Raw genomic sequence first — 55,763 nt, 5'->3', positions numbered from 1 at the left:
TCGTGCTCGAGCGATTGAGCCGACAGCGCACCGTCGGTACCGAAAACATGCCAATCGGCGGCGGCCGGCATTTTCCCACTGCTCCGGCAAAATGGTGCGCAGAACGCGCGGCGGCGCACGGTCAGTCGCTTGACCGCATGCGCAGCCTCTTCGAGCGCTACGGCACCGCGGCGGATGCCGTCGCCGCCTACATGGCAGCGGGACAGGACGAGCTCTTGCCCGGCAGCGACTACTCGGCCCGGGAGATTCGGTATCTCATCGCCAATGAATATGTCGAGCAGCTGGAGGACCTGCTGCTTCGCCGCACGACAATCGCCATCACCGGTGCTCTCTCGGCCGACCTTCTCGACGCGGTTCTCGATATTCTCGCTGTCGAAAAGAGCTGGAACGCTGCGCGCAAGGCATTCGAGCGCACCGATTTCCTTGCCCTGTTGCAACGCCGGCACGGCGTCGATCTCGACCAGCTATCCCAAAGAGACCAAGGAAGGAGCGCCGAATGCGCATCAACAAGAAAGTCCGCATGAACCGGTTGTTCGGCGGAGCGCGCTGTCTCGACGTCGCAATCGATCATGGCGTGTGCAACGAGCCGTCGTTTCTGGAAGGGCTCGAGGATATGGCCGGCGTCGTCGCCCAGCTGGTTGCCGCGGGACCGGACGCCATTCAGATGAATTATGGCCAGGCCGATCTGCTGCAGTCCTTGCCCGGCAAGGACAAGCCGGCATTGGTCATGCGCATAGACATGGGCAATCCATATAACAAAACCCGCCATCGCTCGATGTGGGCCATCCTGCAGAACGAAGCCGAGCCACTGATCGGCGCGCTGGAAATGGACGCGGCCTGCGTGGTCGTCAATCTATTCATGCTGCCCGATGAGCCGGATCTGTTCCGGCAATGCGTCCACAACATTGCCCGCGTTCGCGCCGACTGCGAAAGATACGGCCTGCCGCTGATGATCGAGCCGCTGGCGATGCTGCCCAACTCGGAGCGCGGAGGCTACATGGTCGACGGTGACCCAGAAAAGATCGTCACCCTGACCCGGCTCGCAAGCGAGATGGGCGCCGACATCATCAAGGCGGACCCGACCACCGATCCGAACGACTTCCACCGGGTGGTGGCGGCGGCGCGCTGTCCTGTCCTGGTGCGCGGTGGGGGCAGGGAGGATTTGCGCGCCGTCTTCGACAAGTCGGCGGCGCTGATGGCACAAGGCGCGGCGGGCATGGTCTATGGACGCAACATATACCAGCATTCCAACCCTCGTGCCGTCGTGAGAGGATTGATGGCGATCATCCATGAGAATGCGGACGGCGCTGCAGCTTGGGAGCTCTACCAACAAGAATAAACCTTGGCAGCTTGGGAGCGCTTCAATGCAGCAATACATTCTGGGTCTTGATGCGGGCAACACCGTCATCAAGGCCATCATCTTCGACACCGCAGGTCGCGAACTCGCGCTTGCCGCTCGGGACGGCCACTCCTGCATGCCAAAGCCCGGCCATGTCGAGCGGGACCTCGGCGAACTGTGGCGCAACGCCGTCGACGTCATCCGCCATTGCCTCGACCAGTCGGGCATCGATCCCCGCGACATCGCGGTGATCGGCTGCGCCGGCCACGGCAACGGGCTCTACGCGCTGGACCGCGGCGGCGACCCGCTGCTCGGCATCCAGTCGCTCGACACCCGCGGCATCGGCATCGTGAGCGAATGGGCGGCCGCAGGCGTTGGCGATCAGACCTATGTCCACTGCCTGCAACGGCCCTGGGCGGCGCAGACGCCGACTCTGCTGGCTTGGCTCAGGCGCCATGATCCGGCGCTTTTTGCCCGAATAGGCACCGTCTTTTTGTGCAAGGATTTTGTCGTCAACCGCCTCACCGGAGCGCGTTCGACCGAGACCTCGGATATGTCGGGCTGCGGGCTTTTGCACATGCCCGGCCGACGCTACGAGCGTGAGTTGCTGGCCGCCTATGGTCTCGACGATTGCATGCAACTGCTGCCGAACGTGCTGGAGGCGTCCGACATCGCCGGCCATATCACGCACGATGTCGCCGCAGCCACAGGCCTTCGGGCGGGCACCCCTGTGGTGGCGGGCCTGTTCGACGTCGTCGCCAGCGCCATCGGATCGGGCGTCACCAGCACCGGCGCCGCCTCCATCATTGCCGGCACCTGGAGCATCAACCAGGTTATCACCGAAGAGCCGATCCGCGATCCGTCGATCTTCATGCTGTCGACGTTCGATCCGGTGCGCTACCTCGCCATCGAATCGAGCGCCACTTCGGCCGCAAATCTCGAATGGATCGTGCGTGAGTTCTTCGAGCATGCGCCGCCGGCAGGCGCATCGCCATTTGAGATCTGCAGCGAGCTTGTTGCTTCCGTCGATCCCGCGGGAGACATGCCGATCTACCACCCCTTCCTTTACGGCTCGCAGCAAAATGGCAAGGCGCGTGCAGGTTTCTACGGCATTGCCGGCTGGCACACGCGGGCGCATATGCTGCGCGCACTGTTCGAGGGCGTCGTCTTCGAACACCGGCGTCACGTCGCGACGCTGCGTCGAGCGGGAGCGACCATCAGCCAGGCGGTTCTTTCGGGCGGGGGCTCGCGCAGCGCCATCTGGCCGCAGATATTCGCGGATGTCCTGGAGGTGCCGGTGACTGTAGCGCGCAGCCGTGAGACTGGTGCGCTGGGAGTTGCAATTGCAGCCGGGACAGGCGTCGGCTTGTTTGCCGACTTTTCTGCGGGCGCCGCCGCGATGACCGCACCCGACCGCTGCTACCAGCCCAATAGCGCGATCGCACCGGTCTATGAGCAGCGCTATCGCCTCTATGGCGAGATCAACCAGGCCATGGGTCCGCTATGGGACAGGATGGCAAGCGAACGGACGTCCAATTGACACAGACCATTGCCGATTTTGGACAATACGACTTCATTATCGTCGGCGCAGGTTCAGCCGGCTGCGTGCTGGCCAACAGACTATCGGCCAATCCAGCCATGCGCGTGCTGCTTCTGGAGGCCGGCGGCAGTGACCGTTACCACTGGGTCAACATCCCCATCGGCTATCTCTACTGTATGGGCAACCCGCGCACTGATTGGCTGATGAAAACCGAGCCGGAGGCCGGGCTGAACGGTCGTGCGCTCAACTATCCGCGCGGCAAGCTTCTGGGCGGCTGCTCGTCGATCAACGGCATGATCTACATGCGCGGCCAGGCGGCCGACTATGACGGCTGGCGGCAAGCCGGAAATCTTGGTTGGGGCTGGGATGACGTGCTTCCGTATTTCCGCAAGTCCGAGGACCATTTTGGTGGCCCCAACGACCTTCATGGCGCCGGTGGCGAATGGCGCGTCGAGCGCCAGCGCCTGTCCTGGCCAATCCTGGATGCCTTCCGCGATGCTGCCGAGGAACTCGGCATCCCCCGGACGGAGGATTTCAATGGCGGGACCAACGAGGGGTCAGGCTATTTCGAGGTCAACCAGCGGAAGGGCGTGCGCTGGAATACCTCGAAAGCGTTCCTGCGTAGCGTGCTGCGGCGGCCGAATTTGCGCGTCGTGACCGGCGCCGAGACCGAGAAGCTAAATTTCGATGGAGCTTGCGTCACTGGCGTTGTCTTCCGCATGAGCGGTCAACTGCATCGTGCGCGGGCAGGCGAGACGATACTTGCCGCTGGCGCGATCAATTCGCCGAAGCTGCTCGAGCTTTCCGGCGTCGGCCGACCTGCCGTGCTTGGCGCAGCAGGAATCCCGGTTCGCCACGCGCTGGAAGGCGTCGGCGAGAACCTGCAGGATCATCTGCAGATCCGCACAGTCTTCAAGATCGCCAATGCCTCGACGCTAAACCAGCGCTACCACAATCTGTTCAGCCGCGCGGCCATGGGCGTCGAATACGCTATTCGTCGCACCGGACCGCTGTCGATGGCGCCGAGCCAGCTTGGCATCTTCGCCAGAAGCGACCCACGCCTGGAAACGCCCGATCTCGAATACCATGTCCAGCCGTTGAGCACTGACCGGCTGGGCGAGCCGCTGCATCGCTTCCCCGCGGTCACGGTTTCGGTCTGCAATCTCAGACCGGAAAGCCGCGGCACCGTCCACATAGGGGCGTCCGATCCACAGACGGCCCCGAAGATCCGGCCGAACTATTTGTCTACCGAGGGAGACAGGACCGTGGCCGTAGCATCGCTGCGCCATGTCCGCCGCATGATGAAGGCGCGCGCCGTTGCCCGTTTCGCGCCTGAGGAAATGCTGCCCGGTGCACAATATGAAAGCGACGAAGATCTCGCCCGCAAGGCCGGCGATATCGGTACTACGATTTTCCACCCGGTCGGCACCTGCAAGATGGGCGCAGGCTCGATGGCAGTGGTCGACGGCCGGCTGCGGGTGCACGGCATTTCTGGCCTGCGCGTCGTCGACGCTTCGATTATGCCGACGATCGTTTCCGGCAACACCAACTCTCCAGTGGTGATGATCGCGGAGAAGGCATCGGAAATGATCCTGCAGGACGCCAGCCAGAAGAAATAATACTCGGTAGCGCATCTGAGCTGACGCAGACCGGCAGCTATTCGCAGTCGTGCCGCCGCCCGCGCCATCGACCGACCCTGGCAGCGCCGAGGAGTTTACTGCGGCTTTGTCGCGCAGATCGCGAAGCGATGTTGAGTGACGCGTTCGAGCGCCTTGGGCCAACTCATCTGTCGAGACTGAGCGCGATGGATCGCTCCCAGTTTCCAGTCGACGACAGGCTGCTCCAACCCGGCTTCGGCCAGCAAGCGCGCTATCTCTTCCGCCCGTGCGCCGCCCGAGAAATAGACACGAGCAAGAATGCTCTGGTGGCGTCTGGCCATGGAGGCGCCGTCACTGTCCAGGACGCGGGACTTGCCGGCCGTGAGCTTCTCCCAAATTTCCCGCAAACTCATCGCCCAGTTGCGGCTGACAAAATCGCCGTCGATGACCAGCAGCTTGCCGCCGGGCTTCAGCAGCGAGAACCATTCGGCAAAGGCCGTCTTCGGATCCACCAACGTCCAGACCAGGTGACGGGTGACGATGACATCGTAGCTCGCCCTGTCCTCGAGCGTCCGTTCAGCATCCCTCACGATGAAGCGGATATCGGCGCGGCGTTTTTGTGCCTTGGCGCGCGCCTTGGCGAGCATGGCTTCCGACCAATCGAGGCCTGTCGCCACAAAGCCTAGATCGTGCATCAGATGCGAAATAACGCCTGTCCCACATGCGAGATCCAGAGCCGCCCGCCCAGCGCCAGGCCCAAGGTGCCTGCTTATGAGCGCATGCCAGGCAGCGCGCTCGCGCTCGGAAAAAATCTCGTGGCCGACCTGCAGGTCGAACGTCTCGGCGCGATCGGACCAATAGTCCCGAATTTCGTCGCGCAGCGAATAGTTTGCGTGAGCCGTCATTGCCCGAAACGCTCTCCCCAAAAGCGGTACATTGGAATTGCTCTAAAAGATAATTCTTGATTACACAATTCATGTTTTCTAAAGCCGAGTGGGCAAAACTGAATTGCGAGAGCACAATGATTTTGAAGTCGATATTCGCGGCCGCGGTCGCCCTCGCGGCCTTCATGCCGCTTACCCTCGGCGCGCGCGCCGAGACCGTCACCGACATTAGTGGCCGTAAGGTCGAAGTGAAGACGCCGGTAGACAAGGTCATCCTCGGCGAAGGCCGGCAGATCTACCTGATCGCCGCGCTCGAGACCGACAACCCCTTCAAGCGAATCGTTGGCTGGCGCGAGGATTTCTCCCAGGCCGATCCCGACAATTACGCCGTCTATCTGGAAAAATTCCCCTCGATGGCCACGATCCCGACCTTCGGCGGTTTCAAGGACGGCACCTTCGACATCGAGCAGGCTATCGCGCTTCAGCCGGACGTGATGATCATGAACATCGAGTCCAAGCAGGCGACCGAGGACGCGCAATATATCGAAAAGCTCGCCGCCGTCGGCATTCCGGTGGTCTATGTCGATTTCCGCGAGCATCCCTTCACCAACACCGAGCCGAGTATGCGTCTTATCGGCAGGCTCTTTGGCCAGGAAAAGCGGGCCGAGGAGTTCATCGCCTACCGCGCCGCGCAGATCGCGCGCGTCACCGAGGTGATCGCAGAGAATGATCCAAAGCGCCCAACCGTCTTCGTTGAGCGCGCCGGGGGCTATTCCGACGATTGCTGCATGAGCTTCGGCAACGACAATTTCGGCAAGTTCGTCGAGATGGCCGGCGGCCGGAATATCGCGGCGGATCTGATCCCGGGCACTTTTGGCGCGCTCAATCCCGAACAGATCATCGCGAGCGATCCCGACCAGGTGATTGTTACGGGCGGTAACTGGGAGGCCTATGTGCCGGGTGGCAAATGGGTCGGCGTCGGTCCCGGCGCGGACGAGGCGGCAGCACTGAAGAAACTCAAGGGCCTGACGGAGCGACCCGCCCTCACCGGCATCAAGGCGGTGGAGAACGGGCGGATCCACGCCATCTGGCACCAGTTCTACAACAGCCCCTATCAGTTCGTCGCCATCCAGCAGATGGCCAAGTGGCTGCACCCCGACCTGTTCGCCGATCTGGATGCTGAGGCCACCTTCAAGGAGTTGCACGAGAAGTTCCTGCCGGTCGAATACAGGCCTGGCCATTGGGTCTCGCTCTCCGATGAGCAGTGAACCCGCTGCACTGTCGGCCAGGGAAGGGCGCGGCCTTTACCGCGCCCTCGTCCTGCGCAAGCAGCTCATCCTCGCAGGGCTCGCCCTGGCGCTGCTCCTGAGCCTTTGCGTCGATCTTGCGCTCGGCCCTGCCAGCTACAGCCTCGACCAGGTGGTGCTCGCGCTCGTTTCTCCCGCCAGCGTGCCCCTTCAGGTGCGCGTCGTACTGTGGGAAATTCGGCTTCCCATCGCGCTGATGGCCGTGGTCGTCGGCGCAGCACTGTCGGTCGCCGGTGCACAGATGCAGACCATCCTCAACAATCCGCTCGCCAGCCCCTTCACGCTCGGCATTTCGGCGGCGGCCAGCTTCGGCGCCGCGCTCGCGCTAGCCTTCGGCGTCGCGCTCATCCCCGCCGCGATCGAATATGTCGTGCCGCTCAACGCCTTCCTGGTGGCGATGCTGACCGCGCTCGTCATCCACCTGCTGAGTCTCAAGCGCGGCGTGACGGTCGAAACCATCGTGCTTCTCGGCATCGCGCTCGTCTTCACCTTCAATGCGCTGCTGTCTCTCGTCCAGTATCTTTCCTCCGAGCAGGCGCTCGCCGCGGTCGTGTTCTGGACCATGGGAAGCCTCACCAAGACCACCTGGCCCAAGCTCATCATCACCAGCCTCATCCTTCTCGCAACGCTGCCGATATTCGCGCGCCGCGCCTGGGCGCTGACGGCGCTGCGGCTAGGCGAAGACAAGGCCGCGAGTTTTGGGGTCAAGGTCGCACGCCTGAGGCTCGAAACCATGATGATGGTGAGCCTGCTTGCTGCCATTCCCGTCGCCTTCGTTGGCACGATCGGCTTCATCGGGCTCGTCGGTCCGCACATCGCCCGCATGCTGATCGGAGAAGATCAGCGCTTCTTCCTGCCTGCCTCGGCGCTTTCGGGGGCGCTTATCCTTTCGGCAAGTTCGGTCGCCAGCAAGTCGCTCATTCCAGGCACGATCTTCCCGATCGGCATCGTCACCTCGCTTATCGGCATTCCCTTCTTCATCTCGCTGATCCTCTCGAATGTGAGGCGCTCATGGTAACGATCAGGCTCGATGGTCTCGGAGCCTTCCACGGGGCGCGGCTCGCCCTTTCGGACATTTCAACTCCCATTTTCCGGGGTGGCGAGGTAGTCGCCGTTATCGGGCCCAACGCAGCGGGCAAGTCGACGCTGTTCAAGCGCATCGCAGGACTCTTGAAGGGCCCTGGGCGCGTCTGCCTCGATGGAGCAGCGAAGGGACCGGACGGCATCTGCTACATGCCGCAGGACACGGCAGCCAACGCGGTGCTGACCGTCTATGAATCGATCCTGCTCGCCCGCAAGCAGGGCTCGGCCTGGTCGGTTAGCGATGGCGACCTCGCACTCATAGACGGCATCCTGGCCGCGCTCAGCATCTCGGATCTTGCCTTTCGCAACGTCGGAGAATTGAGCGGGGGGCAAAGGCAGGTGGTGAGCATCGCCCAGACCCTCGCCCGCGAACCTGAAATTCTGCTGATGGACGAGCCGACGTCCGCGCTTGACTTGCACCGGCAGGTCGAGGTGCTGAGCTTCATGCGCGGGCTTGCGCGCAAGCAGGGGATTGCGGTGCTGATCGCAATTCACGACCTCAATCAGGCCCTGCGCTTCGCTGACAAATGCATCGTCATTGCCGAGGGCCGTATGATCGCCTGCGGCACGCCGGAAGAGGTCGTCACCCCGGCGCTCTTGCGTGATGTGTACCGCGTCGAGGCGCGGATCGAGCGCTGCTCGCGGGGCATCGGTCATGTAATGGTGGATGGCGTCGCGGACGAAACGGCAGCGACTGCGTCGATAGCAGCTTAACGCATCAGTGGTCGAAAGCCAAAACCTAGAAAATAGATCGAAAATTCTGGCGTAAATGTTTGAAGTAAAAACATTTGCTATCGCCCAGGCGACTACTTGGGCGACGAAAGGGAGGCGTTCACTCACGACCGCTGCACGTCCTCGACGAGCCGCTGTTGTACGAGACACTTTGGGTAGACAGAGGTCGTGAAAACGCGCGATAAGGTTAGCCTGCGCTAGATCCAAAGATGGCCGGGGCACCAGAAGATGGCACGCCGAATGTGCAACGCAATGCTTGGCTTCGCGGCGCTTGCCATAACCGCGTGCCAATCGGCTCCTGAAACGCCGCGACCCACCCTCGAACCTGCGTTAGAACCTGGTACCATTCCCGCCCAAACTGCCTCGGATCCTGCGGCTGTTCCCTCCGGCTCAGCAATTATGCATCAATCCGTGCCGGTCACTCCGCCTGACAAGGCCGTTCCGACAAAGTATGCTGTTTTTTCGGGTCTATGGGCCGGACGATTGGATGGGATGTATGACGCCAAACTTGCTGTTCAGACGATTTCTTCCAATGGGAAGGTGACGGTTACCTATGCGTGGGGAACTCTGGGCGACAACCATCCGGGAGAGGCCGCCGGCGCTGGAAGAATTGTGGGGACTACGTTGAAGCTTGAGCGCCTACCGAATGGCGCAGACGTCAGTTTTGTCATGCGGCCCGACAGAACCCTGGCCGGAACCGTTAGGCTTGCCGGCCAGACCTACTCGGGCGCGTTCCTCAAGCAATGATCAAAGGACGTGTCTGAAGGCTATGTAGGGCCAGGCGACTGTTCCATATTGCAGCCTATTGTTACCGGGGTGGGGGCCTCCAGACCGTGACCAGCGGCTACGATGGTTGCCATGGCGTCGGCTGCATTGAACCCAACTTTGACGAGCACGGCAGCTACCAGCGTTGTCATGGCGCGGCTGCCTCGTCGACGGATGTTGCCCGAAGGCGGTTGGGTTTGTACGACGCGCGCTTGATCGCCAGTCTACCCGCTATTTGCGCTGACCGCATCATCAAGCGCCTTTGTGCGGGGCTGTATGCGCTCGCCAGCAGGCGCGAACACCGAAATCGCCTTCGGGTGGACCTTGAAATGCGCCGGGGTCGAGGTGACGATCTCCCCATCAGTGTTCACCGGCATCGGCCTCTTCGTCTCGATGTCAAACTCGACGCATCTCGCCGTGCGAACCTCGCTCCAGGCGCCATGCGTGCCTGAGCGGAACGAGCGCAGCATAAGCGCCATTTTCCAGAGGTTCGTCATTTCCAGGCTGTACAGGTCGAGATGACCGTCATCGATCTCCGCCGTCTCCTCGACGATGTTGCCGCCGCCATAGTGGCGGCCGTTGCCGACTGCAATCTGGTAGGTCTTGACTTCGGTCGCTACGCCCTTTTCGGTAATCCTTGCTTCGAAGAGGCGAGCCTTGGTCAACACTTTCATGGCCGCCAAGGCATAGCCAAACCTGCCGAAACGCTTCTTCAGCGCCGGATCGAGACCCTGCGCAAGGTCGGTGCTGAGCCCGATGCTCGCAACGTTGAAGAAAGCGTGACCATTGACGGTTCCGATGTCGATCAGACGTCGTCCGCCCTCTACGATCACGTCGGCCGCCTTCCCCAAATCCATCGGTATTTCGAGGGTGCGCGCCAGATCGTTCGCCGTCCCCATCGGAATGATACCCATCGGCAGCCGGCTTTCCATAACCGCGACCGCCGCCGAGGACACCGAGCCATCGCCGCCGCACACGATCACAAGATCGGCCCTATGGCGAAGGCGCACGATGTCGCGTGCTATCTCGGGCAGCGCCTCAAACGTCTCGACGCTGACGCGGAGCCCACCGGCTTCCAGCCGCTCGACGACCGGTGCGATAGATTCCTGCCCGCGTCGTGCCTTTGGATTGACGAGTAGAAGCGCGCGTCTGTTCGTGCTGTCGTTCATGCGGCGTAGATAGGGTGCTAGCCTGCGGATTGCGACGTCAACAGGCGCGCCTAGGAAGGCGCCAGAGTTGAATTTTCGTAACAGCCCGAATTGCTGGTTGTCACATCCGATGAGGAATCTGCACAGTTGGGGGACGCTATCGCCCGCATCCGCTGCGGCCATCTTGGCCGAACCTGACGCTCAAACGTCTTTGTGAGTCGACTTCTCGATGTCGACCGTCGATGATCCGAAATTTCGCCCATCATGCTCGTTCAGAGCGGCTTCCGGATCCATCTTCCCAAGACGCCAACGATGCCCTCCCGGAACGACAGCACCGCGACAACAAAGATGATGCCCTGGCCGATGGTGACCCAGTCGCCGAATGTCGCGAGGTAGTTCTGCATCGTGACGATGACTGCCGCGCCGACGATCGGTCCGAACACCGTGCCCATGCCGCCTAAGAGCGTCATCAGCACAACCTCGCCGGACATGGTCCAGTAGACGTCGGTAAGCGACGCCAATTGGAACACGATTGCTTTGGTTGCACCGGCGACGCCGGCGAGCGTGGCCGACAGCACGAATACGGCGAGCTTGTAGCGGTTGACCCGATAGCCCAACGAGATCGCGCGGGGCTCGTTCTCGCGGATCGCCTTCAACACCTGTCCAAACGGCGAATGGATAATCCGGTAGATCAGCAATATGCCGGCGAAGAAGATGGCGAGCACGAAGAAATAGAGGACTTCGCTCGAGCGCAGGTCGATCAGCCCGAACAGATGGCCGCGCGGCACGGCCTGGATGCCGTCCTCGCCGCCGGTAAACGCCGCCTGCAGCGAGAAGAAATAGATCATCTGCGCAAAAGCCAGTGTCACCATGGCGAAATAGATGCCGTGGCGGCGAATGGCGAGGGAACCGATGGCGAGACCGAGCACGGCTGCCACGAGCGTGCCCGCGATAATGGCAAGTTCAGGCGTCAGACCCCACACCTTTGCCGCATGGGCCGAGACGTAGCTTGCCATGCCGAAATAGGCTGCGTGGCCGAAGGACAGGAGGCCACCAAAGCCGAGCAACAGGTTGAAGGCGCAGGCAAACAGCGCGAAGCACAGCACCTTCATGACAAAGATCGGATAAAGCAGAAATGGCGCGGCGATGAGGAAGACGAAAAGCGCGACGAAGATCGCAAGGTGATGACGGGGCATGCCCGCGGCGCCAACGGACGTGATGGTCGCCATAGCGATCGGGTTGGTGTCGGTTGCCATCACACACTCCGCCCAAACAGACCGGCGGGTTTGACGAGCAGCACGAGCGCCATGATGACAAAGATCACCACGGCCGAACCTTCCGGATAGAACACGCGGGTCAGGCCCTCGATCAACCCAAGCCCAAAGCCGGTGAGGATCGAGCCCAGGATTGAGCCCATGCCGCCGATGACGACGACGGCGAAGACGACAATGATCAGGTCTGCCCCCATGTTCGGATTGACTGCGTATATCGGCGCGGCGAGCACGCCGGCGAAACCCGCGAGTGCGACGCCGAAGCCATATGTGAGCGTGACCAGCAGCGGCACGTTGATGCCGAACGCGCCGACCATCGTCGGGTTCTCGGTCGCTGCCCTCAGATAGGCGCCAAGCCGGGTCTTTTCGATGATGAACCAGGTCGCGAGGCACACGATGAGGGAAGCCACAATCACCCAGGCGCGCGAATTGGGCAGGTACATGAAACCGAGATTATGCCCGCCGGTCAAAAGCGGCGGCGGCGGGTAAGGCAGGCCAGATACCCCGAAAAACTGGCGGAAGAAGCCGACGATGATCAGCGCCAGGCCGAAAGTGAGAAGCAGTCCGTAGAGATGGTCTAGGTGATAGAGCCGTCGGATCAGCACGCGCTCGAGCACGATCCCGGTGACGCCGACGATCGGCGGAACGATGAACACAGCCCACCAGTAACCGACGCCGAGATAGTTGAGCAGCATCCAAGCGCCGAAGGCGCCCAGCATGTACTGCGCGCCATGCGTGAAATTGATGATGTTCAAGAGACCGAAGATGACCGCCAGCCCGAGGCTCAGAACCGCGTAGAAGGACCCATTGATCAGCCCGAGCAGCAACTGGCCGAACAGGACCTGCGGCGGAATTCCAAGCAGTTCGAACATGGTCGCTCCAGCTGACTTGTCGACGAGACGACGCGCCGAGCGGTTCGGGGCGTCGTTGGCGAGGGCTTATTTAACGAGCGAACAGCCGCCTTCGGCGAGCGGGCGGAACGCTTTGTCGGCCGGAATGGTGGCCACCGTCTCGAAATAGTCCCATGGCCCCTTCGACTGGTCCGGCTTCTTGACGCGGAACAGATACATGTCGTGCAGCTTGCGCCCGTCGGCGCGGATCGTACCCTTGCCGAACAGCGGATCGTCGGTCGGCATTTCCTTCATCTTGGCCATCACCTTGGCCGCATCCTTGTCACCAACGGCCTCGACGGCTTTAAGGTAATGCAGGACCGAAGCGTAGACTCCCGCCTCGATCATCGAAGGCTTTTGTCCGGCATTCCGCTTTTGAAAGCGGGCCGAGAATGCCCGCGTTTGATCGTCCTTGTCCCAGTAGAAGGCGCTGGTGAGCACGAGGCCTTGCGCCACGTCGAGGCCAAGCGCATGCACGTCATTGATGAACATCAGCAGGGCGGCGAGCGCCTGGCCACCCTGCGTGATGCCGAATTCCGACGCCTGCTTGACCGCGTTGATCGTGTCGCCGCCGGCATTGGCGAGGCCGACGACCTTGGCACCCGACCCTTGCGCCTGCAGCAGGAAAGACGAGAAATCCTGGCCGGGGAAAGGATGACGGACAGCGCCGAGAACCTTGCCGCCCGATGCTTCGACGACCGCCGACGTATCGCGCTCGAGCGCGTGGCCGAAGGCGTAGTCTGCCGTGACGAAGAACCAGCTATCGCCGCCTTCTGCGACCATGGCCGAGCCCGTGCCGTTGGCAAGCGCCCAGGTGTCGTACGTCCAGTGGACGGTGTTGGGCGAACATGCTTTGCCGGTGAGGTCGGACGAGGCCGGACCCGAGGCGAGGAAGATCTTGTTCTTCTCCTTGGTGATCTCGTTGACGGCGAGCGCCACTGACGAGGTTGGCACGTCGGCGATTACATCGACATTTTCGGTGTCGTACCACTGGCGGGCGATGTTCGAGCCGACATCCGGCTTGTTCTGGTGGTCGGCGGAGACGATCGACACGTTGATGCCCTTGTCCGCCGCCTTGAAGTCTTCCGCCGCCATCTGGGCCGCGATGACCGAACCTTCACCGGCGATGTCTGCATAGATGCCGGAACGGTCATTCAGAACGCCGATCTTGACATCCGTGGCGTGGGCCGTGCCGGCCATCAGCAGGCTCGTCAGCGAAGCCAGAATGAACCCCATTTTTTTCATCGCTACTCTCCTCCGATTGCGGCGCAACGCGCCGTTGATGATTGCCTCAGACACCGAGATAGGCGTGCAGTTTGTCGATGTTGGCGTCGAGTTCGTCGTTGGGGATCGTGTCGATCACGCGCCCCTGTTCGACCACGTAGTGACGGTCCGCGACCGACGCGGCGAAATGAAAATTCTGTTCAACGAGCACGATCGTGAATCCCTCGTCCTTGAGCCGGGCAATGGTGCGGCCGATCTGCTGCACGATGACGGGCGCAAGCCCTTCGGTCGGCTCATCGAGCAGCAAAAGCTTCGCGCCCGTTCGCAAGATCCGGCCGATGGCGAGCATCTGCTGTTCGCCGCCCGAAAGCTTGGTGCCTTGGCTCGAAAGCCGCTCCTTCAGGTTCGGGAAAAGCTCGAAAATCTGCTCGACGCTGAGCCCACCGGGGCGCACCTGCGGCGGCAGCATCAAATTCTCCTCGACCGAAAGGCTGGAAAAGATCGCGCGTTCCTCTGGGCAGTAGGCGATGCCCATCTGTGCGATCAACCGCGACGGCAGCTTGATCGTCTCGCGGCCGTCATAGGTGACCGAGCCCGAGCGCCTGGAAAGGATGCCCATGACTGCCTTCAGCGTCGTCGTCTTGCCGGCGCCGTTGCGGCCGAGCAGCGTCACCACTTCGCCTTCGCCAACCTCGAAACTCAGGCGGTGAAGCACATGGCTCTCGCCGTACCAGCCCTGCAGGCCATCTACGCGCAGCAGCGGTCTCGCCGAGGGGGCAGCAGCCGGCCTGCTCGTCAGTTCAACTTCAGACATGTCCGGCCCCGATATATGCTTCGATAACGCGCGGATCTTTGGAAACCGCAGCATAGTCGCCTTCGGCGAGGACTTTGCCGCGCGCGAGCACGGTGATGCGGTTCGACAGCGAGGCTACGACCGAAAGATTATGCTCAACCATCAAAATGGTGCGGTTCTTGGAGATGCGTCGGATCAGCGCCGAGATGCGCTCGATGTCTTCTTGCGCCATGCCGGCCATAGGCTCGTCGAGGAGCAGCATTTCAGGGTTCAGCGCCAGCGTCGTCGCGATCTCAAGCGCGCGTTTGCGGCCGTAGGACAGATCGCTGGCGCGGATATCTGAAAACTCGGTCAGGCCGACATCGGCGAGAAGAGCCGCACCCTCCCTATTGAGCTTGGAAAGCACTTTCTCGGAACGCCAGAAATCGAAACTGTCGCCGCGCCGGCGCTGCAGCGCGATGCGGACATTCTCGAGTGCCGTCATGTGCGGAAACACCGCCGATATCTGGAAGGAGCGCACAAGGCCCAGCCGCGCGATGTCGGCCGGCTGCATCCTGGTGATGTCGCGGCCTTGGTAGCGGATCGCGCCGCGCGTCGGCTGGAGGAATTTGGTCAGCAGGTTGAAGAGGGTCGTCTTGCCTGCGCCGTTGGGGCCGATCAGCGCGTGGATCGATCCTCGCTCGACCGTCAGGTTGACATTGCTTACAGCGACGAACCCCCCAAATTCCTTAGTCAATCCCGCGGCTTCGAGGATCGCTCCGGAATTCATGCGCGGGAGCCTTCGCCCGCCATCGGCGTGAAAACGTGGAACCGCGCTGCGAGGCTGTCCGCCTCCAGGGTGACTTCCATGGTTTCCTCCCGTGGCTCTCCCGTCCGCAACAAACGACCTAATGAACATCGCGTCAAGGCTGCAATTTTCATAAGCGTCTAACTTCGCGAAAAGCTTAGCTGCGCTGGCTCGAGTTCGGGTTTTCCCGGTCTGCCCGGGTGATCTTGCCCTTCGACGCTTTCGATCCGCCGCCCCATTCCTGGGCATTCCTGGCTTGGGCGCCGCCCTTGGCCGGTTCCTTGGCCTTGTCGCTGCCGCTTGCCCACTTTCCAGATACGGGATGGTCGGCTTTCGTAAACGAGTTGGTCTTGGCCATGGTGTCACTCCTATCGATGGTCGGGGATCGCAGCCATTACGGTCCGCCTGCGGGGCAGGCGTCGGTCAGTCCTCGCCGCGGTTTGGATCCTTGCCGGCAGCCTGGCTGCTCTTTTGCGGCTTGTCCTTCTTGTCCTGATTGCCGCCGCGGTTGCCGCCATGCTCGCCGCTGGATCCCTTGACGGCTTTTGTGTCCTGAAGCTTCGTAGCCATCCTGGTTCTCCTTTTGGTCCAACTGTTGGAACCCCCTGACGCCGCGATTGTTCCCGCGGGGAACTTATCGGCCTTTCGGGAGTTCGCCAGAGGACCGCAATGAACGCGAGGAAGGGGATTGCCGTCGAAGCTTTTTGAAGGATGACCTTCGCTTTCGAGAAGTGTTGCCGATGAAAATAGCCCAGATCGCCCCCCTTACCGAAGCCGTGCCGCCGCGGACCTATGGCGGGACCGAGCGAATAGTTTCATATCTGACTGAGGAGCTTGTTCGGCAGGGGCATGATGTGACCTTGTTCGCCAGCGGTGATTCACGCACCTCTGCCGAATTGGTACCGTGTTGCGATATTGCATTGCGCCTGAATCCCAGGGTCCGGCACGATATTCCCCAGCACGTGATGATGCTTGAACAGGTGCGCAGGCGGGCCGATGAATTCGACGTGCTGCATTTTCACATCGATATTCTGCACTTCCCCGTAGTCCGGGACTTTGCCGAGCGAACCGTTACGACACTTCATGGACGGCTCGACCTCCCGGATCTGGCGCAGCTTTATGCGATGTTTGATGACATTCCGCTGGTTTCGATCTCTTACGATCAACGCTGGCCCATGCCGCCTGTCCATTGGATCGGAACGGTGTATCACGGTCTGCCTCGCGATCTTCTCCCTTTTCGCGCGAAAGCCTCGGGCTATCTCGCCTTCCTCGGCCGCATCTCACCGGAAAAGGGGCCGGAAACAGCCATTGAAATCGCAGCGCGTACCGGAATGCCGCTGAAGATTGCCGCCAAGATCGACAAGGTAGACCAATCATATTGGAAAGAGAGGGTCGAACCCCAGGTGCTTCGAAATTCCAACGTGGAATTCATCGGCGAGATCGACGAACGGCAAAAAGCAGACTTTTTGGGCAATGCGGCAGCGCTTTTGTTCCCTATTGACTGGCCGGAACCCTTCGGACTCGTAACCATCGAGGCGATGGCCTGTGGCACGCCGGTGATAGCGTTTAGACGCGGCGCCGTTCCGGAGGTCATCGACGATGGTGTGTCCGGGTTGATCGTCGACACGCTCGACGGAGCTGTGGACGCGGTACGGCGGATAAGCGGCCTCGATCGTGCACGGGTGCGACGGACTTTTGAAGAGCGATTCACGGTTGAGCGCATGTGCCGCGACTACGTGGCGATCTATGGCTCGCTCTCGGACGACATAACGAAAGCACTTGGTTCTCAAAACAAGCGCGCTAAAAATGCCGCAATGATGACTATGTCTACCTGACCGCAAGGCGACGGCTCGGCTGCCCGGATCAGCGCCTGAGCCGCCTTGTCCGCTTCTGAACGGGAGGGGGTTGACCATGACCACTCAACTCGAAGACCGCAAGATTGATCCAGCCGTGGCGCTGCCGGCAATCGACGAAACGGCACCGCGCGAGCCGCATCGGCAATTTGCGCTGAAACACGAGGATTGCTTCGTCGTCGCAGACAGCTACGGCGACATACGCGGCATCGGCGACGGGCTTTTCCGCGACGACACGCGTGTATTGTCGCGCTTCCGTCTGTTCATTGGCGGCCGGATGCCGTCGCTGCTCGGCGCCTCGCTGTCGCAGGACAACATCCTATTCACCGCCAATCTCACCAATCTAGCCAGTATCGGGCCGAATGGCAGCGAAGCATTGCCGGGCGTCGTCCACGTCGATCGGACGCGGTTCATCTGGCAGGACCGCATGTTCGAACGCATCAAGTTCACCAACTACTCCGCGCGCGAGGTAGTTCTGCCGGTCCGGCTCGACTTCGACGCCGATTTCCGTGACATGTTCGAGGTGCGCGGAACTACGCGTAGCCGCCGCGGTCGCGCGCATGACGCACTGGTCGGCGAGGCGAGCGTAACGTTCCGATATGAAGGCCTCGACAATGTGGCTCGTCAATCGGCCATCGCATTCTCGATCAAGCCCGATCAGGTGCACCCCGATCACGCCGATTTCCTCATTGTCGTGGCAAGGCGTGACAGCAGAGCATTGTACCTGGAGGTCGGCCACAGCGAAGAGACTCCCTCCAGCGACCGCTTTCGCGCGGCCGCTGCGCGAGCCCGCTTCGCCATGCGCTCAAAGCGCCGGCAGGGCGCCACCGTCTTCAGCTCCGGGCGCGTGTTCAATGACTGGCTGACACGCACACGCGCCGACATCGCGCTGCTGACGACCGATCTGGAGACCGGGCCATACCCGTATGCCGGCATCCCTTGGTTTTCGACGGCTTTCGGCCGCGACGGCGTCATTTCCGCCTTGCAGATGCTTTGGCTCAATCCGGACCTTGCTCGTGGGGTCCTGGCTTTCCTTGCCCACTATCAATCGACCGAGACATCTGTATTCGACGATGCCGAGCCTGGCAAAATCATGCATGAAACCCGCAAGGGGGAAATGGCCGTGCTGCGCGAACTGCCGTTCGGCCGCTACTATGGCGGCGTCGACACCACGCCACTCTATGTCTACCTGGCTTCGTCCTACGCCGATCGCACCGGAGACGAGGCGTTCGTCGATCGCATGTGGAACTCCCTGGGCGCTGCCACTGCGTGGATGGAAGAGGTCGGAGCCCGCAACGGGGATGGCTTTGTAACCTACAACAGGGCGGCCGACACGGGTCTGTTCAACCAAGGCTGGAAGGACAGTTCCGATGCCATCTTCCATGCCGACGGCACGATCCCCAAAGGACCGATCGCATTGGTCGAGGTGCAAGGTTATGCCTTCGCCGCATATCAAGGGATGGCGGCGCTGGCCGCCAGGCGCGGCGACGACGCAAAGGCGGCGCACTGGAGCGCCCTGGCAGAGAGGATCCGTCAGGCAGTGGAGACGCATTTCTGGATGCCGGACCGCGATTTCTATGCTTTGGCAATCGACGGAGAAGGCAAGCAATGCGCTGTTCGCACGTCCAATGCCGGTCACCTGCTTTACGTCGGGCTGCCGTCGGCGGAACGGGCTCAGTCAGTCGCCTCCCAGCTGCTCTCTGGTCATCTCAATAGCGGTTGGGGCGTTCGCACACTGGCCGACGACGAGATCCCATTCAACCCTATGTCATATCATAATGGCTCGATCTGGCCGCACGACACCGCGCTCTGCGCCTCCGGGCTCGCCCGCTACCACGAGCGCGACAGCGTCGTGAAGCTGATGAGCGGTATGTTCGAGGCGGCGGTCCGTTTCAATATGCGGCTGCCAGAGCTGTTCTGCGGCTTTACGCGTGCTGCCAGCGATTCACCGGTGGCCTACCCGGTCGCCTGTCTGCCGCAGGCCTGGTCGGCTGGCTCCGCTTTCATGATGCTGCAGGCTTGCCTGGGCATTCGGGTTGACGGCTGGAAACGCGAGATCACTGTGGAACGCCCGCGGCTGCCTATCGGCATCGACAACATCGTTATCCGCCACCTGGCTATTGGCGAGGCGAAAGTCGATCTCATCTTCGAGCGCATTGGCGACCGTGTTGTGTGTTATCTCGATCACCGTCATGAGGGTCTGGTGCCTCTGGTGGTGCGCTCATAACGCAGGCCGGCTAGCGGCCACTGGGTTAGCCGCTGTCAGCTGATGGCTGGCAAGGGCGCGCGCGCCCAGGCTTGTCTTGAGCACCTCCAGGAACACAATGTCGCGGCAAACGTTGCAAAGACAAGTCATCGTCTTTGAGGAAGCCATGGCGATCCGTCGAAAAGCTGAGGAAGCTGGTATATTTGATCCGTCCGAGTTGGCTCTGCTGGCTCGAGCGTTCGAACAGCTCAAGCTTGAAGGTCAATCGACTGGTCAGCGTGAGGCGCTCGCGTCTCGCATTATTGCAAACTACATGGCTGGCGTGATCGACGAGGCAGAACTGATTTCCCTATCAAGGCAGCCGCTGGGCCGATGACGCTGCCCACCCGGTTGGCGGGCCGTTGCTGCTATGCGGCGGGTGAGGGCGCGTAGCGGCTGCCCAGCGAATAGCGGCTGCCGACATAGGTGAGATTGTTGACGGTCGCGACCGCCGCGCCCGACCAGGTACGCCGATGCAGGAGCAGGCAGGGGTCGCCGGGCCGAATCATCAGATGGCGGGCCGCCATCTCTTCTGCGGCGATGGCCGAGATGACGTGCTCCACTTCCGTCAGCGGCGTCGCCCGCTGCAGATAGTCGTAGGTGGTGGTCGCAACGAAATTTTGCCGATGGTAGTCCGGTGCGAGAGCCGGATTGACAAAGCGCTCCTCGAGCTGGACAGGCACCTCGTCTTCGAAATGCACGATGATCGAATGGGCGACCGGTCTGCGGCGCGTGAACTCGAAGGCGACAATGAGGTCCAGCGCCGGGTTGCGGATCTTCTCGAGGACGACGACCTCGGCCCTGTGGTGTGCGCCGCGCGCGGCGATCTCGCCGGCAATGTTCCTGATTTCGATGAGGGCCGATTGCGGTTTCGGCGGCGCCACGAAGGTACCTACGCCCTGGATGCGCAGGAGGTGGCCTTCCGAGGTCAGTTCCCTCAGCGCCCGGTGCACAGTCATCCGCGAGACGCCAAGCGTGCTGACCAGCTCGTTTTCGGAAGGCAGCCTGCGGTCCTTCGGCCATTTGCCGTTGCCGATGTTGCCGAGCACGTAGTCCTTGACCTTTTCGTAGAGAGGCCCGGCGGTTTCGGGAAGCCTGATCATCATCCTCTCTCCATTCGGATGATGGTCTTCAACCCGCCGCTCGTGCCTGCGATCAGGCGCTGGTAGGCGGCGGGAATCTGGCCGATCGCGATCTCTTCGGACACGTAGCGCGACAGCGCGGGGGCGAGCTCACCAAGCATCGCGACGGCTGGCGCAAGCTCGTCGGCGAAGGCGTGGCAACCGACAAGCGCGATCTCGCGTTCGACCAGGAGGTTGGGGTCGAGATCGAGGCGGCCATGCGATATGCCGACCAACGCCAGCGTGCCACCCCCGGCCAGGAGATCGAGCAGTTGCGCCATCACCGCCACGTTTCCCGTCGCGTCGACGGCATGGCGCAGATTGGGATCACAGGGCAGGGCGTCCAGGTCGACGACGGTCGCGCCGCTCACCTCGGCCACAAGATCCGCACGCGCCGCATTGCGGTCGGCGACCAGGACCGGCCTCTCGCCGTGCCGCGACAGGAGCAGCGCAGCCAGCCCGCCGATCGGGCCGCAACCGGCGATAAGTACCGGCACCCCGGCCGGCGCCGACAGTCGCCGGACGGCGTGCATGGCGACCGCCAGCGGCTCCGCCATGGCGGCGATTGCGGGATCGAGCGCGGGGTCGTGGCGCAGGAGCAGCCGCGCCGGCAGCTCCGTCTCTTCCGCGAAGCCACCGTCGCAAACCTCGCCTATAAAGCCCAGTCTGGCACAGACATTATGCAGGCCGGCCCGGCAAGCAGGACATTCGCCGCACCAGAAACGCGAGTCGGCGACGACCCGGTCTCCGCAGGCCAACTGGGACACGCCGGCGCCCACGGCTGTCACCTCACCGGCGAACTCATGCCCGGCGACGCTCGGCGCGCGGCTGATCCACTGACCGGTGCGGAAGTTGTGGAGGTCCGAGCCGCAGATGCCGGCAGCCGTCACTTTGAGCCGCACCCAGCCAGGCGCGGGTTCGCCGGGAGACGGCACATCCTCAACCCGCAAATCGCCCGCCGCGTGGAGTCTGGCAGCCTTCATCGTCGCTACCGCACCAGATATCGGTCGCGCACGTCGGAGACGGCGTGTTCATGCGAGGAGAAGCCTTCGTAGCGGGCAAGCGTGCGGGCATGGCGCGCGAATTCCGGATAGGCCGCCGCCGTCACGTAGCCGATGGAAGAACGCTTGACGAAATCGGTGACCGAGAGCGGTCCGCAGGTGCGTGCCCAGCGGCTGGTCGGCAGGACGGCGTTGGGACCCAGCCCGAAATTGCCGATCGAGACCGGCGTGTGCGGCCCCATCAGGATCTCGGCAGCTTCGGTGATCTGGCCAAGGTGCACGAAGGGGTCGGTGGAGAGGATCTCCAGATGCTCAGGTGCGTAGTCGTTGATGAAGCGGTAGCTCTCCTCGATCGACGCTGTCAGCACGATGCCGCCACAGGCACCGGTCAGCACCGCGGTGGAGAACGCAACCCGCTGCTCGGTCATGCGCGCCCAGTGCTCGGGCACGGCGGCCAATGCCTCCTCGGCCACGCGGCGGCTGTGTGTCACCAGGTAGGCCGATGAGTCCGGTCCGTGCTCTGCCTCGATGAGGAGGTCGAGCGCGGCTAGCCCGCCATGCACGCTGTCGTCGGCGAGGATGATCGCTTCGGACGGACCGGCGGGAAGGCCGGGATCGATGACTCCGGCAAGTAGCCGCTTGGCCGCAACCACCCAGGGGCTGCCTGGACCGACGATCTTGAGTGCCGGCCTGATCGTCTCTGTGCCATAGGCGACCGCGGCGACCGCCTGCGCGCCACCGCATTTGTAGATCGTTTCGACGCCAGCGATGCGCGCTGCAACCAGCGTCGCTGCGTCCACCGAACCGTCGGGCGCTGGCGGTGTGACGATAGCAAGCTCCGGGACGCCCGCCACCACGGCGGGCACTGCGGTCATCATTGTCACCGAAGGGAACGCCCCTTTGCCGCGCGGGACATAGAGCGCCACCGAGCGGATCGGCGTGAACCGGTCCCCGGCATAGGCGCCGGGCCGCATTTCCTTGAGCCACATGGCTTCTGGCTTCTGCTCTTCGTGGAAATGCCGGATGTTGTCGATGCCGAAGCGAATGGCGGCGACCACGTCCTCGTCCACCATGCCGAAGGCGGCGTCGAACTCGGCGGGGCTGACCTTCAGCCGCGCGGCATCGAGATCTGCCTTGTCAAAGTCGCGGGCGAAGCGGACGAGCGCGGCGTCGCCTTCTGCTCGGACCGCCTCGATGATCGGTGCGGCCTTCTCCATAAAGCCAGAGAGATCGGTCTCTGAGCGCCGCATCAGTGCCGCACGACTGGCGGCGTCGATCTGGCTCAGGTCGTGGAACGATACGTTTGGCATAGGATCCCTTTGCGGCCCGGCAGGCCGGCATTCCTCATTTCGATTTCAGGAAGATGTCGAGCCCGACCAGCCTGTCGAGCAGGAAGATGGCGACAGCCGAGCAGGCGATGAAGACCACGGAGATCGCGGCAAGGTCCGGCGTGATGATAGAGCGGATGGAGTTGTAGATCAGCACCGGCAGCGTCACGATGCGGGCATCGACGAGCAGCAGGCTGACCAGAAACTCGTTGAGCGCAAGGATGAACATCAGCAGCGAGCCGGTGATCACCCCCGGCATCACCGCCGGCAGGGTGACGGAGAAGAACACCTGGAGCGGCGGCGCGCCGCAGTTGGCCGCGGCCAATTCCAGGTCCGGGTCAAGTCCGGTGGCACTCGCCGTCACCGCCCAGATCATGAAGGGAAGGTTGATGACGCAGCAGGCGATGCCGACCGGCCAGAGCTGGCCGAGAATGCCGGCGTTGCCGAAAATCAGCATGAGGCCGATGCCCGATCCGATCAGCGGGATCGTAAAGGGCAGCAGCAGATAGATCTGGACCGTCTTCTCAAAACGCACCGCATATTTCGCCAGCGCGATGCCAGCCAGCGTGCCTACGGGAATGGCAACGATCGTACAGACCGTCGCGACATGGAGCGTACGCAGGAAAGCGTTGCGCAGGTCGGAGGCCTGTGAGATGCGCGCGTACCACCGCAGCGATAGCCCGTCCGGCGGAAACGTGATGATGTTGCCGCCGGTGAAGGAAGCGCCGAGCACGACGATCGTCGGCGCCGAAAGCGTCACCAGGGCGATCGTAACCAGGGTCCACAAGACAACGGATTTGCTGCGCGACCCGCTCACGCCCGTGACCTCCCCATCGCAAGCGTTCCGGCTCCGAACAGCGCGAACACCAGGCCGACGAGGATTGACCCGAGCGCGACCAGCATAAGCGCCAGCGTCGCGCCGAGTCCCTGGTCAGACGTTCGGAAGAACTGATCGTAGATGGCGTTGGCGATGAAGTCCTGCGAGCCGCCGCCAAGGATCGCGGGGACTGCGAAATCGGTGAGCGAGAGCGTCAGCACCACCACGCCCGCGCCGATGAAGCCCGGACGAGCGAGTGGCAACACGACATGGGTGAACGTGCGAACCCAGTTCGCACCGAGCGATCCAGCGGCCGCCTCCAGCTCTTCGGGAATGGCTGTGAGTGCCGGCGCGAGCATCAGTACGGCGAAGGGCAGCATGTACTGGACGAGGCCGAACAGCACGGCGGGATAGTTGTAGATGAGCCGCATCGGGGCGACCCCGATAAGGCCGAGCGCCTCGTTTACCATGCCCTGATTGCCGAGGATGATCAGCCAGCCATATGCACGCACAACCTGGCCGATGAAGAAGGGCAGGAACAGCGCAATCAGCAGGAATTTGCGCAGTCTTGGCGAACGCGTGCGCACCATCAGATAGGCGTAGGGAAAGGCGAAGACGAGTGTCACCGCGGTGACGATCAGGGCGGCGATGAGGCTGCGCTGCGCGACAACGAGGAACAGCGGCTCTGTCAGCGCCCGCCGGAAATTGGCGACGGAATAGTCCTCCGAAAATTGGAAGGTGGTGGTGTCGAGCGTGCGCAGGCTTGCATCCGCGATCTGGATGAGACCGAGCACGAGCAGTCCGACCAGCAGCACTGCCGGAAGCAGCATCAGATAGGGCGTGGCGCGCCTGAATCGCGCCGGCCAGATGGCGGCGCCGATGCCTTCCAGCGCATCCATGATACGCCATTTCAAGGGATAGGCTGTCCTGGCTGCCCGCATGAGAAAATCCGTATCCGACCTCGTAAAGGAGCCGGTGCCGCCAGCGCAGCACCGGCCGACCGGCGTCAGCCCTGCATGATCGCCTTGAACTTGGAAAACCACTCGCTCTCATTCTCGACCTGGATCTTCGACGAGATGCGGATGAGGCGCTGGAAATCCGCTTCGGTGGTCGGATAGGACGGATCGCCCACCAGATCCTTCGGCGGTGTGAGGCCCGGCACCACGCCCGGCAAGCCGAGGCCGTCCAGCCAGACCTGCTGGGCTTCCTTGGTCAGCGCATGGTTGATGTACTGCTTGGCCCAGTAGAGTTCGTTTTCCGGCAGGCCCTTGGGGATCCACAAACCGTCCGTGTCGAATTTCGCACCCTCCTCCGGCACGACCCATTCGATTTTTACACCGTTCTTGCGGGCTTCTCGGGCGTTGGTGGAGATGGTGCAGGCGGCATCGATTTCGCCGTTCTGGAACCATGTGGTGAAGTCGGGATCTTCGCCGAGCAGCGGCTGCTGCGCCTTCATCTTGGTGATGAAATCCCAAGCCGGCTGCATGTTGCCGGGTATGTCCTCCAGCTTGCCGCCACCGGCGACCTGGGCCGGGAAATGGAAGCCGATGCCGTCATTGTAGAAGGCAAGCCGGCCCTTGAACTTCGGGTCGAGCAGGTCTTTCCAGGACTTCGGCGGTCCGTCCGGGAACGCCGCAGGCCGATAAGCCAGCACATAGACATAGCCGTAGGTATTGACGATCGGGAAGCCTTCCAGGCCGGCCGGCTTGGCAAGGTCCGTCACATTGGCGAGGTTCGGCAGGTCAGAGAGATCTTCTGTCACGCCGCGCAGTGCCGACTTCGTGGCATTGGTTGTGGTATCCCAGTTGATGTGGATCGGCGGGACCCGGTTCTGCGCCACGGCCGCCCAGACTTTGGGCTGGATCTCGTTGTCTTCAGTCAGGTCGTGACGGACAGCAATCCCCGTCATTTTGGTGAAGCTGTCGGATACGCCGGCCTTCAGGCTATCCACCCAGCTGCCGCCCCAGGCGCGCACGATGATCTCCGCCGGCTTTTCCGGCTCCTGCGCATAGGACCTGCGCAGGCCGAGAGCTGAGGCGCCGCCGAGCGCGGCGGTGGCCTGAAGGAAGGTTCTGCGGGAAAGATGGGATAATGTCGGCTTGAAGCGCTTCATCTGCATTCTCCTCTGGGTTTGACCGGTTTCCGGTTCTATTGAAAAACAAGCATGTCCCTGGCATTCCACCCCAGGAACACGCTTTCGCCTATGTCGAACTGCGTGTGCGCGGCGGGATCATGGTCAAAAACGCGAATGACCTCGTCGCCAATCGCGGCGCAGGCTACCTCGTAGACCATGCGCTCGCCTTCGAAGATCGTGTCGGTGACAGTCCCGGCCAGCACGCAATCGAGCTTCGACAACTGAGCAGCGTCGCCGGCGAGACGGATCTGCTCGGCGCGGATCGCTCCCGACGCCTTGCCGCCCTCCGCAGGTGGATTGACCGGATCGCCGATTTTTCCGGCAAGCGTCAGAGCACCGCGAACGATGGAGACGTCGCCCCCTTCCGATACGGACCGTACCGTACCGGCAATGAAGTTGGTGACGCCGATGAAATTGGCGACGAAGGCGTTGCGGGGCTGGCGGTAGGTATGGATCGGCCGCGCCTTCTGCTGGATCTCGCCCTGATCCATGACGACGATGTCGTCGGAAACCACCAGCGCCTCGCGCTGGTCGTGCGTGACATTGATCGTGGTGACGCCGAGCTCGCGCTGGATGCGGCGGAATTCGAGCTGCATTTCCTCGCGCAGCTTGCGGTCGAGCGCAGCCAGCGGCTCGTCGAGCAGCAGCAGGTCGGGCTCGAACACCAGCGCGCGCGCGATCGCGACGCGCTGCTGCTGCCCGCCGGAAAGTTCGTGAATGCGCCTGCCGCCATAGCCCCCGAGCCGGACCAGCGCGAGGTATCGCTCGACGCGTTCGGGAATTGTGCGTGCATCGCGCCGACGCATCTTCAGCGGGAAGGCGACATTCTCAGCCGCCGTCATATGTGGAAACAACGCAAGCCTCTGAAAGACCATGCCGATCGACCGCTTGTGCGGTGGCACCGCGCTCACCGCTTCACCGTTGATGAAGATCTCGCCGCTGCTCGGGGTCTGGAATCCGGCGATCATGCGCAGGAGGGTTGTCTTGCCGGACCCCGAAGGGCCCAGAATGGTGAGGAACCGGCCCTTCGGCAGATCGAAGGACGCATTTTTGACGGCATGAACCCCATCGAAGTCCATCCCGACGTTGCGGACTGTGACTGCGATTTCCCTGCCGCCTTTCGCTTCCCGCGAAGCTCCGGCCCGGAAAGGCTCCTGCATTGTGGTTCCCCTTTTTGTCGCCGGCCGCATGCAAGAACGTCCAGCGTTGTGAGCTGGTATATACAACCATATACAAGATGGGTCTACACGGTTCTTGTGGCACCGCCCTCAGTCGCTCAGATGGACGCGAGGTAGCCGCCGTCAACTGGGAGGCAATGACCGGTGACATAGGCGGATGCCCCGCTCGCCAGGAACACAACGGCTCCGGCCAGATCCTCCATCGTGCCGAAACGCCGCTGCGGTATCTTGGTCAGCATTGCCATCTGCCAGTCGGGATCCTTATAAAAAGCATCTGTCATCGCCGTATGGAAATACCCCGGAGCGATGGCGTTGACGCGGATGCCGAGCGATGCCCATTCCGTGGCCAGCGCGCGGGTCATGCCCAGAAGCCCAGACTTCGAGGAGCCGTAAGGTGCCGCGGTCGGAATGCCGACATAGGAGGTCAGCGAGCAAAGATTGATGATCGCGCCACCGCTGTTGTCGGCAGCCATCCGCCGCGCCGCAGCCTGCGCGCAGAAGAAGGCGCCCTTCAGATTGGTCGATACGATGCGGTCCCACACTGCTTCGTCCACGTCGAGCGACGGCTGGACTTGCTCATAGCCGGCGTTGTTGATCAGAATGTCGAGTCCGCCAAAGGTATCCGCCACCTCGTCGACCACCACGCGGATGCGATCGGTGTCGAGCACGTCGAGTGACCGGCAAAGCGACCTTCGTCCGTTAGCGCTAATTCGGTCCGCCGTCTTGAGAAGCGACGCTTCGTCGCGGGCGGTCACCGCGACGTCGGCACCTGCCGCGGAGAGCGCCTCAGCCATAGCCTGGCCGATGCCGCGGCTGGCGCCCGTCACCAGCGCCTTTTTTCCCGTCAGATCGAACAAGGAAGCGGCGTCCATAGTCACGATTCCTGCATTTTCCGAAATTGCATGCGGATATGCGATCGGATTGGAAACGAACACCAGTTGCGACCGGTTGTCTATACATCTTGCGATCTTCGCTGGCGGCGGAACACTGACCAGCGCCAGTAGGGCGGGATTGAACCGTTCGCGGCGGCGCTGGAAGGGATGGCAGCGGCCGACGTGACGGCCGACTGACAGCGGCGCAGATGCAGACGTGACCCTCGAGCCTCGCCACGATTTTTCCTGAGTTCGCGACCTGACGCATTCAATACTTTCGCCAGAGGCGGTCAAACATTCATGGCTGCAGGATTTTCTTGCGCCCTGTCCAACCACCCTTGTTGCATGGCGGGTGGTTGGACATTTTTGCATGGAAGGACAATGTCAGTATATTAACGGCCCGCCCATGGTGCACGACCCCTGAGGGCCTTGCCGGGCTGTGGTCGTTGTTGTTTCGGGGCTACCACCAACAGAGGCAAGGAAGCCGTATGATTGGTGTCTAAAGTCATTTTTCTGTTGTCGACATCAGGAGCAAATCCGCGGGTCGGATCGCGGTCCGGATTTTGAGCGGCAGCGAGCGAGACTCCTGTCGACAAGGCAAGGAGGACGAAAGCCGTTGCAAGCTTGTTCATCGTATTTTTCCTTTCTTAGAATGAGCAGACCTGCCAATCGGCGCCTCGCGCGGTATTGACTCCTGATGCGAATTCGCTGTCGGCTTTCTGTCCCGTCACTATGACGAGGCTTCCTGCTCACGATCGAAACTTACGCCACGCCTGTCGCAGAGGTTTGCCCGAGTGCCGTCGAAATGTATCCGAATGTATGCCAAATCTACGCGAGAGCCCGTAGCTCTTGGACTTTTTTGCTTCGACAAATTTGGCTACAATTTTTTTCTCGGCCGCCCTGTCCGCATTTGAGCCGTCGATGACCGAAATGCGCCGATGTGGTCATGCAACAACACGCGAAGGTCTGATCTTCCAGTGGTTATGGAAGTTCTCCAGCATTGACCGCGGCGCCCAGCAGCAGGTCATTGATGATTGTTCGCGACCGTAGCTTCAAATTGTGTAGTTGGCTGCGTTGATGTCCCCATGAAAAGATGGTAACGCGATATTAAAGATTGTTTCTGGTCGTTACCTTTGGGCGGGGCGAATGGGATTGGTGATACCGCGGGCATGGCTGTGTGCCGGCCTACTGATAGGCTTGATGATGTCCGCGACGCCGATGGAGAAAGCTTCGGCCGATGCGGTGCCTGGTGCCATGGCCACCGGGCAGCGGACCTCCATCCCAGTCGGCTACATGGAATTCTGCCGAAGGCAGGCCGCAGAATGCAGGATACGATCAGGCAAGATCCCGCCGGTTCTTATGACCAGTGGAATGGAAGATAAGCTCGCGTCCGTCACCAAACTCGTGAATAGATCGATCAAGCCGGTGAGCGATTTTGCCGTTCACGGCACGATGGAATTTTGGTCCTATCCTGTTAGCGCGATCGGCGACTGCGAGGACTACGTCCTGCTTAAGCGTCAGATGCTCAATTTGGAGGGCATATCGCTCTCAAACCTTCTGATCACTGTCGTCAGAAAAAAAGACGGCGAGGGGCACGCAGTGCTGACGGTCAAGACCGACAAAGGGGATTATGTGCTCGACAACCTCAACGACGATGTGAAGCTTTGGTCGGAAACTGGATATAGATTTCTAAAAAGGCAATCGTCCACGCATACCGGGCGCTGGGTCGCGATACTTGAACACCCCGATGTTCTGGTCGGGGCAGTCGACTGAACCTCTCGATTTGCGACTGAACAATACCTGGCGCACCCGCGCCATGCCCGAGAATGGCAGGAATGCGCCAGCCAGCCTTTCGCTTCCCGCTTCATTGAGACCTGGGTCTTCCTCCGCCACGATCGATGTTGTGGGGCTGCCTGCCGCCGCCAAGCGCGATGCCTGAGCTTTTCGATGGTATCTGCCGCGGGCGCCATCGCTCGCGGCGCGCGCAGCGCAAGCCGGGCAGTGGGATAACTCCGACAGCGCCGGTCGATTGACTGTTTCCGGACCGGCCCAGGCACGTGGCCCGTGATCTTGAGTCGCACCCCATGCAAGTTCCAACCTCGACGTCGCCTTATTACGGGCACCGGAAAGTGCTCTCTTGCGCGCTCGAAAAGCCCATGTCCTGCAGCCGGAACTCGACTTCATTCCGCGTCTGATGCCGGCAGAGCTTTCGATTCCGCCCGTTTTATGAACATAGAAAATGCTGGTACCGATGAAATTAAGAGATATGGCGCGCGCTGTTGTTTCGAAGAAACGCAGAGGCGTGGCTTGGTATAAGGTTTCTCAGAAGCAGGCCGACAAATACGGCTTCTATGTTTATTCCAGTCATATGATCTGGAAGGACCAGCCATTTTTCCGAAAGGCGCTGCAGCGGGTCAAAAACATCCGCGGGATTCCAGATCCCCGGGCTTTCGTCCTGCAAAGCTGCTTGCGATCGATCGAGCGTATCGATGGCGATGTGGCCGAATGCGGCGTAAGGCAAGGCCGGTCGACGATATTCATGCTGATGAGCGATCTTCGGCCACGGCACTACCACCTTTTCGACTCGTTCGCTGGCCTCTCCGAACCAACCGCAGAGGATCGCAAGCCAAACGGCCGAACGCCATGGAAGTCCGGCGATCTCAGCACCGACGAGAAGATAGCCAGAGAGAATATTTCCGGCTTCAGCAACACCACTTTTCATGTGGGATGGATACCAGAAACCTTTTCCAGCGTATCCGACCGGCGTTTCGCCCTGGTCCATATTGACGTCGATCTATACGAGCCGACACGTGACGCGCTTGCCTTCTTCTACGATCGGGTGTGCGCGAATGGCATGATCATATGTGACGACTACGGCTCTGGACTCTGTCCTGGAGCCCGAAAGGCCTTTGATCAATTCTTTGAAAACCGCCCGGAAGGCATCATCGAGCTTCCAACGGGGCAGGCGATTGTCGTAAAGGCAAGCTAGCGCTGAATGGCTGCGGCTACTTTCCATAGACATCAAGAGAGAGATGTCACGGCGGCAAGGCACAGGGTGTCAATTCCCGCGTGATGGCGCCTGCGACGGAGAAAAGTATGCATTGAAAAACTGTTCAACGATCTCCTCGACGACCGATTTCTTTACGTGCCGTAAGTCCTCTCTATAGCTACGAGCAAGGCCTCCATAGGTGACAAGCTCGAATGAGGGAAGGTAATGGACATTGTCCCGTTCCCGGCAGACTTGACCAAGCACGGCCCGAAGAACGGACTTGCCTTCAGTGCTCGCAGTGACGACATCCATGTCTTGAAATGTCCGAGCTAATGCAACCGGTGAGACTGTGAGAATTATCGGTGCATCGGGTTTGTGTTGACGGACCATGTCCACGGTAGCCATCACGTTGGCGTAGTTTTCCTGAAAGCCGCTGACGTGAAGCGTCGTTTCCTGCATTCCGCCTCCGCCACGATAAAGCGGTTTCTGTGCTGCTGCTTTGCCACTGGATTTGTTGATGAAGACCTCAGTCATTCCGAAGGTGAATATGAATGCCGTGGCTGCATCGAAGCCAACCCGCATCTCTCCGTTTATGCTCTCGATCACCTTTCTGAGAACTTGCGGAGATTTGGCGAAGATGCCGCGGCGGTACGGGTCCTGAAAGCAGATTGGGCCCCAAGGAGCACGTTTCTTGACCTGCCACCAGTCGTCATGGGCCTGATCCCATAACCCAAGCATTTGCTCGACCTGAAGGCGAACGGTGAAGGTGTTGTAGAAGTTCATATGCTCCTGCCGAGGCAGCTCATCTACGATGGCCTGTGTCGGGTCGAAGCTGATATTTCTGTAAGACGGAACGCATGCGATCTGTCTGCTTGTCAATGCACGTCGAATTTCCTGCGCGAAGCAACTCCCCATCGTGAAGAATATATCGTCAGAAGTGAATATTGAGGTTTTGCGGATTGTAACGGTGCCAGAAGTGACAAAGTCGTCATACTTCGTGTTTGATTTGTTCGATGCCATCAAGCGAATAGGTTTAATGTATCCGAGTTGGTGGCGGAGCCGAAAATACTTTCGTCGAACTCGCTCTAGCAATGTCACAATGGCTCCATGATCTTCTTAGCCGGCCGCCGACAGCAATGCCCGACACTTAGTCCGCTTCGCCGCTAGCCGCAATCAGGAGGATTCAAGATTGACTATAACTTCGAACGAAGTCAGACGTCGGGTACCAGTTTGGCGCATGTGTGACGGCGCCGAGAAAATTTTCATGGATCGGCAGGAGCGAGGGTCGTCAGACAACGATACATCGCATCGGGAAACGGAATGAGCGCAAAGAAACGAATTTCAGCCGCCCTGGCATACCCGCTGGTCAAGCGCCTGATCGTGGAGAACCTGCCGCCGCACATAAGGCTGTATCTCACCGGTTTGCTGTGTTCGATCGTCGCTGCGGCGGCGACCGGCGCAACGGCTTGGATCATGAGTGTCATGATCAATAGCATTTATGTAGAACGGAACGCTGCCGCCGCATGGGGTATCAGCGCCGTGATTGTCGGCATTTTCCTGGTCAAGGGGATCGCCGACTACTGCCAGACCATCACAACGGGGAAGGTTCGCCGGGCTATCGTTTCGGACCTTCAAAACCGCCAGTTTTCCCGAATGGTGCGTTTCGACATCAACCGATTCGCTAACCAGCATCCGGCGAAATTCGTCTCCAAGATCATGTTCAACGCGCGCGCCGGGGCCGCCGTTATTCTCACCATCACGAGCAGCACCGTCTCCGATGTGCTGAAGCTGATTGCCCTGGCAAGCGTCATGGTCAAGCAGGATCCAATGATGTCGCTGATATCGGTGGCGGTTCTACCGCTGCTATTCCTATCGGTGGGCGCGATAACCAGGAAGCTCAAGGCGCTGGCAAGGGGCGAGACGGAGTTGGCAGCACTGGTCCAGTCGATCGGCACGGAAGCCGTCGAAGGTATCCGCACCATCAAGTCCTTCCAACTCGAAGACAAGGCGGCCGCCAGCTTCGCGAAGGCCGTCCGCAAGATGGAAAGGCGCGGCATCCAGATCAACCGCACATCGGCGTTGATGAGTCCATTGATGGAGACAGGCGGCGGCTTCATCATTGGCCTTTTCATTATTTACGCCAGTTGGCAGACCCTCGGCAACGGCAAGACGCCGGGCGAATTTATGGCCTTCATAACCGCCTTTATGCTTGCCTATGAACCCGCCAAGCGGCTGGCCCGGGTCAATGTCGACATCCAGAAGCAAATGGTGGCCGTCGGTCAGATGTATGATTTGATCGACACGCCCGAACAGCGACAACTCGCAACCGCGGGTGAGCACCTCACCGATGTCGAGGGCGGCCTCCGTTTTGAAGATGTGGCCTTCTCCTATGAAGGGAATAGCCCTGCGCTGCACGGTGTTTCCTTCGAGGTGCGGCCTCGTGAGAAGCTGGCGATCGTCGGCCGCTCCGGCGCCGGCAAAACGACCATCGTCAATCTCATCCTGCGCCTGATGGAGCCGGACAGGGGCAGGATTCTCCTCGACGGAAAGGACATTTCGAAGATCAGCCTGGCCGACGTTCGCGACAATATCGCCCTGGTTTCACAGGATGTTTTCCTGTTCGAAGGCTCGATCCGTGACAATATTCGGGACGGACGCCCGAACGCCAGCGATCTGGAAATCGAGTCCGCGGCGGACCTCGCCCGGGTCACAAGCTTTGCTTCGAGCCTGGAAGACGGGCTCGACACGCTGGTGGGTCCGAGCGGCACCAATCTGTCGGGCGGGCAGAAACAACGCGTTGCCATCGCGCGCGCCCTACTCAAAAATGCTCCGGTGATTGTCTACGATGAAGCAACATCCGCGCTCGACGGCGAAAACGAACGGGCGGTCATGGAGGCTGCGTTCGACGATGCATTTCAGCGCACTGTGATCTGCATTGCGCACAGGCTTTCAACCATCAAGGCGGCCGATCGCATCCTGGTATTTGACGCTGGTATGCTTGCGGACTCCGGGACCCATGACGAACTCGCCATGCGCAGCGAAATCTATCGCTCGATCTTCCATTTGGAAGCGTCCGCTCCAATCGTCGAAGGCGGCAAAACGCTGCGGCAGAGCGTATTGCGCTGAAGGCCGATGACCAGTTTTTACCACGGTTCCTACATCCGGTATGTGATAGGTGGATTGGGCCTGCAGTTGCGCCGATACACAAAGGCCGTGCGGGCGCTGTATACCGGCTCCAAGCCTCGTTCCGTTCTTGAGCAGCAGGCCAAGGTCGACGCGCTGATCGCGCGCAGGGACTGGACAGGCCTTGAAGCAAGTACCAATGAAATGGCTATCATGGCCGATCGTGTCCGCGACCCGGAGCTGATGCAGAAGGCAGGCCAGGCGTTCGAACGGCTGGGCAACTTCGCGCGAGCGGCCGAGCTTCGGCTGTCCGCTCGCCGGCAACGAAAAGGAAAAGCTGCCAATGAGTGGACCGGAGAAGACCTCGGTTCGGATACACTGCTGATCGATCTTGTAGAGGATGACCCTCGCAGTCTTGGCCGGGTTATTCGCCATGCGCGACTGGCCGGCGCCGCCGCTGGATGTGCGCAAAGCGCGACAATTCGGGTCGAGCCGCGCCTCGTATCGCTTGTGCAGCGGACGTTCCCGAATGCGACCGTGGTTCCAGCGCAGCAGAATGTCGTTGGTGACAAATTTGCGACCTTCGAAAATCTCGCCTGGGTTTTCGGCCGCGATGCCGAAAGACTTGCCGCCGATTTCGTGCCGCTGCGGGTAGATCCTGAACTCGTCCAGACATTCCGCAAGCGCTATCGCTCGATGACGGATCTGCCACTGGTGGGTCTGTCCTGGGGCAGCAAATCACACACCAAGGACGTTCCTGATTTCCCCGAATGGGCACGGTTCATCGCCCAGACACAAGCGACGTTCGTTTCTCTCCAGTACGGACAGATCAAGCCGGCGCTGCGGCGCCTGCGCAACGGCAATGATGCGCGGCTTATCTATGATGACAGTGTCGACCAGATGGTTGATATGGACCGTTTCGCCGCGCAGATCGCCGCGCTCGATGCGGTCGTAACGATCAGCAATACGGCGGCCCATCTGTCCGGAGCACTCGGTGTTCCGACCATTTTCCTGATCGACGACAAGTTTCAGACAGCGTGGCCAGTGATTGCCGATCGAACGCCCTGGTATCCGAAAGGGCTCGTCATTCGCAAGGAAGGACGTGCGTGGCCGGTGGTGCTCGACGACGTCGGCCGGCGGCTCTCGTCGATCCTGACGGTGCGTTCGACGCCGTCCAGCGATAGTTGAGGGTCGCTGTGCCGAGCAGACGATCCATCCTTGAAAAGGCAAAAGCCGCCGACCTGCGCCCGCAAGGTGTTGACGGCAAGCGGCTGCAGAAGGTTCTCGATAGGGCAAAGAAGTTTTTCAGGCGTCCCTCGCGCCATGCTGACGAAAGCGTCGAGCGGCATGTGCGCCTGATGGCGCAGAGTATCGAGCGGCGTGACTGGCAGGCGGCCCGGGAACATGCGCTGGCACTCGGCCTGCTCGGTGAGCAGCTTGGCGATCCCGGGCTTGTCAAAAAAGCCGGGCGTGGACTGAGACGTCTCGGCGGCGGGAATCGTGCCTGGCAGTTGATCGCGTCGAGCAAGCAAGTGCCCGGCCGGCCCGAATGGGATGGCAGTGATCTTGCGGGTCGCAGGCTTGCCGTCGAGCGGCGCGAAGGCGATCTTGCAATCTTCTTCCAGTTCGCGTCGCTGCTGGGACCGGTGGTCGCAGCTGCCGAACGATGCACCGTTTTGGTCGAGCCGCGACTCGCGCCACTTTATCGCAGAACCTATCCTGCGCTCGATATCAGGCTGGAAGGAGAAGGGGAGGTGGCGGCGACGGACGCCGATGTCTTCGCCTGCTTCGAGACACTGGCGAAGCACTTCTGGCCGGATGAGCCGACAGCGCGCGCGCCATTCATTCCGTTGGAGCCGGACCGCCGACTGGTGGCCGAGCTACGCAGCACCTATCTCGATCGCGGCTCGGGGCCTCTGATCGGCTTCGCCTGGGGAAGCCTGAACAAGAGCAAGGACCTGCCGGCTCTGGACGATTGGCGGGCGCTGCTCGGCAATCTGCCGGGGCGTTTCATCAGTATGCAATATGGCGATGTCGGGCCAGCGCTCGCCGAATTCGAACGCTGGGCGCCGGGACGCATCATCCATGACGCTTCCGTCGACCAGCTGTCGGATATGGACCGCTTTGCCGCGCAAATCGCAGCGCTCGATGCGGTGGTGACGATCAGCAACACCGGCGCCAATCTGGCGGGAGCGCTTGGCGTTCCGACTGTCGTCATGCTCGACGATGGGTTTCGGCTGTCGTGGCCTGCCTTTGGCGAGACGGTAGCCACATATCCAAGCGTTCGACTGGTTCGGAAGGGCGGCCAGGCATGGGCGTCCGCAATGCAGGAAGCAGGTGGACGGGTTACGCAAATCATCGGTGGAGTTGGTGATGGCCGGTAGCCAACTCTTTCGCCGGTTCCGCCGCGGTGTCGCGCTTGCAGGCTACAAGTACAAGGTCTGGTTCCGTCGCCACCGGCGGCAGCTTTTCCTTCGCTGGCGTGATGGCGACATTGCCGATCAGATGGCGGATTATCGGCGAAGCATCGAGGCGCGCGATTGGTCGGCCGCACTGCCGAAAGCCCTGGCTCTGGGGTCGATTGCGAAGTCGCGGGGCGAGGTTCGCCTGCTCGACGAGCTTAGCAAGGCGCTGATGCGTATGGGCGCCTACGGCCCGGCGGCCGAGCTCAAGATCGCCCGGCGCCACATCGTTGAGGGCCGCGTCAACGGCGAATGGCTCGGCCAGGATATCTCGAACCAGGTCTTACTCGTCGATCTGATGGAGACCGAAAAGCAGGGTCTGGCCACCGCGATCCATCATGCGAGTTCCGTCGGCCGTGCGCTCGCCCGGGCCGCTCGTTTGATCGTCCTGGTCGAGCACCGGTTGGTGCCGCTCTTTCAGCGGACATTTCCCGCCGCTGATGTGCGAGCTGTCGGTCCAGGGAACAAGGCCGCCTATGGCGAGGCGCAGGCCTTTGCGGGCGTTCAGCATCTGACGGCCGTGTTCGAGACAGATGAGACCACGATCCGGGAGCATTTCGTCCCCCTGAAGCCGGATCCGGCGCGGGTCGCTGAACTTCGCGCCCGCTATCGGAAGGATGGCCGGCCGCTGGTTGGCGTCGCATGGGGCAGCTCCAATCCTGGCAAGGACCTGCCGCCACTTACCGCATGGCGCGGGCTTATCAGCCGTGCCGACCTCCGGTTCGTTTCGCTGCAATATGGCCAGGTCGCGTCCGACCTGAAGATCCTGACCGATGGCGAGCTCGCGCGTGTTCTCCATGACGGATCAATCGACCAACTTGTCGACATGGACCTTTTCGCGGCGCAGGTTGCCGCGATGGACGCCGTGGTAACCATCAGCAATACCGGGGCGCATCTGGCGGGCGCGCTCGGCATCCCGTCGGTCTTCATTCTTGGCGATGGGTTCAAACGTTCCTGGCCGGTCGAGGGCGATCGCACACCCTATTATCCTTCCGCCGTGCTGGTCTCGAAACGGGAAAGGCCTTGGGCCGCGGTGATGGAAGACGCACAAAACCACATGGGCTCACTCATCAGCACTGTTTGAATCCACCACGCAAGGCATCGCGAGTGTGTCAGGCAGGTCCAAACCGGCGAAGTGGTCAAGCGCCTTTCTTGACGGCAAGAGCATTGTAAACTACCCGGCGGGGCGGCCGTTCTGAATTTCACGGATAAGAGGCGATGCATATCTTTGGGTAGGTCGAGAACCAAGGCGGCTTCTCCTGTCAGCGAAGGCTTTGTGCAGCGGCTCCTCGCCGGGTACCGGCTTGTTCATCCAGGAAATCTGTTCAAGCGCGGGCGTATCTACGCCCGCGGCAGGGCAGCGACGAGGACTGTCTACTTCGTCCCACACAACCGCAACAATGTTCGGCTGCTGGCTGACGCGGCAGAAATTCTGGTTGACCGCGGCATCCGCTGCGTGTTCGCGCATCTCGATGGATTGAAACGCGGCGGCGTAGCGCGACCTGAACTCAACGCCCGGGGAATATCGCATATCGGCTTTGCCGAGCTCGAGCGGATGATCAGACCCGGCGACATGCTGGTGACTGGAAATGACTATGCGCCGCAATTCTTTAGGCGATTCATAGACTCCATCAACTTCGGCATGGTCCGTGTGGTCGGGCTGATCGGCGGTGCGCGACTGCTGCAGCCGCATCGATTTGTGAGAGCTGACTACATCCTGTCGATGGGACCAGCGGCGCTGCAGCAAAGACGCCAACCGACATACGTTGTCGGCTCCCCGGTAATTGAGCGTGCCGTCGGAAGCGCTGGCGCCAGGCACGATGAAGGGCTTTTTGTGCTGGTGAACTTCAAGGGGGATATCGAAGAGCCCGCAGATCGCCAAGCGATTGAAGCCGTGGCAGCCGCATGTGCGAAACTCGGCCTTCCCCATGTCGTTAGCGTGCACCCCACGATGTTCGCAAAAGTCGATATGCCGAACAAATCGACCCTGGATTTCGCACAGCTGCTCCCGGACGCTCTGGCGCTCGTAACGCGCCCAAGCACCACTGTTTACGAAGCAATCGCCTGCGGCATTCCGGTGGTGCTGTTTCCGCTGGTTTCTCCCATGGTCGAGTTCGACAGCCCTATGGGCGCTTTCAAACCAACAATGTCGGAGCATGACCTCGTCGAGGATATCCGCGCTGCGGTCAGGTCAAGGCCGACTTATTTTGAGCAAAGCCGGGACTTCCTCAATGCCAATCTGTCGATTGATCCAAAGGTGCCGGCTTCGCAACGGATCGCCAATGCCTTAATCGATATTTACAATCGCTGATCTGCTCGATCAAAGTGCCCGCAATCGGAGTCCGCAATTGAGTTTGTTTTCCAACTTTTTTGCCAGAAAGCCGCCCCTCCTTGTCGTCTCGTTTCCCAAATCCGGGCGGACCTGGCTGCGCGTAATGCTTGACGATCTGGGCATCGATGCGGCTTACACGCATGACGGTTCCGACCACAAGGATCTGCGTGACATTGCGCAGATCAGCCCCGACAAATCTCGCTACAAACGGCAACGGATTCTATTCCTGACGCGAGACCCCCGCGACACTGCGGTGTCTGGATATTTTCAGGTCAACAAACGCCATGGGTTGGAAGCAGGTCCGATCGGCGATTGTATAAGAAGCCCCAAACACGGTGTCGAGAAGATTGCCCTTTTCAACCTGCAGTGGTTTGCGGCCGCAAGTCACATGCGAAAGATTGCGCTTCTGCGCTATGAAGATGTGCAGCGGGATACAAACGACGCATTGCGCAGCATCGGCAAATTTTTGGGAAAAACCTTTGAGGAGTCCCAGCTTGCCGATGTTGCCGTCAGCAGATCGTTCAAACGAATGCAGCAATCTGAAATCTCAGGAGAGCTGGGTGCGCGCTATGGCGGGAGATTGCAGCCGCGCGATCCTGACGACCCGGAAAGCTTCAAGGTTCGAAAAGGTAAGGTCGGTGGTTATTTGGACTACCTCAGCGCGGATGATATTGCCTTTTGTGACAATGTGCTTGCGCGGCTCGATTACTGGAAGCGGCTTGACGAAGCCTTTCAGCGGCATGGCATATCTTATGCCGACGACAGGGCAGGTGTGAATTGATCCGATGCACAGGCTTTGTCTGCGGATGCGGACATAGCGGCACCACGCTGATTGCTACGATTCTTGCCTCGCATGCCGATGTCTTTTTGCCATTCGAAGAAACGAACGTGTTTTTCAAATGGGCTCCACTTGCGCTGTATCGCTACTCAAAGCTGAAACGGGCGGCCATTGGGGCGGGCAAGTCGGTGCTGCTTGAAAAGACACCGCGTCATATCAGGCGTGTCGACCGGATACGACGCCTGGTGCCGGGCGCGAAGTTCGTGATGCCGGTACGCGATGGGCGCGATACCGTTGCTTCGCTGACAAGGCGGCTTGGCGATGCGACCGCGAGCCTGGATCGCTGGATTTCGGACAACACAATGGTCCTTGCCGAGCGCGGCAGCACGGACGTCCTGATTTACCGCTACGAAGATCTTGTCGATGACCCGGAAGCGACCGTCGAAAAGATCTGCACCTTCCTGGGATTGTCGTTCGACCAGAGTCTGCTCGATTATCATCGGAACCCGCAACGATGGTTCACACTTAATGCGCAACCCCAACATGCAGCATTGCGCAACCAGCAAGTGAACCAGCCAATTTATGATGGCCGCGGCCGCTGGAAGACCGAACTGGGTCAGCAGGAATTGATGGAGCTTACCGAGGGGCGTGGGAAACCCCTGATGCAGGCGTTCGGGTACATTTGAAACCGCCGCGCGACCACTTTACTCAGGAAGCGCGCGCGGATAGCCAAACTGATCGAAGTCGCGCTCATACGCGCGATAGATGGTATCAGCCAGTTCTGGCGTGAAATAGTCGGCAAGCCTGCGGCGCGAGGAGGTGTGCAGAGGTGGCATCGCCGCGCGTCGCATCTCGTCGCTTGCACCGACATGATCGAGAACCCGTTCGAAGTCCTGTGCGAAAGTCTCCGTCTTGCCGACGAGGTCGAACGCCACACCTGGAAGGTCGATGATGTCGCTTTGCCTCTGCCAATGCTTGTCGATGCGCCATGTGGAAGTCGTGCAGGCAAAGGCGACGAAATCTGCAAAGGACAGGCTCTTGTCGGGTCCTACAGGCAGCGCCGGATCAGCCCTTTCGCGGTAGGCTAAATAGACCTCCACCCTGCCATAACCAGGCACAAGCGGACGGTCACGATATTGGTCGGCCCAGCACGACAACAGCCGGGTATAGGGGTTGCGAACGAAGGTAAATCGCAAGGCTTCCGGACTGGTGGCCATGCGATAGAACTGCAGGACGCCATGGCGGGGCGCCTGCAAGTTCGACGCCTTTCGGTTGTGCACCTTCCAGTTCTGGTCGCTGCGCCACCCCGACACGGTGTCGTTTCCGATCATGGCTGCAAGGTTGCTGCGAATGCGGCTACTCGCCGCCTTTGGCGTGGCGAGGTACAGGATCTTGAGTTGCGGGACTACGTCGATCAGGTCGTCAGGCAGATATGCGGTTTCCATGGCTCTGCGGTAAAAAGCCAACGCCTCGGGATTGCGCCAGCTCAAAACCTGCTCGACAACCCGCCACCGAAGCGACCGCAGTTTCGGCCTCAACTGGCGTTCGATTTTCCTCAATCCACGAGTCTGCTTCGATTTCGGGACGGGAATCTCATACGACAGGTCGGGGGTGCTGGTGTTCATCCGCTCTTTCCTATTAATTTCTAAATGCCTCACCGCTGGGAAAACCGCAAGCAACAGTGGACAATCGACCCAAATCTGTTTTCGCCGCTCGCCAGCACCGACTTCCTGATCTACCGCAACAGTGATTTACAGTTGACGCAATCCGCCGCCCCGATTGGGAAGCGTATGGACGAGGCGCGACAAAAGACGTGGTTGCTCATCGGCCAAGTTTGATCGACATGAGTCGTCATGTCATAAGGTCCGGAAGCCGGGTCCTTAGCAATCGGCAGCTGATAGGGATGTTTGCGAGGTGACCATGAAATTACTGCGGTGGCCCAAACCGAAGGCAGAAGAAAATTCCAGTAATTTAGGCCTTTGCATTTCCTACCCAAAATCGGGGCGGACATGGTTAAGAGTCATGCTTGATCAACTTGTCGTCGGCCTCGATTACACCCACGGCGGCAGCGCGTTCCACAGAAAAGATTTCCGCTCTGCCGACGCTTTTTTGGGAAAGCGGCCCCTGATTTTTTTGCATCGCAATCCGATCGACACAACAATTTCCGGATATTTTCATGTCACCAAACGCGAAGCATGGCGCGGCCTATTCCAAGGTGATTTGTCGAGCTTTGTACGAGACCAACGGTTTGGTATCGAGAGGACAGTCCGGTTCAATGCAATGTGGCTGGCGGCAATCAGCGAAAGAGACGATGTGTTGATCACACGATACGAAGCGCTCCACAGCGATGCCCTCTCCGAGCTTAGCCGAATCGCAAAATGGTTGAAGGTAGAACCAGACGAGGAGAAAATTACGAAAGCAATTGACGTCGGTCGATTTGAGTCAATGAGAAACAAGGAATCCTCTGGGCAAAGCGATGAGCGCTATGGTCACCGCTTAAGAACGGCAGACAGCACCGATTCCGATAGTTTTAAAGTTAGACGCGGCGTAGTTGGCGGGTATAAGGACTACCTTACCGAAAAAGAAATTTTATACTGCAAAAATATCATGGAAAATTATGGAATAAGTGCCTAGCGATAACCACATCTTCACTCCAGAAGTGCAGGCGGATAGCCAAACTGGTCAAATCGCGCTCATCTGCGTGATTTATCAAATCCGCCGGTTCCGGAGTGCTCAACGGCGTAGCGAGATCGCATGGATTTATCGCAGCATAATCAACGGGTTCAGGCGGAACCGAAGACGCCTATCCTGTTCGTACGCCAGCGCTATGCGCCCTTTGGCGGAGGCGAGATCATGCTGGAAAACATCATGGCGGCGTTCGCCGCGCGTCAACGGCCGGTGGCTGTGCTGTCCGGCGACTGGCCGCGATACGAAGGCATAGAATTCATCCATTGTGCCGGCCGCCGCTTTCCCCGCTCCCTGCGGGCGACGTCCTTTGCCCGAGCCGCATGCCGCAAGATCGCCGAAATGCCACCGGCCCTGGTGCAGAGCAACGATCGTCTTCCGTGCTGCGATGTCTTCCGGGCCGGGGAAGGCGTTCATGCCGCCTATCTTGCCGAGCGGCGTCGTTTCGAGACGCGGCTTGGCAGGGCAGCGACGGCGCTGAGTCCCTTTCATCGCCAGACGCTGCGTCTTGAACGCACAACCTATGCCAGCCCACGGCTTAAAGCTGTGATTGCCATTTCGAAAATGGTGGCTGAGGACATTATCCGTCACTACGACTATCCGGCGGAACGTGTGCACCATGTTCCCAACGGGGTTGACCTGGACCGCTTCAACCTGGAGCTGCGCCAACAGCATCGGGCCGCGGTCCGCGCGCAGCTCGATGTCGACGATAACAGGCCGGTCGTCCTGTTTGTCGGTTCGGGTTTCGCGCGAAAAGGACTTCTTCCATTGATGAAGGCTGTCGCCACGCTGGACGGTGAGCCGGAGGTGTGGGTCATTGGCCATGATTCGCGCGCCAATGCCTTCAAACAGGCCGGCGACAGACTTGGTCTTGGCGCAAGGCTCAGGATGTTGGGGCCGCAGAAAGATATGTTGCCATGGTACGGCGCGGCCGACATTGCCGTGCTGCCTTCCATTTATGACCCATTCGGCACAGTGGTGATCGAAGCCATGGCCAGCGGCTTGCCCGCCGTGGTAAGCACCGGGTGTGGGGCGCGCGAGCTGGTCGATCGGTTCGAGCCGACGCTTGTTTGCGACGCAGCCGGCGTAAACGACCTCGCCGCCGGGCTTGCCCGTGCGTTGCAGCTGTCGTCACGGCCTGAGACTGCGGCCAAGGTCAGAGCGGCGGCCGAACACTACGATTTCAACGTCATGATCAGGAGAATGATAGCGCTCTACGAGAGTCTCGACCTGAGATAATTTCGACATTTTTTTTGAATCCGTTAGTATCGCTCGGAGTGCTAACAGGCCGGGGGACCAGTTTCTTTGAACAACAGTAGCAGTTTTGACGCCGGAACCGTCTGACCGTGCCGGCGCTTTCAGTCATCATAATCAGCCGCAATGAGGAAGCGTGCATTGCACGTTGCCTTCGCTCGGTACATTTTGCCGACGAAATCGTCGTCCTCGACAATAACAGCACCGATCAAACCAGGGACATCGCCAGTGGACTCGGGGCCAAGGTCCTGATTACCCTCGATTGGCCCGGGTTCGGCGCGCAAAAAAACCGTGCCCTCGCCGCGGCGACGGGGGATTGGGTCCTTTCGCTTGATGCCGACGAGTGGGTCGAGCCACCCCTCGCTGCAGAAATCAGAGCCGCTATCGCCAACCCAAAAGGCTATGATGGCTTCGAAATACCAAGAAGATCCCGCTTTTGTGGGCACATCGTCCGCCATGGCGGCTGGTCGCCCGATCTGGTGCTCAGGCTTTTCCGTCGACAGTCCGGGCGCTTCAGCAACGACACGGTGCACGAGAAAGTTGTGGTGAATGGGAAGGTTACGCGATTGTCCCATCCTATGGAGCATGACTCCATCGCCGACCTGGCAGACGCGCATGACAAGATCGGCCGATACGCAGAAGCGTCCGCGGCGCGGCTGCTTGCCGAGGGCAAAAGAAGCTCGATAAGCAAGGCGGTTTTACGCTCGGTCTGGGCCTATATGAACAGCTATGTTTTCAAGCTGGGATTTCTGGACGGTTCGACCGGCGCGATGGTCGCCGCTTATTCGGCCAGCTACACCTATCAGAAATGGGCGCTTGTCGCATTGGGCAGCGAGACGAAATCCGCCGAAGAAAGCAGGACCGGCGTGAAAGGCAAATCTGTGCGATTCAGAAATCGTCCTGGCTAATTTCTGCACCATTGTTGCCGAGCTGTTGCCAGACAGTTAGTGTACGACCGTTTTGAAATTGGAGCCAAGGTACTGAATATGACTGATGCGTTTAGGGTATTCGTTGGATGGGACAGCCGCGAGCCGATCGCCTACGACGTAGCACGGCACTCTTTGCTTAAAAACGCTTCGGTGCCTGTCTCCGTCATTCCAATCAAACAGGACGAACTGCGTGCCCGTGGACTGTATTGGAGGGAAAAAGATCCACTCGCGTCAACAGAGTTCACCTATACGCGGTTTCTCACACCTTTTCTCGCCGACTACACGGGTTGGGCTTTGTTCTGCGATTGCGACTTCCTGTGGCTCGGTGACGTCGCAGGTTTGCTGGAATACACGAAATCCAACAAGGCGGTCTATTGCGTCCAGCATGACTATACGCCGAAGGCCACTACCAAGATGGACGGCGTGGTCCAGACATCCTACCCACGAAAAAACTGGTCGTCGCTGATGCTGTTCAATTGCGCGCACCCTTCGGTTAAGTCGCTTACGCCAGAGGTCGTGAACCGCGAAAGTGGTGCCTATCTCCATCGAATGCAGTGGGTCGCCGACGAGGACCTGGGCTCCCTGCCAGTAGAGTGGAACTGGCTTGAAGGTTGGAACGAAAAGCCGGCGCATGGCACACCTAAGGCGGTCCACTATACAAGCGGTGGTCCGTGGTTTGCCGAGTGGCAGAATGTCGACTATGCGGATCTGTGGATAGCCGAACGCGACGAATTTTTGAGTAATGCCGAACAAACGGAAGCTTCTCTTTCGCGCTCGGCGAGCCGGTAGCTAATCCAACCGATCGGCCCGACCATATCGGACGTTTCGTCGAGATCGCCGGCAGCGCGCGGTTCGTGCAAGATCGGTGAACAGACTAGGCGTGCTTGGGTCGAAATCGAACCGAGCGGGGTGTCGAAAGGCCATTTTTGGCGACGTGCTTTCCAGCGCGTGACGTTGGCACAGCGTCTGCTGCGCCAAGCCGGCAACTGCTTTGTCGTTGTTGCGGCATGCTGCATGGCAGAGGCATGAGGCGATGGCGAAAAGAAGTGCGGGCATCCTGCCTTACCGCAGATCGACCAGCGAACTGCAGGTGTTGCTTGTTCATCCGGGCGGGCCGTTCTGGCAAAGCCGCGATCTTGGCGCATGGTCGATTGCAAAGGGCGAGTATGGTGATGACGAACAGCCGGAAGCTGCGGCGCGCCGCGAATTTGTGGAGGAAACCGGCTGGAAGCTCAAGGGAGCACTGCTTCCCTTAGGGGAACTGCGCCAGCGCGGCGGCAAGTTTATCACGGCGTTCGGCGTCGAAGGCGATTTCGACGCCGGCAGCCTGCGTAGCAACATGTTCGAGATGGAATGGCCGCCGCGCAGCGGCCGCATGCAATTCTTTCCAGAGATCGATCGCGCAGAATGGTTCGGCCTCGATATGGCCCGGGAAAAGCTGCTTGTCGGCCAGCGGCCTTTTCTCGACCGGCTAGTGGTGTCTGTCTAAAGCCGACCCAGCGGCCGATCGACATCTTCAACTGGTCGTGCTGATCGCTACGCCCCAGGAACCATGGGCCGAGGCGAAGAGCATGTTGACCCTGCCATAGCGCCAGGATCAGGCCCCGCGCTCTACGGCACGAAGATAAGGAACAGATAGGCGACGAACACGACGAGATGAACTAGCCCCGTCAGCATCGTTGTTCGGCCCGTCCCAAAGCTTACGATGCTGATGGCAAGCGCGAGGATGAGAAGCACGGTGTCCCCCGGGCCCAGACCAAGAGTCAGGCTTCGTCCGGTGAGCAGGCTCGCCGCACCGATTGCCGGGATTGTCAGGCCGATTGTGGCGCAGGCAGAGCCGAGAGCGACATTCAGTCCTCGCTGAAGTTCGTTATTGAGTGCTGCCCGAACCGCCGACACCGCCTCCGGCATAAGCACCAGCGCAGCGACGAAGAAGCCCACGATTGCGTCCGCCTGGGTAACTTGAAGAAATTCGAGCCCATTCTCGATGCTGCCGGCCACCTGCTCGGTCAGAAGAACGATCCCTGCCAGTCCACCAAATAACAGGAGCACGTTTGTGGTCACGTTCCCACCCTCAGATACATGCGCCTCATGTTCCGCGCTGGACGTCAGATCCTCGATAAAATCACCCCGATGACGCACCATCTGGGCAAAGACGAAGGCACCATAGAGGAGGATTGAAAGAACGCTCACGAAAGCGAGTTGCGATGCGGAGAACGCACCGGGGCTTGTTGCAAGCGTGTAGTTTGGAAGGATCAGCGTAAGAACCGTCAGCGCCATAATGACAGCAAGGGAAGCGTTGGTGCCCTGTCGTTTGATGTCCTGATATCGATGCTTCAGCCCACCCAGTGTGAGGCAGACCCCGACAACACCGGCGCACACGATCATGACCGTTGAAAACACGGACTCGCGTGCCAGCGTCGGGTTGTTCTCGCCATGGAGCATCATCGAAACGATGACCGATGCTTCGATAGCCGTCACCGAAAATGTCAACAGCAGCGTGCCGTAAGGTTCACCGAGCCGCCGTGCGACGGCCTCGGCATGATGCAAAACCACAAACACGGTCGCGAAGATGAAGATAGCGACCACGATCATCGCCAGGATCTTGATCGAAAGCGGCGAATGCTCGATCGACGCGGCGCCGAAATGAATCAGTGCGGCCAGACCCAACGAGCCGATTGGGAACAGATATTGGCCGATCGATCGTCGATGAACAGCCAAGACGGATTTCCTTCATCGCCATCGACGGTCGCAGATCGAGTATTACAGAGACTGACCGAAGCCCACGGTCTCAGTGTACTTGCGGCTGCCGGCCCGTTCAATGGCCGCGTGCCCGATCGACTTGGCGTACGAAACTTGCCGAGGGTCGATGCCGCACATGCCGAATTACAATTAAGCCTTGAGTTTTCGCATTTCCGGCAATAGCTAGGTGCTACCAGGCCGGGCCCCTCTGGCAGTCCATCAGGACTGTGATGTCGGACTGGAATTCAATCCGGGTGGCCTGGCTTTGAGATTTCTTCAGCTGTAGCGGCATTCTCTTGTCATACGCGGTGTCCGCGTTGCTCTACGGTTATGGTCGCAAGCCGCGTCACCCCTAGCTGAACGCAAGGGTGCCGTATGACAGAATTTTTTAGTCCTGAAGCAATGACCGCTCTGTTGCAGGTCATCATGATCGACCTGGTGCTGGCCGGTGACAACGCCATCGTTATCGGCCTTGCCGCGGCCGGACTACCCAAAGAGCAGCGCAGAAACGCAATCGTCGTTGGTATAATCGCAGCGGCCGTTCTGCGCATCGGCTTTGCGGCCGCGACGACTCAACTCCTGCAGATCGTCGGCTTGCTGTTGGCTGGCGGTATATTGCTGTTGTGGGTGTGCTGGAAGATGTGGCGCGAACTCCGGCAAAACCATGCGCAGGAAACACAGGCGATCGAAGCGCTTTCGGAAAGTGACGTCGACTACGACGGCATCGTAGCTGGCAAAGCTCCACGCAAGACGCTGGCGCAGGCGACCTGGCAGATCATCATCGCCGACGTCTCGATGTCGCTCGACAATGTTCTGGCGGTAGCGGGAGCCGCGCGCGAGCATCCGAACGTATTGATCTTCGGCCTTGTCCTCTCCGTCGCGCTGATGGGCATTGCTGCAAATCTCATCGCCAATCTGCTTCAGAAGCACCGTTGGATTGCCTATGTCGGCCTGGTGGTCATCCTCTACGTAGCTGGCGACATGATCTATCGCGGTGCGATTGAACTTCTGCCTCACGTCGCGGGCGCTTGAGACACAGAAGATGAGCCGGCCGGAACGACGTCGTTCCGGCCGGTTCTGCTCCCAGGCAAGGCTAATGGCCCGTGTCGGCGCAATTATCCTGCCTCGGCTCGCTCGCTTACCATTTAAAGCGCACTCACTCGATCCGGCGGTAGAAAGAGTATCCTGGTGCTCAGATCCGTGTGAGTCGCGGTTTGTCCCCACGCAAACGACCAAATCGGAAGGCATCTGAAACCGCCGAGCGGACCATAAGCATCTCGCCTATGGTTTCGTGTGTCATGAGCCCGACCAGCCGATCGGAACTGTCCACGACGGCAACAGCAGGCACAACTGCCTGCTGCATGAGCCGCAGGCCTTCTTCCAGGCTTTTGCGGTAATGTATTTTCGGGATATCGTTTCGCATTGCGCTCGCGACCGGTGCGGCGGGTCCCTTATCCTTCAAAGTCCGGATCATGTCGTTGCGTGTCACCAATCCTTCAAGATGGCCGGCGGAGTCGATGACAGGGAAGTCGTGCTGCGTAGTCGCGAGCAGCATCTCGATTGCCTCGTCGAGCGTCGCCGACCGTCCCAGCCGGGCGAACTCGGTGATCATCACGTCACCGACCAGGACGCTTGTGGCTACCTCGCGGATCTGTGCGTTTTGGGCTTCCGCTGCCGCGGCGAGATAGACGAAGATGCCGATGAAGATCAGCAGCGGGTTGTAGAACAGCCCAAGGAAACCGAAGACGAAGGCCAATCCTTGCCCGATCGTGGCGGCGATCTGGGTCGCGCGTGACCAGGAAAGGCGGGCGGCGAGGGCGGCGCGCAGGATACGGCCGCCATCCATCGGGAAGGCCGGGATCATATTGAAAAGGACCAGGAAGACATTGACCCCGGCAAGCCTGGCGAGAAAGTTCATGCGCGGATCCTCGATCCCGGCCATCTGTTCGGCACCCGCCGACCCGCCGAGCAAGACGAAGATCAGCGCGGCGATCGCGACATTGACCAGCGGCCCCGCGACCGCGATCACGAACTCCTGCCCCGGCTCTTCGGGCATGCGTTCCAGCCTGGCCACGCCGCCGATCGGGAAAAGTGTGATATCCGGCGTGCTGATGCCGAAATACCGTGCGGCGGCGATGTGGCCGAACTCATGCAGGACCACGCAGGCAAAGACGGCAATGATGAAGGCAACGCCTTCCCAAGCCGCTGGCGTGCCGCCGATCTGATAGTGCGTCAGCCAAATCCAGACGAGCAGAAGCAGGAAGGTAAAATGAACGCGCACGGTGGTGCCGGCGATCGTCCCGAGGTTCAGCGACCAACCCAATCTAGCCACTCCCCAAAGGCCCCACCTTCACCATAGGCTTTGGCAGGGCGCTTGCAATCTTTCGAGAACATCAGGCGCTGGCACCGCCGTGTCGCAGCGCCAGTCAGTGAGCAGTTTGCGAGTGCTCGCCGCCGGGCTTCGAGATGTCGCTTAAAGCATCTCCCGCTTCTGCCGCTTCGCCGTTCGTCGCGAGATCGCCAAGAGAGATGATCCCGACGAGCCTCTTTTCGCGGTTCAGAACCGGAAGCCGACGCACCTGCAGGTCGCCCATGTTCTCAAGCACATGCTCGACGTCTTCGTCATCGAAGCAGTATTTGACCTCCGGGGTCATGACATCACGCACCTTGGTGTCAGGTCCCATACCCAATGCTACGCCGCGGATCGCGATATCACGATCGGTGATCATCCCGACCAGCCGGTCGTGGTCGCCCACGGGCATCACTCCGGCGTCAAGCTTGCCCATGATCTGCGCTACTTCGCGAATGGACTGTTCGGGGTTCGCGACCTGGACATTCCTCGTCATGCAGTTGCCGACTTTCATGGCAATCTCCCTTCATTTGCGAAGCCCCGCCGCCGATACGGTATTGGTGACCGATGAACGAAGTTTCGGCGGTAGCGTTCCCTTGAAAGTGGATTGAATGGCGCGCACAGGCGGCCATCGCTGCCCGAGCGACGGAACTCGGGGATGGAACCAATTGCATTTTGTTGAGACGCCGAAGCCTGGCCGACCTGGAACCCTGATGGGCGATGCTACGTTTTAGTGAGAGACAGCGCAGCCAACGGAGAAGTCGAATGCAGCCCTCAGCCGCAAATTCCGCTCGCCACCCCGGCGCGCTTACAGTCACCCCGTTCAATGGAACCGTGACGGTCAGGTTCTCCGACGCGATTGTTGCCTCGACCGAGCGGGCAAAAGTGCTTCATGAAGATGGACACGATCCCGTTTTCTACATCCCTTTCGAGGATATCTATTTCGAGCTTCTGGAGAAGACGAACACCACAACGCGCTCCCCGCTGAAGGGCACAGCAAGTTACTGGCGGGTTCACGCGGTCGGCGGAGCGGCTGACGACTTCATGTGGGCCTACGAGACGCCCGACACCCCGGCATCAGCCATCGCCCGCCATGGTGCCTTCGATCCCGACAAGGCGCGGATCGATGCCGATCTTGCCGAGGACAAGCGACACACGCCTCACCTCCCCGAGTAGGTGGCGCTTGAATTTCCACATCGGCGGGTAACGCCGCAGGCGGCAATCTTTCCCTCATTGGGAGAATTTTTCGTCGAGGACCCGCAGTCCGTCCTCGTACTTCGACGTCGGCGCGCCAATCTGCCGTGCCTGCCACAGATTGTCGGCGAGATCTGCGCGCTTGACCGGCAGCGCCAACGGGTTGGATGCTGCTCTGCGCACGAAAGTGAGGTCGTCCTCGTCCGGCCTGCGTGTCATGGCATCGACTGCCGACACGATGGATGTTCCAAAACCAGCCGCCTCCAGCCGATCGCGGTCCCAACCGTCGCTTTTCTCAAGAACGTCGTGAAGGTAGGCAACGGCCTTTTGGTCGAGCGTTTCGACGGCATCAACGATCCGGCGGCAATGTTCGATATAGGGCCGTCCGGTCTTGTCCATCTGCCCGGCATGAGCCTGTTCGGCGATTTTTGCCGCGCGGTAGAGCACGCTCACTGCTTCGATCCTTGCTGGCCTGTGTATTGATGCAACCGGCCTTTGCTCCGGTGCACAACGTGCCTCAAAACGGGTGTGGCACCGTAGTCGCGTGTCACCGAACGCGCGACGATTGCCTGAGGTTCCAGAGCGCGGGCAAGGCTCCGGGCAAGTCGGAAGGAAACAGGTTGCTAGCCTTGAGCGACAGTTCGAGACGGCTAGCCGCCGTCGGACGGTCCATCGACAATCCCGGAACTGGGCAGAATCCCAAAATCCTGTGACTTGGCACCTTGTGCTGCCGTCAAAAATCCGTCTGCATGAAGACCGCGCCGCAGCAACTCTCTCACCGCCGCCGACCGGCTTGGCATGCGCCTTTCGAAGCGCCAGTTTTCCAATGCAGCCAATTCGTCAGCATTTAGCATGATCTGCAGTCGTTCGGGTCTTTCCAGGTCGGCCATTTTTGCCTCCAGCCGCTCAAAGTTAGTAATTGTCTAAGAATTAGGAAGAGTCTCGTCGCCCGTCAAGGCCGGTTCATGCGCTGTCGGCGTGAATGGTTGACAGTTACTGTGAGGCGTCGACTGCACAGTCCGCGCCATATGCTAACTTATTGATTTCACGATATAATTTTATTGATCACCTTGCCATTCGGATCGTCATGGCGCATGCTTACCAACGAGGGACAAACCGGTCCTGAAGGGTTTTCCATGAGATACGGTTACTCGGCTCATTTGTGTCAAGACGTTAACCTGCAAGTTAGGGCAGCCGCCCGCTATAAGGGAATGGTCAATGTCACCGCGGTGGCCGAGGCCGTGCGGCTGCGAAACCTCGCAGAAAACGTCGCGCTTGAAGACATCGAATGCCTGGTACTGCAAGCGGCCCAGTTCTGCGGGGCGGCCATGGAATTCGACAGCCTCACAGTACTTGAATCACATAACGTCCATCGGCACTCAGTGAATTGCGACGGCTTCGATGTTCTGCAGGACAGGACTGTTTCGCTCTATCATCGCCAGCCGGACCGAACGCAATAGGTCCGGCGTCAGCACAGTCGGTCGGAGGGGAAGGTTCAGCTTCACGGGCGCTTTCAAACGGCCGCGTTATCCGCGACAGACGTCTGGACGAAGGGTAGCGGCGCCTCGAGCGTCCAGGTGACGCCTTGCTCGTGGAACTCCAGGCGCCCGCTGCCGCTGAGTGCCTGCGGCGCCACCCGCTCGAGAACGACCACTCCGAAGCCGCGCCCCCTGACAGCATCCAGGATCGGGCCGTCCAACTCATGCCAGACCAGTCGAAAGGTGTCGGCGCCGTCGCCGGCAGGGATCACATTCCAATCGATTTCGACGCGTCCGCCGCTACAGGACAGCGCTCCATGTTTTGCCGAATTGGTGGCGAGTTCGTGGAAGGCGATACCGAGATACTGGACGGCGTTCGGCTGCAGTATCAGCATTGGCCCGGCCATCGACACGCGGGACTGCGCTGCAAAGGCCTTGAGCTGTGCCTGGATGAGCTCGCCGACCGTAGCGCCGCGCCACTCGGCATTGACAAGGAGATCGTGGGATTCCGAAAGCGCCATGATGCGCTCCCGAACCTGCCCGAGGAAAGCCTCAGGTGTGCTCGTCAGCCTGCTGGTCTCGCGGATCATCGAGATGATGACCGAAAACTGGTTCTTCACCCGATGATTGACCTCGCGCATGAGCAGACGGATGCGCCGCTCGTTCTCCTTGTGAGAACTGATGTCGCGCGCGATCTTGGAGGCGCCGACGACCCGCCCGATCCCGTCGCGGATCGGCGAGACGGTGAGCGAGACCGAAACGAGCGTGCCGTCCTTGCGCATGCGCATCGTCTCATAGGAGGGGACGCGTTCGCCGGCGCGGATGCGGCTGATGATCGAGACTTCCTCGTTGAGACGGTCGGGCGGAATGAGCATCGTCACCGGCCGGCCGACCGCCTCGGCAGGCGTGTAGCCGAACAAGCGTTCTGCCGCATCGTTCCAACTGGTGATGATGCCATTCATGTCCTTCGAGACGATGGCGTCCATCGACGACTCGACAATGGCGGCAAGACGCATGCGGGCTTCATCGCCCAGCGTCTGTGTGCGCAGGTCGAGCAGCGTGTTGATGGCACCGACAACATTGCCCGCTTCGTCGCGAAGCAGGCGTGGGTGAGCCCTGAACGGGATGAGTTCGCCGTCCGGCCGCTCCGCAATCGCCTGATCCCATGAGACATCCCGTCCTTCGCGCAGCGCCACGGCCATCGGACACTCGTCATGTGCCATATCCCGACCGTCGAGATGACGAAGCTTCCACGAACCGCACCATAGGTCCCGACCGATAACGGGACGATGGCCCCAGAGCTCAGCTGCGGCGTCGTTGAAGAAGGTGATGCGTCCCTGCCCGTCGACGGTGTAGATGGCGACCGGCAGTGCCTGCATCAGATCGGCAGCGGGAATGCCCGGAACTCCGAGGCCGACATCGGCTTGTTCAACGAAGTTCACTTATGGCGCCATTCTCGTGGATTTCCGAGCGGCTATAATGCACTTGAGCGATTTCAGTTCCGTCCGGACAATCACGTGCGCCCCCTTTGCCTGCAGCCGCCACATTCCTGGACAAGGTACTAGCGCGACACAGGATCACCCTGAAGTTATCGGCCTAAATCGAGCGGGCACTAAATGCGTCCGAGAAGGACCAGGATAATGACGATGAGTAGCACGAGACCAAGGCCGCCGCCACCATAATAGCCGGTGCCGTAGAACGGCCCGCCACCCAGACCGCTGAACCCGCCAAGCAAGACAAGGATCAAAATGATGATGAGTATGGTTCCGAGGGTCATGGTGGTTCTCCCATTCTTGCGCTGCCGCGCCATACAAGGGCGCGTCCATGCGCCTGCTGATGACGGTATGAACTCCCAGAAGGGGCTTCCTGTTCCACCGGAAGTAGCATCGTGTCGCTCGTCTAGCGGGAAAAAGCCGGTAGGCTGACGAGAAAGCCCGCCGGCCGCGAGCCAGCGGGCGACAGGCTTTTTCTGCCTCGGACCGCTTAGAGGGGGCAATCACAGCAAGGATGCCTGACTCGGGCCTGCCGAGGCGGCGCTCACAGTCAGCCGGTTGATGATGCTTGGCACCTCGCCATTTTCAGCAGAAATGCGAGGTGCCGGGCCGCAGGCTTCGCCGGGAGGTGAATACATTCACCTTCCTTGGTGTGCGGGTCGGGTGCCGCCCCCCTTCTTTTCCGAGTCGTGAGTATGGTGGCTGTCGCGTTCGCCTCCGCCGCCTGAGATCTTGCTGCGGCTGCGCTGATCGGAATCGGCTGGCGGCTTTTCTATCACCAGCGGCTTCTTGGCATTCTCGTGCGATGCGCCAGGACCGCCATGGCGGATGCTGGCGCGGGTCTTCTTCGACGTAGACATGAAATCACCTAACGGTCCTGCTGGTAGCCTTGATGGGTCGTATTGACCCTCGTGTTGCCCTGCTGGCCCTGTTTGTCGGGATTTGGGGCGGAATGGCCGTGCTGCGTTTGGTCGACGGGAATCGACTTCTTATCGCCTGGACCCTTAGGGCTCTGGTTCTCTGCCGGAACGGGTGGTGGTTTTGTGCTCATGACGTTCTCCTTTCACTAGCCAAAACAAGCAGGCCCCCGAGAAGGTTCCTGATACGAACCCTGCGAGGGGCAAACTCCTAACATTGCCAATTCCGGCCTTGTCGGCGCGTCGCAGCGCAATAATCTTCTGTGAGGGCGTGGGCGCTTCGACCTATTGAAAGGAGCCGACCATGAAACACCAAACACTCGACCAACTGCAGACAATTGCAACAGTTGAGCCCTCGGCGACATACCCGACCATGTCTCGGACGCAGCGGATCGAGCGTTGGGCAAAGCTTCTCGATCAAAATCCACGGCGTTGCCTCGGGGCGCTTTCAGGCACCGAATATCTCAGTCCTGAAGCCCGTGCCGTAGCGCGTGGCGCGGGGTCGCCGATCACCGTTGCCTATGAGGATCCGGTGCTGCGCGCCATGGGTCTGAAAGATGACACCTACGGCGAGGCAAAGCGATTCTTCGAGCTGAGTGACTGGCAGTTGCACAACATCGTCTGTCACTGCCACGTCGGTGCTACGATGCAAGCGCGATGGGCTGCCGCCAGAGTTCGCCGGACAATTACCGGCAACAGACTTCTGGCTTGGCTGAGGGCAAGGTTTGTGCATTGAGGACAGCGCAGAACGGTGACGACAAGTCTTGATCGTTCTCGTTAGCGACTGGCCGCCAGATGTTGGTGGCATTGCCGGCAACGCAGTGGAGGGTGGAGCCGACGCCCTGCTTTCAGAGCGGCCGGGTGAAGATTTCATGCTCGCCCGGCCGGGCTCTTTGTCGGCGAGCGTGGCGACCGTATAGAGAAGCAATTCGAGCGCCCTCTTAAGGGAACAAGGCCCGCCTCATACGGTCCACGCTGTAATGCCGGCAAGCGGCACGGTGGCGGCTTCCACAAGGCTTAGACGTCCGGTTTTGCTGACGCTTCCGTCGCCTTGACCACGACGTATTCGGCGTTACCGCCGCGGTCATTGCCAAGCATGGCAAACATCAAATCGCCCTTCTTCAAAG

General features: G+C 60.3%; 58 protein-coding genes (1 of these 58 cut by a window edge). 29 read left to right on the top strand and 29 right to left on the bottom strand.

Annotation, left to right across the window (positions count from 1 at the left end):
- The 4 genes in view from EOA78_RS02715 to EOA78_RS02700 are tightly spaced (at most 25 nt apart) and all read left to right on the top strand, a layout consistent with a single transcriptional unit that may run on beyond the window.
- Nucleotides 1-524, top strand: the 3' portion of a protein-coding gene (locus tag EOA78_RS02715; protein ID WP_127313754.1) for a glycerol-3-phosphate dehydrogenase/oxidase. 1,213 nt of this gene lie to the left of the window's left edge; the window shows 524 of its 1,737 coding nt (coding positions 1,214-1,737); its start codon lies beyond the left edge, outside the window; it ends in the stop codon at nt 522-524.
- Nucleotides 497-1,339: a class I fructose-bisphosphate aldolase gene (locus tag EOA78_RS02710; protein WP_077381191.1), complete on the top strand. Its 843-nt coding sequence runs from the start codon at nt 497-499 to the stop codon at nt 1,337-1,339. Before EOA78_RS02715 ends, EOA78_RS02710 begins: the two co-directional genes overlap by 28 nt.
- 25 nt (nt 1,340-1,364) lie before the next feature.
- A complete protein-coding gene (locus EOA78_RS02705; protein WP_127313753.1) occupies nt 1,365-2,879 on the top strand; it encodes an FGGY-family carbohydrate kinase in 1,515 nt (504 codons plus the stop codon).
- Nucleotides 2,876-4,498: a GMC family oxidoreductase N-terminal domain-containing protein gene (locus EOA78_RS02700; protein WP_127313752.1), complete on the top strand. Its 1,623-nt coding sequence runs from the start codon at nt 2,876-2,878 to the stop codon at nt 4,496-4,498. Before EOA78_RS02705 ends, EOA78_RS02700 begins: the two co-directional genes overlap by 4 nt.
- 95 nt (nt 4,499-4,593) lie before the next feature.
- On the opposite strand, the gene EOA78_RS02695 is transcribed toward EOA78_RS02700, so the two are convergent.
- Nucleotides 4,594-5,382, bottom strand: coding sequence for a class I SAM-dependent methyltransferase (locus EOA78_RS02695; RefSeq protein WP_127313751.1), 789 nt, complete (start codon nt 5,380-5,382; stop codon nt 4,594-4,596).
- 164 nt (nt 5,383-5,546) lie between these two features.
- Between EOA78_RS02695 and EOA78_RS02690 the strand changes: the two genes are divergently transcribed.
- The 4 genes from EOA78_RS02690 (at nt 5,547) to EOA78_RS36820 (ending at nt 9,230) form a co-directional block, all read left to right on the top strand.
- Complete coding sequence (locus tag EOA78_RS02690) at nt 5,547-6,629, top strand: ABC transporter substrate-binding protein (RefSeq protein ID WP_245477123.1); 1,083 nt, start codon at nt 5,547-5,549, stop codon at nt 6,627-6,629.
- Entirely contained in the window at nt 6,619-7,686 is a 1,068-nt protein-coding gene (locus tag EOA78_RS02685; protein ID WP_127313749.1) for an iron ABC transporter permease, read from the top strand. The genes EOA78_RS02690 and EOA78_RS02685 overlap by 11 nt, the downstream gene beginning before the upstream one ends.
- Nucleotides 7,680-8,465, top strand: a complete 786-nt coding sequence (locus EOA78_RS02680) for an ABC transporter ATP-binding protein (protein ID WP_127313748.1) — start codon at nt 7,680-7,682, stop codon at nt 8,463-8,465. Before EOA78_RS02685 ends, EOA78_RS02680 begins: the two co-directional genes overlap by 7 nt.
- 270 nt (nt 8,466-8,735) lie before the next feature.
- The gene (locus tag EOA78_RS36820; RefSeq protein ID WP_245477112.1) at nt 8,736-9,230 is read left to right on the top strand and encodes a hypothetical protein; all 495 of its coding nucleotides are present in this window, start codon (nt 8,736-8,738) and stop codon (nt 9,228-9,230) included.
- Nucleotides 9,231-9,472: 242 nt separating this feature from the next.
- On the opposite strand, the gene EOA78_RS02670 is transcribed toward EOA78_RS36820, so the two are convergent.
- The 8 genes from EOA78_RS02670 to EOA78_RS35790 form a co-directional block, all read right to left on the bottom strand.
- Nucleotides 9,473-10,417 (bottom strand): lipid kinase, encoded by a 945-nt coding sequence (locus tag EOA78_RS02670; RefSeq protein ID WP_127313746.1) that lies wholly within the window; start codon nt 10,415-10,417, stop codon nt 9,473-9,475.
- A 251-nt stretch (nt 10,418-10,668) separates the two neighbouring features.
- Complete coding sequence (locus EOA78_RS02665; RefSeq protein ID WP_245477120.1) at nt 10,669-11,592, bottom strand: branched-chain amino acid ABC transporter permease; 924 nt, start codon at nt 11,590-11,592, stop codon at nt 10,669-10,671.
- A gap of 59 nt (nt 11,593-11,651) precedes the next feature.
- Nucleotides 11,652-12,539 carry a branched-chain amino acid ABC transporter permease gene (locus tag EOA78_RS02660; protein WP_029355907.1) on the bottom strand — a complete coding sequence of 296 codons (888 nt, stop codon included), beginning with the start codon at nt 12,537-12,539 and terminating at the stop codon, nt 11,652-11,654.
- A gap of 66 nt (nt 12,540-12,605) precedes the next feature.
- Nucleotides 12,606-13,793, bottom strand: coding sequence for an ABC transporter substrate-binding protein (locus EOA78_RS02655; RefSeq protein WP_245477117.1), 1,188 nt, complete (start codon nt 13,791-13,793; stop codon nt 12,606-12,608).
- Between the two features lie 55 nt (nt 13,794-13,848).
- Nucleotides 13,849-14,595: an ABC transporter ATP-binding protein gene (locus tag EOA78_RS02650; protein ID WP_127313743.1), complete on the bottom strand. Its 747-nt coding sequence runs from the start codon at nt 14,593-14,595 to the stop codon at nt 13,849-13,851.
- The gene (locus EOA78_RS02645; protein WP_127313742.1) at nt 14,588-15,343 is read right to left on the bottom strand and encodes an ABC transporter ATP-binding protein; all 756 of its coding nucleotides are present in this window, start codon (nt 15,341-15,343) and stop codon (nt 14,588-14,590) included. The genes EOA78_RS02650 and EOA78_RS02645 overlap by 8 nt, the downstream gene beginning before the upstream one ends.
- Nucleotides 15,344-15,518: 175 nt before the next feature.
- Nucleotides 15,519-15,719 (bottom strand): hypothetical protein, encoded by a 201-nt coding sequence (locus tag EOA78_RS02640; protein ID WP_127313741.1) that lies wholly within the window; start codon nt 15,717-15,719, stop codon nt 15,519-15,521.
- Between the two features lie 65 nt (nt 15,720-15,784).
- Nucleotides 15,785-15,931, bottom strand: coding sequence for a hypothetical protein (locus EOA78_RS35790; RefSeq protein WP_164783613.1), 147 nt, complete (start codon nt 15,929-15,931; stop codon nt 15,785-15,787).
- 170 nt (nt 15,932-16,101) lie between these two features.
- Here EOA78_RS35790 and EOA78_RS02635 point away from each other — a divergent pair, with 170 nt between their 5' ends.
- The 3 genes from EOA78_RS02635 (at nt 16,102) to EOA78_RS02625 (ending at nt 19,796) form a co-directional block, all read left to right on the top strand.
- On the top strand, nt 16,102-17,196 hold the full coding sequence (locus tag EOA78_RS02635) for a glycosyltransferase family 4 protein (RefSeq protein WP_127313740.1): 1,095 nt from the start codon (nt 16,102-16,104) through the stop codon (nt 17,194-17,196).
- A 76-nt stretch (nt 17,197-17,272) separates the two neighbouring features.
- Nucleotides 17,273-19,441: an amylo-alpha-1,6-glucosidase gene (locus EOA78_RS02630; protein ID WP_127313739.1), complete on the top strand. Its 2,169-nt coding sequence runs from the start codon at nt 17,273-17,275 to the stop codon at nt 19,439-19,441.
- 145 nt (nt 19,442-19,586) lie between these two features.
- On the top strand, nt 19,587-19,796 hold the full coding sequence (locus EOA78_RS02625) for a hypothetical protein (protein WP_127313769.1): 210 nt from the start codon (nt 19,587-19,589) through the stop codon (nt 19,794-19,796).
- A gap of 31 nt (nt 19,797-19,827) precedes the next feature.
- On the opposite strand, the gene hutC is transcribed toward EOA78_RS02625, so the two are convergent.
- The 9 genes from hutC to EOA78_RS02580 form a co-directional block, all read right to left on the bottom strand.
- Complete coding sequence (gene hutC, locus EOA78_RS02620) at nt 19,828-20,562, bottom strand: histidine utilization repressor (protein WP_127313768.1); 735 nt, start codon at nt 20,560-20,562, stop codon at nt 19,828-19,830.
- The gene (locus tag EOA78_RS02615; RefSeq protein WP_127313738.1) at nt 20,562-21,563 is read right to left on the bottom strand and encodes an alcohol dehydrogenase catalytic domain-containing protein; all 1,002 of its coding nucleotides are present in this window, start codon (nt 21,561-21,563) and stop codon (nt 20,562-20,564) included. Before EOA78_RS02615 ends, hutC begins: the two co-directional genes overlap by 1 nt.
- A gap of 5 nt (nt 21,564-21,568) precedes the next feature.
- Nucleotides 21,569-22,891, bottom strand: a complete 1,323-nt coding sequence (gene hisD / locus EOA78_RS02610; protein WP_127313737.1) for a histidinol dehydrogenase — start codon at nt 22,889-22,891, stop codon at nt 21,569-21,571.
- Nucleotides 22,892-22,925: 34 nt separating this feature from the next.
- Nucleotides 22,926-23,726, bottom strand: a complete 801-nt coding sequence (locus tag EOA78_RS02605; protein WP_127313736.1) for an ABC transporter permease — start codon at nt 23,724-23,726, stop codon at nt 22,926-22,928.
- On the bottom strand, nt 23,723-24,667 hold the full coding sequence (locus EOA78_RS02600) for an ABC transporter permease (RefSeq protein WP_127313735.1): 945 nt from the start codon (nt 24,665-24,667) through the stop codon (nt 23,723-23,725). The genes EOA78_RS02605 and EOA78_RS02600 overlap by 4 nt, the downstream gene beginning before the upstream one ends.
- A gap of 65 nt (nt 24,668-24,732) precedes the next feature.
- The gene (locus EOA78_RS02595) at nt 24,733-25,839 is read right to left on the bottom strand and encodes a PotD/PotF family extracellular solute-binding protein (RefSeq protein WP_127313734.1); all 1,107 of its coding nucleotides are present in this window, start codon (nt 25,837-25,839) and stop codon (nt 24,733-24,735) included.
- A gap of 35 nt (nt 25,840-25,874) precedes the next feature.
- Nucleotides 25,875-27,020 carry an ABC transporter ATP-binding protein gene (locus EOA78_RS02590; protein ID WP_245477111.1) on the bottom strand — a complete coding sequence of 382 codons (1,146 nt, stop codon included), beginning with the start codon at nt 27,018-27,020 and terminating at the stop codon, nt 25,875-25,877.
- 116 nt (nt 27,021-27,136) lie between these two features.
- Nucleotides 27,137-27,910, bottom strand: a complete 774-nt coding sequence (locus tag EOA78_RS02585) for a glucose 1-dehydrogenase (RefSeq protein WP_127313733.1) — start codon at nt 27,908-27,910, stop codon at nt 27,137-27,139.
- A 392-nt stretch (nt 27,911-28,302) separates the two neighbouring features.
- A complete protein-coding gene (locus EOA78_RS02580; RefSeq protein ID WP_127313732.1) occupies nt 28,303-28,542 on the bottom strand; it encodes a hypothetical protein in 240 nt (79 codons plus the stop codon).
- Between the two features lie 568 nt (nt 28,543-29,110).
- On the opposite strand from EOA78_RS02580, the gene EOA78_RS02575 reads away from it, so the two are divergent.
- Together EOA78_RS02575 and EOA78_RS02570 are read left to right on the top strand one after the other, a co-directional pair.
- Nucleotides 29,111-29,683, top strand: a complete 573-nt coding sequence (locus EOA78_RS02575; RefSeq protein WP_245477107.1) for a transglutaminase-like cysteine peptidase — start codon at nt 29,111-29,113, stop codon at nt 29,681-29,683.
- Between the two features lie 466 nt (nt 29,684-30,149).
- On the top strand, nt 30,150-30,899 hold the full coding sequence (locus tag EOA78_RS02570; protein WP_127313731.1) for a TylF/MycF/NovP-related O-methyltransferase: 750 nt from the start codon (nt 30,150-30,152) through the stop codon (nt 30,897-30,899).
- Nucleotides 30,900-30,968: 69 nt separating this feature from the next.
- Here the strand turns inward: EOA78_RS02570 and EOA78_RS02565 are convergent, their stop codons facing one another.
- Nucleotides 30,969-31,919, bottom strand: coding sequence for a GSCFA domain-containing protein (locus EOA78_RS02565; RefSeq protein ID WP_127313730.1), 951 nt, complete (start codon nt 31,917-31,919; stop codon nt 30,969-30,971).
- Between the two features lie 360 nt (nt 31,920-32,279).
- On the opposite strand from EOA78_RS02565, the gene EOA78_RS02560 reads away from it, so the two are divergent.
- From EOA78_RS02560 to EOA78_RS02530, 7 genes are all read left to right on the top strand, one after another.
- Nucleotides 32,280-34,025: an ABC transporter ATP-binding protein gene (locus EOA78_RS02560; protein ID WP_164783611.1), complete on the top strand. Its 1,746-nt coding sequence runs from the start codon at nt 32,280-32,282 to the stop codon at nt 34,023-34,025.
- 6 nt (nt 34,026-34,031) lie between these two features.
- Nucleotides 34,032-35,210, top strand: coding sequence for a hypothetical protein (locus EOA78_RS02555; protein WP_127313729.1), 1,179 nt, complete (start codon nt 34,032-34,034; stop codon nt 35,208-35,210).
- 8 nt (nt 35,211-35,218) lie between these two features.
- Nucleotides 35,219-36,406, top strand: coding sequence for a hypothetical protein (locus EOA78_RS02550; RefSeq protein ID WP_127313728.1), 1,188 nt, complete (start codon nt 35,219-35,221; stop codon nt 36,404-36,406).
- Nucleotides 36,396-37,568: a hypothetical protein gene (locus EOA78_RS02545; protein WP_127313727.1), complete on the top strand. Its 1,173-nt coding sequence runs from the start codon at nt 36,396-36,398 to the stop codon at nt 37,566-37,568. The genes EOA78_RS02550 and EOA78_RS02545 overlap by 11 nt, the downstream gene beginning before the upstream one ends.
- Before the next feature lie 192 nt (nt 37,569-37,760).
- Complete coding sequence (locus EOA78_RS02540; protein WP_127313726.1) at nt 37,761-38,795, top strand: hypothetical protein; 1,035 nt, start codon at nt 37,761-37,763, stop codon at nt 38,793-38,795.
- A gap of 37 nt (nt 38,796-38,832) precedes the next feature.
- Nucleotides 38,833-39,597, top strand: coding sequence for a sulfotransferase domain-containing protein (locus tag EOA78_RS02535; protein WP_127313725.1), 765 nt, complete (start codon nt 38,833-38,835; stop codon nt 39,595-39,597).
- Nucleotides 39,594-40,280: a sulfotransferase gene (locus EOA78_RS02530; protein WP_065007879.1), complete on the top strand. Its 687-nt coding sequence runs from the start codon at nt 39,594-39,596 to the stop codon at nt 40,278-40,280. Before EOA78_RS02535 ends, EOA78_RS02530 begins: the two co-directional genes overlap by 4 nt.
- Before the next feature lie 18 nt (nt 40,281-40,298).
- Here EOA78_RS02530 and EOA78_RS02525 read toward each other — a convergent pair whose 3' ends face one another.
- On the bottom strand, nt 40,299-41,273 hold the full coding sequence (locus EOA78_RS02525) for a sulfotransferase family 2 domain-containing protein (RefSeq protein WP_127313724.1): 975 nt from the start codon (nt 41,271-41,273) through the stop codon (nt 40,299-40,301).
- Nucleotides 41,274-41,616: 343 nt separating this feature from the next.
- Between EOA78_RS02525 and EOA78_RS02520 the strand changes: the two genes are divergently transcribed.
- From EOA78_RS02520 to EOA78_RS02500, 5 genes are all read left to right on the top strand, one after another.
- On the top strand, nt 41,617-42,228 hold the full coding sequence (locus EOA78_RS02520) for a sulfotransferase domain-containing protein (protein ID WP_164783608.1): 612 nt from the start codon (nt 41,617-41,619) through the stop codon (nt 42,226-42,228).
- 120 nt (nt 42,229-42,348) lie between these two features.
- Nucleotides 42,349-43,518, top strand: coding sequence for a glycosyltransferase family 4 protein (locus EOA78_RS02515; RefSeq protein WP_127313722.1), 1,170 nt, complete (start codon nt 42,349-42,351; stop codon nt 43,516-43,518).
- A 107-nt stretch (nt 43,519-43,625) separates the two neighbouring features.
- Nucleotides 43,626-44,441: a glycosyltransferase family 2 protein gene (locus EOA78_RS02510; RefSeq protein ID WP_206533401.1), complete on the top strand. Its 816-nt coding sequence runs from the start codon at nt 43,626-43,628 to the stop codon at nt 44,439-44,441.
- Between the two features lie 78 nt (nt 44,442-44,519).
- On the top strand, nt 44,520-45,251 hold the full coding sequence (locus tag EOA78_RS02505) for a hypothetical protein (protein ID WP_051695823.1): 732 nt from the start codon (nt 44,520-44,522) through the stop codon (nt 45,249-45,251).
- Between the two features lie 244 nt (nt 45,252-45,495).
- Nucleotides 45,496-45,951, top strand: coding sequence for an NUDIX domain-containing protein (locus EOA78_RS02500; protein WP_127313720.1), 456 nt, complete (start codon nt 45,496-45,498; stop codon nt 45,949-45,951).
- 122 nt (nt 45,952-46,073) lie between these two features.
- Here the strand turns inward: EOA78_RS02500 and EOA78_RS02495 are convergent, their stop codons facing one another.
- A complete protein-coding gene (locus EOA78_RS02495) occupies nt 46,074-47,183 on the bottom strand; it encodes an ionic transporter (protein WP_245477104.1) in 1,110 nt (369 codons plus the stop codon).
- A gap of 396 nt (nt 47,184-47,579) precedes the next feature.
- Between EOA78_RS02495 and EOA78_RS02490 the strand changes: the two genes are divergently transcribed.
- Nucleotides 47,580-48,236 carry a TerC family protein gene (locus tag EOA78_RS02490; RefSeq protein ID WP_127313719.1) on the top strand — a complete coding sequence of 219 codons (657 nt, stop codon included), beginning with the start codon at nt 47,580-47,582 and terminating at the stop codon, nt 48,234-48,236.
- A gap of 160 nt (nt 48,237-48,396) precedes the next feature.
- Here the strand turns inward: EOA78_RS02490 and EOA78_RS02485 are convergent, their stop codons facing one another.
- Nucleotides 48,397-49,527 (bottom strand): site-2 protease family protein, encoded by a 1,131-nt coding sequence (locus EOA78_RS02485; RefSeq protein ID WP_127313718.1) that lies wholly within the window; start codon nt 49,525-49,527, stop codon nt 48,397-48,399.
- Nucleotides 49,528-49,630: 103 nt separating this feature from the next.
- On the bottom strand, nt 49,631-50,068 hold the full coding sequence (locus EOA78_RS02480; protein WP_065007865.1) for a CBS domain-containing protein: 438 nt from the start codon (nt 50,066-50,068) through the stop codon (nt 49,631-49,633).
- A 251-nt stretch (nt 50,069-50,319) separates the two neighbouring features.
- On the opposite strand from EOA78_RS02480, the gene EOA78_RS02475 reads away from it, so the two are divergent.
- The gene (locus EOA78_RS02475) at nt 50,320-50,730 is read left to right on the top strand and encodes a DUF427 domain-containing protein (protein WP_127313717.1); all 411 of its coding nucleotides are present in this window, start codon (nt 50,320-50,322) and stop codon (nt 50,728-50,730) included.
- A 54-nt stretch (nt 50,731-50,784) separates the two neighbouring features.
- On the opposite strand, the gene EOA78_RS02470 is transcribed toward EOA78_RS02475, so the two are convergent.
- Together EOA78_RS02470 and EOA78_RS02465 are read right to left on the bottom strand one after the other, a co-directional pair.
- The gene (locus EOA78_RS02470) at nt 50,785-51,201 is read right to left on the bottom strand and encodes an HD domain-containing protein (protein WP_127313716.1); all 417 of its coding nucleotides are present in this window, start codon (nt 51,199-51,201) and stop codon (nt 50,785-50,787) included.
- 197 nt (nt 51,202-51,398) lie between these two features.
- On the bottom strand, nt 51,399-51,638 hold the full coding sequence (locus EOA78_RS02465) for a hypothetical protein (RefSeq protein WP_127313715.1): 240 nt from the start codon (nt 51,636-51,638) through the stop codon (nt 51,399-51,401).
- A 204-nt stretch (nt 51,639-51,842) separates the two neighbouring features.
- Here EOA78_RS02465 and EOA78_RS02460 point away from each other — a divergent pair, with 204 nt between their 5' ends.
- The gene (locus tag EOA78_RS02460) at nt 51,843-52,208 is read left to right on the top strand and encodes a hypothetical protein (RefSeq protein WP_127313714.1); all 366 of its coding nucleotides are present in this window, start codon (nt 51,843-51,845) and stop codon (nt 52,206-52,208) included.
- A gap of 53 nt (nt 52,209-52,261) precedes the next feature.
- Here EOA78_RS02460 and EOA78_RS02455 read toward each other — a convergent pair whose 3' ends face one another.
- The 4 genes from EOA78_RS02455 to EOA78_RS36810 all read right to left on the bottom strand — a co-directional run bounded on the left by EOA78_RS02455 (nt 52,262) and on the right by EOA78_RS36810 (nt 54,770).
- Nucleotides 52,262-53,668 carry a PAS domain S-box protein gene (locus tag EOA78_RS02455; protein WP_245477101.1) on the bottom strand — a complete coding sequence of 469 codons (1,407 nt, stop codon included), beginning with the start codon at nt 53,666-53,668 and terminating at the stop codon, nt 52,262-52,264.
- Between the two features lie 170 nt (nt 53,669-53,838).
- Nucleotides 53,839-54,003 (bottom strand): DUF3309 family protein, encoded by a 165-nt coding sequence (locus EOA78_RS02450; protein ID WP_065007862.1) that lies wholly within the window; start codon nt 54,001-54,003, stop codon nt 53,839-53,841.
- Nucleotides 54,004-54,357: 354 nt separating this feature from the next.
- Nucleotides 54,358-54,579: a hypothetical protein gene (locus tag EOA78_RS36815; protein WP_127313713.1), complete on the bottom strand. Its 222-nt coding sequence runs from the start codon at nt 54,577-54,579 to the stop codon at nt 54,358-54,360.
- 8 nt (nt 54,580-54,587) lie between these two features.
- A complete protein-coding gene (locus EOA78_RS36810; RefSeq protein WP_127313712.1) occupies nt 54,588-54,770 on the bottom strand; it encodes a hypothetical protein in 183 nt (60 codons plus the stop codon).
- Between the two features lie 170 nt (nt 54,771-54,940).
- On the opposite strand from EOA78_RS36810, the gene EOA78_RS02435 reads away from it, so the two are divergent.
- Nucleotides 54,941-55,372, top strand: a complete 432-nt coding sequence (locus EOA78_RS02435; RefSeq protein ID WP_127313711.1) for a hypothetical protein — start codon at nt 54,941-54,943, stop codon at nt 55,370-55,372.
- Nucleotides 55,373-55,763: the final 391 nt, after the last annotated feature.

The sequence above is a fragment of the Mesorhizobium sp. M5C.F.Cr.IN.023.01.1.1 genome, assembly GCF_003997585.1.
Classification (GTDB): Bacteria; Pseudomonadota; Alphaproteobacteria; order Rhizobiales; family Rhizobiaceae; genus Mesorhizobium; species Mesorhizobium wenxiniae.
Note: the sequence above shows the minus strand (reverse complement) of the source record. Positions and strands in the feature narration are given on the sequence as shown.

What these genes read in the sequence shown, in the direction of transcription:
- EOA78_RS02520 (WP_164783608.1), top strand. Translation starts at nt 41,617, where the DNA reads ATGCTTGATCAACTTGTCGTCGGCCTCGATTACACCCACGGCGGCAGC.
- EOA78_RS02710 (WP_077381191.1), top strand. Translation starts at nt 497, where the DNA reads ATGCGCATCAACAAGAAAGTCCGCATGAACCGGTTGTTCGGCGGAGCG.
- EOA78_RS02615 (WP_127313738.1), bottom strand. Translation starts at nt 21,563, where the DNA reads ATGAAGGCTGCCAGACTCCACGCGGCGGGCGATTTGCGGGTTGAGGAT.
- EOA78_RS35790 (WP_164783613.1), bottom strand. Translation starts at nt 15,931, where the DNA reads ATGGCTACGAAGCTTCAGGACACAAAAGCCGTCAAGGGATCCAGCGGC.
- EOA78_RS02500 (WP_127313720.1), top strand. Translation starts at nt 45,496, where the DNA reads ATGGCGAAAAGAAGTGCGGGCATCCTGCCTTACCGCAGATCGACCAGC.
- hutC (WP_127313768.1), bottom strand. Translation starts at nt 20,562, where the DNA reads ATGATCAGGCTTCCCGAAACCGCCGGGCCTCTCTACGAAAAGGTCAAG.
- EOA78_RS36820 (WP_245477112.1), top strand. Translation starts at nt 8,736, where the DNA reads ATGCTTGGCTTCGCGGCGCTTGCCATAACCGCGTGCCAATCGGCTCCT.
- EOA78_RS02695 (WP_127313751.1), bottom strand. Translation starts at nt 5,382, where the DNA reads ATGACGGCTCACGCAAACTATTCGCTGCGCGACGAAATTCGGGACTAT.
- EOA78_RS02575 (WP_245477107.1), top strand. Translation starts at nt 29,111, where the DNA reads ATGATGTCCGCGACGCCGATGGAGAAAGCTTCGGCCGATGCGGTGCCT.
- EOA78_RS02705 (WP_127313753.1), top strand. Translation starts at nt 1,365, where the DNA reads ATGCAGCAATACATTCTGGGTCTTGATGCGGGCAACACCGTCATCAAG.
- EOA78_RS02640 (WP_127313741.1), bottom strand. Translation starts at nt 15,719, where the DNA reads ATGGCCAAGACCAACTCGTTTACGAAAGCCGACCATCCCGTATCTGGA.
- EOA78_RS02600 (WP_127313735.1), bottom strand. Translation starts at nt 24,667, where the DNA reads ATGCGGGCAGCCAGGACAGCCTATCCCTTGAAATGGCGTATCATGGAT.
- EOA78_RS02645 (WP_127313742.1), bottom strand. Translation starts at nt 15,343, where the DNA reads ATGAATTCCGGAGCGATCCTCGAAGCCGCGGGATTGACTAAGGAATTT.
- EOA78_RS02660 (WP_029355907.1), bottom strand. Translation starts at nt 12,539, where the DNA reads ATGTTCGAACTGCTTGGAATTCCGCCGCAGGTCCTGTTCGGCCAGTTG.
- EOA78_RS02475 (WP_127313717.1), top strand. Translation starts at nt 50,320, where the DNA reads ATGCAGCCCTCAGCCGCAAATTCCGCTCGCCACCCCGGCGCGCTTACA.
- EOA78_RS02545 (WP_127313727.1), top strand. Translation starts at nt 36,396, where the DNA reads ATGGCCGGTAGCCAACTCTTTCGCCGGTTCCGCCGCGGTGTCGCGCTT.
- EOA78_RS02655 (WP_245477117.1), bottom strand. Translation starts at nt 13,793, where the DNA reads ATGGGGTTCATTCTGGCTTCGCTGACGAGCCTGCTGATGGCCGGCACG.
- EOA78_RS02595 (WP_127313734.1), bottom strand. Translation starts at nt 25,839, where the DNA reads ATGAAGCGCTTCAAGCCGACATTATCCCATCTTTCCCGCAGAACCTTC.
- EOA78_RS02665 (WP_245477120.1), bottom strand. Translation starts at nt 11,592, where the DNA reads ATGCCCCGTCATCACCTTGCGATCTTCGTCGCGCTTTTCGTCTTCCTC.
- EOA78_RS02555 (WP_127313729.1), top strand. Translation starts at nt 34,032, where the DNA reads ATGACCAGTTTTTACCACGGTTCCTACATCCGGTATGTGATAGGTGGA.
- EOA78_RS02515 (WP_127313722.1), top strand. Translation starts at nt 42,349, where the DNA reads ATGGATTTATCGCAGCATAATCAACGGGTTCAGGCGGAACCGAAGACG.
- EOA78_RS02690 (WP_245477123.1), top strand. Translation starts at nt 5,547, where the DNA reads ATGCCGCTTACCCTCGGCGCGCGCGCCGAGACCGTCACCGACATTAGT.
- EOA78_RS02565 (WP_127313730.1), bottom strand. Translation starts at nt 31,919, where the DNA reads ATGGCATCGAACAAATCAAACACGAAGTATGACGACTTTGTCACTTCT.
- EOA78_RS36815 (WP_127313713.1), bottom strand. Translation starts at nt 54,579, where the DNA reads ATGTCTACGTCGAAGAAGACCCGCGCCAGCATCCGCCATGGCGGTCCT.
- EOA78_RS02635 (WP_127313740.1), top strand. Translation starts at nt 16,102, where the DNA reads ATGAAAATAGCCCAGATCGCCCCCCTTACCGAAGCCGTGCCGCCGCGG.
- EOA78_RS02490 (WP_127313719.1), top strand. Translation starts at nt 47,580, where the DNA reads ATGACAGAATTTTTTAGTCCTGAAGCAATGACCGCTCTGTTGCAGGTC.
- EOA78_RS02650 (WP_127313743.1), bottom strand. Translation starts at nt 14,595, where the DNA reads ATGTCTGAAGTTGAACTGACGAGCAGGCCGGCTGCTGCCCCCTCGGCG.
- EOA78_RS02460 (WP_127313714.1), top strand. Translation starts at nt 51,843, where the DNA reads ATGCTTACCAACGAGGGACAAACCGGTCCTGAAGGGTTTTCCATGAGA.
- EOA78_RS02580 (WP_127313732.1), bottom strand. Translation starts at nt 28,542, where the DNA reads ATGAACAAGCTTGCAACGGCTTTCGTCCTCCTTGCCTTGTCGACAGGA.
- EOA78_RS02585 (WP_127313733.1), bottom strand. Translation starts at nt 27,910, where the DNA reads ATGGACGCCGCTTCCTTGTTCGATCTGACGGGAAAAAAGGCGCTGGTG.
- EOA78_RS02480 (WP_065007865.1), bottom strand. Translation starts at nt 50,068, where the DNA reads ATGAAAGTCGGCAACTGCATGACGAGGAATGTCCAGGTCGCGAACCCC.
- EOA78_RS02465 (WP_127313715.1), bottom strand. Translation starts at nt 51,638, where the DNA reads ATGGCCGACCTGGAAAGACCCGAACGACTGCAGATCATGCTAAATGCT.
- EOA78_RS02680 (WP_127313748.1), top strand. Translation starts at nt 7,680, where the DNA reads ATGGTAACGATCAGGCTCGATGGTCTCGGAGCCTTCCACGGGGCGCGG.
- EOA78_RS02450 (WP_065007862.1), bottom strand. Translation starts at nt 54,003, where the DNA reads ATGACCCTCGGAACCATACTCATCATCATTTTGATCCTTGTCTTGCTT.
- EOA78_RS36810 (WP_127313712.1), bottom strand. Translation starts at nt 54,770, where the DNA reads ATGAGCACAAAACCACCACCCGTTCCGGCAGAGAACCAGAGCCCTAAG.
- EOA78_RS02570 (WP_127313731.1), top strand. Translation starts at nt 30,150, where the DNA reads ATGCTGGTACCGATGAAATTAAGAGATATGGCGCGCGCTGTTGTTTCG.
- EOA78_RS02435 (WP_127313711.1), top strand. Translation starts at nt 54,941, where the DNA reads ATGAAACACCAAACACTCGACCAACTGCAGACAATTGCAACAGTTGAG.
- EOA78_RS02670 (WP_127313746.1), bottom strand. Translation starts at nt 10,417, where the DNA reads ATGAACGACAGCACGAACAGACGCGCGCTTCTACTCGTCAATCCAAAG.
- EOA78_RS02685 (WP_127313749.1), top strand. Translation starts at nt 6,619, where the DNA reads ATGAGCAGTGAACCCGCTGCACTGTCGGCCAGGGAAGGGCGCGGCCTT.
- hisD (WP_127313737.1), bottom strand. Translation starts at nt 22,891, where the DNA reads ATGCCAAACGTATCGTTCCACGACCTGAGCCAGATCGACGCCGCCAGT.
- EOA78_RS02630 (WP_127313739.1), top strand. Translation starts at nt 17,273, where the DNA reads ATGACCACTCAACTCGAAGACCGCAAGATTGATCCAGCCGTGGCGCTG.
- EOA78_RS02625 (WP_127313769.1), top strand. Translation starts at nt 19,587, where the DNA reads ATGGCGATCCGTCGAAAAGCTGAGGAAGCTGGTATATTTGATCCGTCC.
- EOA78_RS02505 (WP_051695823.1), top strand. Translation starts at nt 44,520, where the DNA reads ATGACTGATGCGTTTAGGGTATTCGTTGGATGGGACAGCCGCGAGCCG.
- EOA78_RS02590 (WP_245477111.1), bottom strand. Translation starts at nt 27,020, where the DNA reads ATGCAGGAGCCTTTCCGGGCCGGAGCTTCGCGGGAAGCGAAAGGCGGC.